Raw genomic sequence first — 57671 nt, 5'->3', positions numbered from 1 at the left:
GCCGGGCGAACTGGAAGAGCCAGGGGAAGGTGTCGGCGGTGCGGGCACCCTCGTCGAAGAACTGCAGGTAGCCGCCGAACACCTCGTCGGCGGACTCCCCGGACAGGGCGACGGTGGACTGGTCGCGGACGGCCCGGAACAGCAGCAGGAGCGAGGTGTCCATGTCGCCGAACCCGGCCGGCAGGTCGCGGGCCCGGATCACCCGCTCGCGGACCGCGGGGTCGGCGAGGCTGGCCACGTCGAGGACGATGTCCTGGTGGTCGGTGCGGGCGAGCCGGGCCACGTCGTGCACGAAGGGCGTGTCGGGGGTGGAGCGGAGCTCGTCGGCGACGAAGTTGTCGGTCCGGCCGACGAAGTCGACGGCGAAGCTGCGGACCTTCTCGCCGTGCACGGCGAGCTGCCGGGCGGCGAGGGCGGTCATGGCGGAGGAGTCGAGACCGCCGGAGAGCAGGGTGCAGCGGGGCACGTCGGCGACCAGTTGGCGGCGCACGATGTCGTCGAGGAGTTCGCGGACGGTGGCGACGGTGGTGTCGCGGTCGTCGGGGTGCGGGCGGGTCTCCAGGCGCCAGTAGGCCCGGGTGCGCAGGCCGTCGCGGTCGACGGTGACGACGGTGCCGGGCTCCACCTCGCGCATGCCCTCCCAGACGGCGTGCCCAGGGGTCTTGACCATGGTGAAGAGCTCGCGCAGCCCGTCCAGGCCGACCCGGGGGCGGACCAGCGGGTTGGCCAGGATCGCCTTGGGCTCGGACCCGAACAGGACGCCGTCCGGGGTCGGGTACAGGTAGAAGGGCTTGATGCCCATGCGGTCGCGGATCATCACGAGCTTGTCGTGCCGGCCGTCCCAGACGGCGAAGGCGTACATGCCGTTGAGCCGCTCGGCGACGGTGTCGCCCCACTCCACATAGCCGCGGAGCACGACCTCGGTGTCCGAGTCGGTGGCGAACTCGTGGCCCCGGGCGGCGAGTTCGCGGCGCAGCTCGGTGAAGTTGTAGGCCTCCCCGGAGTAGACCATCGCGACGGTGCCGTCCGGGGTGCGGACGGTCATCGGCTGACGGCCGCCGGGCAGGTCGATGATCGCGAGCCGGCGGTGCCCCAGGGCGGCGGGCCCCTCGCTCCAGGTGCCCCGGTCGTCGGGACCGCGGCAGGCCATGGTCTCCGTCATTGCATCCAATGCGCGCGTCTCGGTGGTGAGGTCACGGTCGAAGGAGACCCAGCCGGTGATGCCACACATGCGCTACCTCCTGCTGCCGGTCAGCCGGGCCATGCGCGCCACCTGCGGTTCCGCGGCGCAGGCAATTGCCCGAGCGAACCACTTGTATTCAGCACCTATATAACGAGCGTGCGCCCGGGATCCCGGTCGGTCAACCTGGCCGTAACACGAACGGAGTACCCCACCCCCGATTTCGGACGTGTTTTGCCCACGCGAGGGCCGCGAACCCGCCCCACTTCTGGCCCCGTCCGCCCGGAACCGGCCAAGCGCAAAAAGTTCCCCAAACGGGTCGGCGCCGCGGCTTTCGCCGGGCGCCGGTCACCTGGTGCTGTCGGGGGCTCGCGCTACGCGGCCGGTGTCAGGAACCGGTCCAGCGTCACCGTCAGCTCGGCCGGCCGCTCCACCGGGAGCTCGTGGCCCGCGTCGATGATCCGGACCTCCGCGTCCGGGTAGGCCTTGGCCATCCGCAGCATCTGCCGCACCGGCAGCTGGATGTCGTGGTAGCCGTGCACGATCAGGGTGGGCGCGGTGATCTCGCCGACCCGGTCCAGGACGTCGAAGGCCCGCATCGCGCCGTACAGCGTCATGACGACCTCACGCGGGGTGTCCGCGGACGCGCGGACGTACTCCCGGATCTGCTCGCGCGGGTAGCCGGGGGCGAAGGCGCGCTGGATGTTGGCGGCGACGAACAGCTTGAACGGCACCAGGGTCGAGGCCGCCATCAGCAGTCCGCGTCCGCGGCTGTACGTCATCCGGCCGATGGAGTCGACCAGGACCATGCGCTCGACCCGCTCGGGGTGGGCCAGCGCGAGGGTCTGGGAGATCATGCCGCCCATGGAGTGGCCGACGGGTACGAAGCGGTCCACCTCAAGGTGGTCGAGGAGGGCGACCACGTCCTGGGCCAGCTCGGCGACGGTCTTCACCCCGGCCCCGGTGCTCTCGCCGTGGCCGCGCAGGTCGAGCCGGATCACCCGGCGACGCCCGGCGAAGTGCGCCATCTGATGGTCCCAGCGGTGCCGGTTCGCGGTCCAGCCGTGGATGAACACCAGGGGCGCGGCACCGCCGTCACGGGGGCCCTCGTCGTCGTACGTCAGTGCCGCTCCGTCGACTTCGAACTGCGGCATGGGGGCCTCCTGGGGCGTGATCCGGTTACTGCCGGGTACGGTAACCGGCCGTCCCGCCCCCCGTCACCGGCCCGCGGGCCTCAAGACGGTTACAGCGCACCCAGGTCCTGACACCCCTGCGGAATTACCCCAAATGCCGCAATGGCGAATCGGTCCTATGGTGCTGATATGGAGCACGCACTCAGTCCTTCGACCCTTGCCGAGCTGCGCCGCCCGCGCCCCTATCCCGCCGTCTCCGTGCTGACGCCGACACACCGTCGTGAGCCCGACAACGCCCAGGATTCCGTCCGGCTGCGCAATGTCGTGGCCGAGGCGAAGAAGCAGCTGGAGTCCGATCCCGCGGTCACCCGGGACCGCCGCTCCGACGTCGTCAGGCAGCTCGAACAGGCTCTCGCCGAGGTCGACCTGACCTACACCGAGGACGGTCTGGTGATCTTCGCCGCGCCGGGTGAGCACCAGGTGTGGTCGCTGGCCCGCAGCGTGCCCGAGCGCGTGGTGCTCTCGGACACCTTCCTGACACGCAACCTGGTCTCGGCGCACGCCGCCGAGCGGCCGTTCTGGGTGCTGTCGATCTCGGCCGACCGCATCACGCTGTGGAACGGCGGGATCGACCGGGTCACCGAGAGCCGGTCCGGCGGTTTCCCGATGACCCGCCCACCGGTGAACTTCGACGCCGAGCGCCAGGAACAGATAGGCGACACGCCCAGCACCTTCCGCGACGAGGGCACCAAGCACTTCCTGCGCGACGCCAACACCGCGATGGCCTCGCTGCTGCGCGAAGAGCCGAGGCCGCTCTACGTCACCGGCGAACAGGCCGCCCTCTCCCTGTGGGAGGAGCTCGGCAACGTCGCCAGGCACAGCATCCCCGTGCGGCACGGCGGTCTCTCGCACGCCGGACCGGAGACCGTGTGGCAGGCGATCACCCCGCTCCTGAAGGCGGAGTCCCGTCGGAGCACCGCGTCGGTGTCCCGGGAGCTCGAATCCGCGCGCGGTCACAAGACGTTCGCGGCCGGTGTCGACGAGGTCTGGCAGAACGCCCGCGAGGGCCGCGTGCGGCTGCTCGCCGTCGAGGAGAACTACCGCACCACGGTCCGCGACGACGGCGACCACCTGGTCCCGGCCGCGAGTGGTGACCTCGACGCGCGCGACGACATCGTGGACGAGATCGTCGAGCAGTGCCTGGAGACCGGCGCCGACGTCCGCTTCGTCCCGGACGGCACCCTGGGCGACGAGAACGGCATCGCCGGCGTGCTGCGCTACTGACGAGCCCCTCCCCCGGCCGACGTAGGCTCTGGACCGTGATCGTCGGCCGAGAGGGAGTGTGTGGGCGTGGCTGAGTTGCTGGGCGTCGCGGTTCTGGGTGCCGGACACATGGGAGCCGACCACATACGCCGACTCGACCAGGTGGTGAGCGGCGCGAGGGTGGCGGCGGTCGCCGACCCCGACCTCGACCGTGCCAAGGAGGCGGTGGCCGGGCTGGACGACGTCACCGTGCACGCGGATCCGCTGGCCGCCCTGGACGCGCCGGGTGTCGACGCGGTGCTGATCGCCTCCCCCGGCCCGGCGCACGAGGAGCCGCTGCTCGCGGCCTTCGGGCGCGGGCTCCCGGTGCTGTGCGAGAAGCCCATGGTGCCGGACTCCACCGGTGCGCTGCGGGTCGTGGAGGCCGAGGCCGGGCTCGGGCGCAGGCTGGCGCAGATCGGGTTCATGCGCCGCTACGACACCGAGTACCGGCGCCTGAAATCCCTGTTGGACGGGGGCCGTCTGGGCCGCCCGCTGATGCTGCACTGCATCCACCGCAACGTGTCCTCGCCCCCCGGCTTCACCAGCGCCATGCTGATCGACAGCTCGGTGTCGCACGAGATCGACGCGGCCCGCTGGCTGCTCGGCCAGGAGCTGACCGCGGTGACCGTGCTGCGGCCGCGGCCCTCCTCGGACGCCCCCGAGGAACTGCTCGACCCGCAGCTGGTCCTCTTCGAGACCGACGGGGGCGCCCTCGTCGACGTCGAGGTCTTCGTCAACTGCGGCTTCGGCTACCAGGTGCGCTGCGAGGCCGTCTGCGAGCAGGGCAGCGCCCGGATCGGCGAGGACCACACCATGCTGGTCACCTCGGCCGGCGGCGCCCGCGAGGAGGTGGCCCAGGACTACCTGGTGCGGTTCGCCGACGCCTACGACCGCGAGGTGCAGACCTGGGTGGACGCCACCCGGCAGGGCCGGGTCACCGGACCGAGCGCCTGGGACGGCTACGCCTCCTCCGTGGTCGCGGAGGCCGGGGTCCGGGCGCTGGAGAGCGGCGGCCGTACGACCGTCGGGCTCGCCCCGCGCCCGGACCTGTACGCGGACCTCAGCCGCTGACGCTCGCGGCGCCCGTCTCCAGATGGCCGGTGAACCGGCGCGACCAGGTCGCGTCGGAGTCCACCGTGATGGTGAAGTCGTACCAGCCGCCCTGGTACGCGACGGCGTTGAAGTAGTCCTCGGTGGAGGATCCGGCGGCGACCTGGTACGTCCAGGGGCCGTCGGTGCGGTAGTTGTTCGAGGTGATGGTGAACTTCACCGACGACGAGCCCGAGTTGGCCATCTTGAACCAGATGGCGAGCTTGCCGGAGCCGGGCTCCACGGCGTAGCGGGTGCTCACCTCGGCGGACTTGCCGGCCTGGGTGGCGTCGCCCTGGAAGCGGCGCAGGAAGCGGTTGGGGCCGGTCATGGTCAGGTCGTACTTGCCGGCGCCGTTTCCGGTGCCGATGTCGAAGTAGTCGGAGGCGGTGCCCCCGGCGGCGACCGTGTACTGCCAGGGCGTGGTGTCCCGGTAGGCGTTCGGGTGGATGGAGAAGTGGGCCGCCCGGGTCGCCGGGGTGCCCTGGTTGGCCATGGTGAACCAGGCGCGGATCGTGCCGGCCGTCCCGAACTCCAGGTGGTCCAGGTAGCCGCCCGGCTGGTAGGGCAGCGCGCGGGCCGGGCGGGTGCCGGACTCCTGGGCGGGCAGGGCGTTGGTGGTGGGCACCGGGTTGGGCAGCGGGCCGCAGGTGGAGTAGCCGATGACGCCGGTCGCGGGCAGGGAGACGGCCCCGTGGACCGGGTTGGCGAAGTCGAAGACGCCGGTCAGGTCGCCGCTCACACCGCGTCGCCAGGCGCTGATGTTGGGGCAGTTCGCGGGCTTGCCGAGGGCGGCGGTCCAGGTCTCGAGGAAGCGCAGTACCGAGGTGTGCTCGAAGACCTCTGAGGAGACCCAACCGCCCCGTGTCCAGGGCGAGATGACGATCATCGGGACCCGGAACCCGAAGCCGTACGGCACGCCGTTCAGGAACTCACCGGCCGTGCCGGCGGGCGGGGCCGGGGGCGGTACGTGGTCGAAGTAGCCGTCGTTCTCGTCGTAGTTGAGGAACAGGACGGTCGAGTCGAAGACGTCCGCGTCGGCGGCGAGGGCCTGGTAGACCAGGTTGACGAAGTGGGCGCCGTCGCCGGGCGGGGCGTAGGGGTGCTCGGAGAAGGCCTGGTTGGCGACCACCCAGGAGACCTGCGGGAGGGTGCCCGCGAGCACGTCGGCTTTGATGGCGGCGGCGATGTCGTCGGGGGTGGAGCCGGTCACCGCCGGGACGGAGGACATGCCCCGGTCGTGGAGGGGGTTGCCCGCCTTGGCGTTCGCGAAGTTCTTGAAGTAGGCGCAGCCGTTGTCCCCGTAGTTGTCCTGGGCGTTCTGGTAGACCTTCCAGGTCACTCCGGCGTTCTGCAGGGCCTCGGCGTAGTTCTGCCAGGTCAGGCCGGACTCGTCACCGCCGTCGTAGCTGGCGGAGTCGACCTTGCCGCTCCACAGGTAGGTGCGGTTGGGGCCGGTGGCGCTGAGGGTGGAGCAGAAGTAGGCATCGCAGATCGTGTAGTTGTCGGCGAGCGCGTAGTGGAAGGGGATGTCGGAGCGGTCCAGGTAGCCGAGGGAGCGGACGCTGCCGACGCCCGCGACCCAGTTGTCGAGGCGGCCCTTGTTCCACGCGGAGTGCTGGGAGGACCAGGAGTGCGGGAGGTCGCCGTTGCACTGGGCGAGCGTCTCGCCGTCCTTGCCGCCCGCGTCGGGGGTGGCGCTGAGCTTCCACGGGTACTGGCGGCCGGAGCCGTTCGGCTGGTCGAAGACCGGATGGCCGCCGCTCAGGGTGATGCCGCTGCGGTCCGCGAAGCCGCGGACGCCCTTGAGGCGTCCGAAGTAGTGGTCGAAGCTGCGGTTCTCCTGCATGAGGATCACCACGTGCTCGACGTCCGAGATCGTGCCGGTCGCCGTGCTCTGGGCCGCGGCCGCGGTCCGTGGGCCGGCGGCGCCGACCGCCATGCCCGCCGCCACGGAAGCGCCCAGTCCCACGAAGCCTCGTCGGCTGATCGGTGTCATTCGCCCCGTCCTCGTCACCGGTGCGCCCGGGCGGCGCACCGCGCGCAAGGCTGCACGAGGCGGTCGGCAGGGTACGGACCGGATCGGTGAGGCGGGAGTGAACAAAAGTCAAAGTACGGGTCGGTAGCGCCTCAGGCGCCTCACACGCCTCCGAACAGCGTGCTCAGGCCCCGCTCCACGACCGCTTCGAGGTCCTCGTGCCCCGGGGCCACCACCTCGTGGGTGCGCTGCAGGAACCGGAACAGCGCCTGGGTGTCGAACTGGAGCAGGGCGAGGCCGTGCGGCGAGTGGAACTCCACGGCCGTCCGGCCCGGGCCGCAGGGCCAGATGTGGACGTCCCCGCGCCCGGCCGGGGCCGTGAGCCCCTGGTCGAGGAGCGAGCGGGCAAAGGTCCACGTGACCTCCTCACCGCCGAGGGTGACCTCGGCCGGGAAGTCGACGAAGACGGCCAGTGGATCACCGGAGGTGTACCGGAGCGTGGCGGGCACCGGGACCTCCTCGTCCTCGGCGGTGATCAGCCGAGCGCGGGCGGGTTGCTCGAAAGTGATGTCCATGCCTGTAGGACTCCGGGAGGGCGCCTCGCATGACGCGAAATCCGGACAGAGTTGCCGCGGTTGGCCGAGACCGCGACACTGTGAACACAGAGGCGTCGAACAATCGCCCGAGCGCGACACGGAGAACCCTCGAAGTCCGCCAAGTCACGTAGGCCGACTACGACTTGCACCACCCGGTCGCGTACGCCTTTCATGGGGGTCGACCAGCCCATGAAGACTCTGACATATGCCAGAAGCACCACCGTATCGTGTGTTGCCAAATCCCTTACAGGGCGTCGCAGGCTGTGCAACAGTCGTAACCGGTCCCACCGCCCGCCTTGGCCGTACAGTCCCCGCATCGGAGTGCGTCATGCCGTCCCATGTCTCCGCGGACCGCCCCGCCGCCCAGCCGCCCGGGCGCGGCTCGGTCGAGGCGTTGATATCGCAGACACGGCGACTCAAGGGCGACGTGGACGCGGTACGGCGGGACACCCAGAACACCGGTTCGCACCCCGAGGAGCGCTGGCAGCGCGCCCTGTACGACCTGGCGCTCCATCAGCTCAACGACCTGGACGAGCACCTGGCCCAGCTGCGGGACGGCCCGGCACCTCTGCCGGCCGGGGTGACGGCGGCGCCCGCCCGCCACTCCTCGCCCGCCCCGGGCTCACTGCTCAGCCGGGTCGGCAGCGCGGAGTGGAACCTCCTGACGGACGAGGCCAGTTGGTCCGGCGAGCTCTACCGGATCCTCGGCCTCGACCCGGCCGCGCCCGCACTCACCCTCGACGAACTGCCCTCTCTGGTGCTGGACGAGGACCGGTCCCGGCTGACCTCGATGGTCACCGACTGCCTGGTCGACGCCCGGCCCATCGACGGCGAGTTCCGCGTCCTGCGACCCGACGGGAACGTCCGGACCGTCCACATGATGGGCGAGCCGGTGCTCGACGGCAGCGGCAGCACCGCCTCGATGTGGGCCGTGCTGCGGGACGTCAGCGAACTGCGGCGCAGCCAGCGGACGGTGCGCGAGACCCGGGACACGATGCAGCACCACCGGCGGCAGGCCGAGACCGAACAACGGCTCGCCGTCGAACTCCAGGAGGCCGTGCTGCCGTCGGGGCGCGGCGCGCTGCGGCTCCCGCACCGGGGGCCGGGCACGCTCGAAGTCGCCGCCCACCACCTGCCGTCCGGGGCCAGTACCCTGCTGGGCGGCGACTGGTACGACGCGCTGGAGCTGTCCGACGGCGACACCCTGCTGAGCGTCGGCGACCTCACCGGGCACGGCGTCTTAGTCGCCTCCGGCATGACGATGCTGCTGGGCGCCGTACGCGGGATGGCCATGGCCGGCACCCAGCCGGGGCAGCTCATGTCCCTGCTCAACCAGTTACTCGACGCCACCGTGCAACCCGCGCTGGGCAGCGCCGTCTGCTGCCGCTACCGGCCCGGCACCCGCACCCTGACCTGGGCGCAGGCAGGACACCCCGCCCCGCTGCTGTTCCGCGGCGGGACGGGGCGTGCGCTCAGCGCGCCGGACGGCGTGCTGCTCGGTGTCACCTCGGGAGCCGGTTACGGGCAGGCCGAAGTGACCCTGGAACCGGGCGATCTGCTCCTGCTGCACACCGACGGAGTGGTGCCCGGGCACAGCGGAACGGACTCTCTGGACGCGCTCCTCGGCCTGGCCCCCCGGTTCGGGGCGGCACGCACCGCCCAGGACTGTGTCAGGGCCGTCGTCGAGGAGTTCGGCGAGAGCGAGCGCGAGGACGAGGCCTGCGTACTCGTCGCCAAGGTGAGTGAGTAGCCGAGGTGGGTGAGTAGGAGACCAGCCGGCTCGTGCAGGAAGAGATCAGCCGGCTCGTGTCGAGCGCACAGGCTCCCTATGCCTGGGCGCTGTTGCTGTTCCCCTTGCTCCTGGCCTTGGGCAGGGCCAGCTTGATCTCCTCCCGCAGTTCCTGGATCTTCGGGTAGCCGGCGTACTCGGCGGTGAGCCGGTACATCTGGCGCAGCCGGTCCCAGGTGCGGTGGGAGGAGTTGGATCCCATCGACATCAGGGCCAGCCGGGCGTACCGGTCCGCCTGCTCGGGGTCGTCCGCGATGAAGCAGGCGGAGGCCATGGAGAGGAAGTCGAAGATCTTCGACCGCTGCCGGCCGTCGATCCGCAGGGCCAGGGCCTTCTCCGCGTAGTGCTGGGCGTGCGCGGCCGCGGCCGGGTCGTGCTCGGCCAGCGTGCGGTAGGCGAGGGCCTGCATGCCGTACAGGTCCTCTTCCCTGAACATCTGCATCCAGCTCGGCGGCGGCACGTCGCCCCGGTCGGAGACGAAGAGGTCCTCCGCCTGGCCGAGGGTGCGGCGCATCGCCTGGCCCTTGCCCATCGACGCCTGTGCCCAGGCCTCGATGGTGTAGAGCATCGCCCGGGTGCGCGGCAGCACCTCGTCGCCCGAGCCGGACTTGGCGAGCTTCATCAGGTCGAGTGCGTCGTCGGGCCGGCCGAGGTGCACCATCTGGCGAGCCGCTCTGGAGAGCGCCTCCCCGGCACGCGGCCGGTCGCCGCCCTCACGGGCCGCGTGGGCGGCGATGACGAAGTACTTCTGGGCCGTGGGCTCCAGGCCGACGTCGTGCGACATCCAGCCCGCGAGGACGGCGAGGTTGGCGGCGACGCCCCACAGGCGCCGCTGGAGATGCTCGGGGTGGCGGTAGGCGAGCATGCCGCCCACCTCGTTGAGCTGTCCCACCACGGCCTTGCGCTGGAGACCGCCGCCGCGGGCCGCGTCCCAGGCGCGGAACACCTCGACGGAGCGCTCCAGTTCCTCGATCTCCTCGGACCCGATGGGGGCGGCCTCGTAGCGGTCGAACCCAGCGGGGTCGGCGTGCAGAGGGTCGTCGAGGACGGGGGCGTCGGCCTTGAGTGTGGGGTCGGTGTGCAGCCACTCGTACATGGCGCTGCTGAGTACGGATCCCGCGGTGAGCGCGGCACCCGCGCCCACCAAGCCGCGTCGGTTGAGCATGAGGTCCATTCCCGTGAATTCGGTGAGGACCGCGGCGGTTCGTTCGGGCGCCCACGGCATGCCGTCGGGATGTTCCACGTTCCCGTCGTCCGGCCGTTTTCCCGTACGCCCGTGCCGTACCAGACCGAGGTCCTCGATGGTCACGACACGGCCGAGACGCTCGGTGAACAGAGCCGCCAGCACCCGCGGCACCGGATCGCGCGGGATCTCTCCCGTGTCGATCCACCGCCGCACCCGGGAGGTGTCGGTCGCCAGCTGGGGGTGGCCCATGGCCGCCGCCTGCCGGTTGACCAGCCTCGCGAGTTCGCCCTTGGACCAGCCGGCCAGGCCGAACAGGTCCGAGAGGCGGGTGTTGGGTTCTCCGGTCACGTCAAGCCCCCAGGTTCTCGGCTGAGTTGACAGTAGCCCCGTGCCGGTTGCCGGGCGACTATTCGCCACGGTTCGCCAGGGTGCGCCAGATGGTGTGCCACTGGGCGACGGGTGTCAGGTAGGAACGCGCCACCCCGACCCGGCCGCCACTCGACGGGCACACTCCCCAGGGTGTGCCCGGGCGACCGGGACGGGTTGGGCACGAGAACCCCTCACAGGACTTCTCAGGCAGGCACCGCAGGTACACGAAGGGATCTGTATCGCCCATGTACGCAGCATCGTCCTCCGTGTCCGCTCCGCCCCGGTCGCTACGCCCCCGCCCGGCGGGCGGCGGACCCTATCTCGACCCCGCGCGTCCAGGGGCCGCAGTACCGGTCGTGGGCCGGCAACGGCGCGCCACGGCGCTCGGCACCCAGCCCCTCAGCGGCAGACTCGACCTGTCCGGCCCCCAGGGTGCGCAGCTGCGCACCGCGATCGCGTCGGTGCACCGGATCTGCCCGGAGTTCGCTCCGGTGCAGGTGCTGCGCCGCTCCGGGCGGTTCGTGATCCTCGTCGGGACGACGGGGCGCAGCACGGCCGTGGCGAAGTGTCTACTGGACCACTCCCCCGCCTGGGCGGAGCGGAGCCGCCACGAAATAGCCGCATACCGTTCGTTCGTCCGGCACCGGCCGCCGATCCGGGTGCCGAGGCTGATCGCGGCGGACCCGGACAACTGCACGCTGGTGATCGAGCGGATGCCCGGCCGGGTGGCGGCGGTCCACCGCCACCCGGCGGAGGCTCCGCCCCGGGCGGACATCCGGGCCGCGCTGGGCGCGATCTGCCGGCTGAACGCGTGGCGGCCCCCGGCGGGCACCTTCGACGCCCCGGTGGACTACCCGGCCCGTATCGCCCGGTACCACGAGCTGGGTCTGCTCACCGACCGGGACATGGGTGACCTGCAGAAGCTGCTGCACGGCATCGCGGTCGCGGCGGGCCGCCAGGGAATGGGCCAGTTCTGTCACGGCGACGCCCTGCTCTCGAACATCCTGCTGTCCCCGGCCGGTCCAGTGCTGGTGGACTGGGAGCACGCGGGCTGGTATCTGCCGGGGTACGACCTGGCCACGCTCTGGTCGGTCCTCGGCGACGCCCCGGTGGCGCGCCGTCAGATCAGCCAGATCGCCCAGTCGGCGGGACCCGCGTCCCGTGACGCCTTCCTGGTGAACCTGATGCTGGTCCTCACCCGGGAGATCCGGACCTACGAGACCGCCGTGCAGCGTTCGATGCACGACGCGACCCCGGCGGCACCGGGTACGGCCCACCCGGGTGCCGCGCCGACCGGCGAGGAACAGCGGCTGCTGCTCCGGCGGCTGCACGACGACTGCCAGCTGGCCCGCCGGGCCGTACGCGCGGCGGTCGGCACTCGCTGACGGGGACGAGGATCCGCGGTGCGCTCAGGGCAACTGCGCGCCGCGGATCCTCGCATGTGCGGGGGTGTCTCCGAACGGGGCGGGGACGCCCACTGGTGTAAGCCACTGACGCCCTGCAGGCCTGCGGGCCACCACCGCGAAACTCCCACGATCATCGTATGACATGGGAATTCCTGCCTCTCTGGGCATGATTGACGGATCGTCGGCAAGCCGGTACCACTGAGCCACGCTCAGCCCCGCACGCCCCGTCGCGCCCCATCGCCCCAGGAGGCAGCATTGCGAGGATCCGTCACCGAGCCCACATCCCCGAACAGCGGCAGACGCACGCGCAGGACGGCCGGAGCCGTCGCCGCCGCGGCCCTGCTGCTGCCGTTGCTGGGCGCGGCACCCCCACCGAACACCGGCGAGTCGTCCGCCGGACTGCTCCAGCGGGCGTTCGCGTCCGCCGCCGCCGAGTACCACGTGCCGCAGAGCGTGCTGCTCGCCGTCTCCTATCTCCAGTCCCGCTGGGACACGCACGCCGGCGCGCCCAGCGTGACCGGCGGCTACGGCCCGATGCACCTCACCGACGCGCACACCGCGCTGGCGACGGCCACCGAGCACTTCGCCGACGGCACCGAGGACGCCCGCGGCGACAGCGCCCGCCCCGCCCTGCACCCCAGTGCGCAGGTCCCGCAGAACTCCGCGCTCCCGGCCCGCCTCAAGACCCTGACGAAAGCGGCCACGCTGACCGGGATCCCGGCCGCCGACCTGCGCACCGACGCGGCGGCCAACGTGGCCGGCGGCGCCGCCCTGCTCGCCGCCGCCCAGCAGGACCTGCAGCAGCCGCTCAGCGCGGATCCGGCGGACTGGTACGGCGCGATCGCCCGCTTCTCCGGCGCCGACGACACGGCGACCGCGGCGGCCTACGCCAACGACGTGTTCGACGTCCTCCACACGGGCGAGGAGCGCACCACCGACGCGGGACAGCTCGTCGCCCTCGCCGCCCAGCCGGACCTGGCGCCCGACACCGCACAGCTCAAGCTGACCGGGCTGCGCACGACGGCGGCGGACGGCGAGACGGAGTGCCCGACAACGGTGTCGTGCGAGTGGATCCCGGCGCCCTACGCGCAGTTCGGGAACAACGACTACGGCAACCACGACCTCGCCGACCGGCCGGCCTCGCAGAGCATCAAGTACATCGTCATCCATGACACCGAGGGTTCCTGGGACACCACCATCAAGCTGGTGCAGGACCCGACCTATGTGTCCTGGAACTACACCATCCGCTCCACCGACGGTCTGATCGCCCAGCACGTCAAGGCGAAGGACGTGGCCTGGCACGCGGGCAACTGGTACATCAACGCCAAGTCGATCGGCATCGAGCACGAGGGCTTCCTCGCCTCGCCGGACGCCTGGTACACGGAGGCGATGTACCGCTCCTCGGCCCGGCTGGTGAAGTACCTCTCCGAGCAGTACGGCGTCCCGCTGGACCGGCAGCACATCCTCGGCCACGACACGGTGCCCGGCCCGACCACGTCCACGATCCCCGGGATGCACACCGACCCCGGCCCCTTCTGGGACTGGCGGCACTACTTCGAGCTACTTGACCATCCCTTCAAGCAGAAGGCGGGCAAGAAGCACCGTGTGGTGACCGGCGGTGTGGTCACGATCCTGCCGGACTACGCCACGAACCAGCCGACGTACACCGGCTGCGTCACCAAGGGCCAGCCCTGCGCCGCGCACGGTTCCAGCGCGGTACGGCTGTACTCCGACCACGACGAGAGCTCGGCCCTGATCAAGGACATCGGCCTCGGCACGACACCGACGACCGACGTCAACGACCTCTCCTCACGGGCCGCCACCGGGCAGCAGTACACGGTGGCGGACACCTGGGGCGACTGGACTGCGATCTGGTACCTCGGGCAGAAGGCGTGGTTCAAGAACCCGGCGAGCGCACCGACGGCGGTGGGCGCGACCGGACTGGTGATCACGCCGAAGGCGGGCCGGACCAGCATCCCGGTGTACGGCCGTGCCTATCCGGAGGCGTCCGCGTACCCCTCCGGGGTACCCGCCCAGTCGATCTCCCCGCTGCCGTACACGATCCCTGCGGGTCAGAAGTACGTGGCCGGTGAGGAGGTGCCGGGCGAGTACTACTACGCCGTCACCTTCAGCACCGACTCGCACAAGGTCGTGGTGGGCAAGGACCTGTACTACGAGATCCAGTACGGCCACCGGGTCGAGTTCGTCCGCGCGGCCGACGTGGACGTGGTGCCGGCCGCCAAGACCGGACGGCACCACGGCCACGGGAAGTAGCCGACGGAAGCCGGTCCGCCTCAGCCCTGCTGGAAAAGCTCCGCCGGGAGCGGCTTCAGCAGGGCGTACAGGTCGTCGGTGATCGGGCGGTCCCAGGCGGCGATGGTCACGAGGACGCCGTCGCTGCGGTCGAACTGGACACAGGAGATCCGGCTCTCGGAGAGCTTGAGACGGCGCACGATCAGCAGGTTGTCACCCTGCAGGACCGGCATGTCCTCGGTGCCGACGACGGTGACGTCCTCGTCGTTCTCCAGTGCGAGGAGGAGCTGGCCGACCTCGAAGGGGATCTCGTCCTCCTCCACCTCGCGGGCCGGGGAGCCCTCGGGGAGGTTGCCGATGATCATCGCGGGGCCACGGCCGCCGAAGAGGTCGTAGCGCAGGAAGACGCCCTGGCAGGAGCCGTCGGGGGCGGGCAGCAGCCCGGCACCGAGGTTGCCGGGCCAGTCACCCGGGTCCATGGCCAGTACGTCGAAGTCGGGGCCGGCGGGAGTGGCGCTGCGGCGACGGAGGAACGACATGCGCTCCATGGTACGGGGCCCGGGTTGTGGGGCGCGGATCAGTGCGGGGTGCGGGTCGGCCGACCTTTGCGCCCCGGGGAGTCTCGCCCCTGGCGATCGCTACAAGCGTGCCCTTTCCATCGCTGCCAGCTCGGCCCGCGCTGTGTTCGCCAAGGCGTCCGCGCTGCACTCGACAGCTGTTTCGAGGCCCCTGCGAAGGAGTTCGGCATCGCGGAGTTCCGTGCCCAGGGACACCAGCGCGCAGGCCAGCTCGTAGGCGGCGGGAGAACGTTCCAGGTGGGTCACCGCCTGCCGCAGATAGGTCAGGCGGGCCTCGCCCGACGACACGTCCGCCGCGGTCCGCAGGGCTTGGCCGATCGCGGACGGGGCGCCGAACTGGCGGGCTCGGGTCAGCGCTTCCAGGGCGGTGGCGAGGGCACGTTCCGGGGCGCCGTGGGCTTCGGCGCGGGCCAGGTGGAGCTGCCAGGGGCACCACGAGGGGTTGCGGATGCCGCGTGGTTCGAGGCGGCGGCCGGCCGCGGAGAGCTCGGCCGCGGCGTCCTTGGTGAGGCCGCGGGCGAGGAGGAGTTCGCCGTGGACCGTCTGGGCGTCGGGGAAGACCACGGCCGCCGGGAAGGGCTCCCGGAAGGCGTGGTCCTCGGCGAGGCGGGTGGCCTCGTCGGTGCGGCCGCGGGCGATGAGGGTCTGGATGAGGATGCCGAGGGCGTACCAGTGTGCCGGGGTTCCGGGGCCGACGCGTTCCGCGAGGCGCAGGCCGGAGCGTACGAGGTCCTCCGCATCGGCGAGCCGGCCGCGCCGGTAACGGACGTAGCCGAGGAGGGTGTAGGCGAAGGAGAGGTGGGCGCCGCGCCAGCCCTGGCGTTCGAAGTCGGCGATCCCGGCGGCGAAGAGCTCCTCCGTGCGGTCGGGCCGGTCGGCGTACATGAAGGCGAGGGCGACGAGGACGGGGACCTCGAACCCGCGGTCGGCCTCCGCCCAGCCGAGGCCGCCGGCCAGGGCGCGCTCCGCGTGGTGGAGGGCGACGTCCGCGGGTTCCCCGCGCTGGATCGCGTCCCAGGTGCGCAGCCCGATGACGTACCGCTCGGTGAGGTCGCGGCCCTGGAGCCGGTCGGCGAGCCGGGTCAGACGGCGGGAGCGGGAGGGGTGGTCGGGTTCGTCGGCACGGAAGGCGTCCCACATGAACTGTTCGGAGAGCATGCGCAGCCGGATCCGGGCGTCGCCGGTCACGCGGATCTCGCGGGCGAGGGTCTCGGAGGCCTCGGCGAGGCGGTCGCTGTGGGCGAGGACCTGGGAGAGGCGGTAGACGATGTGGTGGCGCAGAGCGGGCTCGGCGATGGGCTCCTGGAGGGCCGCGCGCAGGTGGTTGACGGTGGTGGCGGGTTCGGTGAGCAGGGAGGCGCTGCCCAGTTCGTGGAGGACGGCGGCGCGCTCCTTGGCGGGCGGGGGTTCGCGCAGCGCACGGGCGAGATAGGCGCGGGCCGTGTCCGGGGCGCCGGCCCGGAGGGTCTCGCCGGCGGCGGCGCGCAGTTGCCGGACGACCCAGGTGTCGCCTTCGGGGTGGGTCTCCAGGAGGTGGCGGGCGGCGGCGGTGGCGCCCTGGCCGTCGTCGGTCACGCACCAGGCGGCCTGGCCGTGCAGGGCGACCCGGGTGGCGGGCGGGATGGCCCGGTAGACGGCGGTGGCGATCAGCGGGTGGACGAACTCCAGGGTCTCGACGCCGGTGAGGACGCGGGCACCGCGCAGGGCGTCGGCGGCGTCGGCGGCCTCCTCGTGGCCGAGGCCGGCGACGGCGGCGGCGAGCGCCGGATGGATCTCGGTGCCGAGGACGGCGCAGGCCCAGGCGAACCGGGTGGCGGAGGGGCCGAGGCGTTCCAGCCGGGCGATCAGCCCGCTGCCCTTGACGGCGGCGGCGAGGTCGCGCAGCAGGGGTGCGCCGGCCTCGGTGGGATCGAGGCCCCGGTCGGAGACCTTGGCGGTCAGTTCGACGGCCTCGAAGGGGTTGCCCGCGGTGACGGCCCAGCACTCGTGGCAGAAGGCGTCGTCGGCGTGGTCGCCGAGGCTCTCGCGGACCAGGCCGGCGACGGCGTCGGCGCTGAGCGGTTCGAGGCCGTGCGGACGGCCGCCGGCGCGTCCGGGCAGGCCGCGGAACGCGTCGGCGTGCTCGGGGAGTTCGTCGGGCCGGTAGGCGACGACGACGAGCAGCGGGAGTTGCTCGGCGCGCGGTGCGAACGCGGCGAGCCAGCCGAGGGATTCGGGGTCGGCCCAGTGCGCGTCGTCGAGGACGAGGACCATCGGGGCCTGGCGCACGGCGAGGTGGGTGAGCACCCAGTCGAGGCCGTCGCGCAGGCCCTGCTGGTCGGGCGGGGCGCCCTCGGTCGGGGCGCACAGGCCGAGGGCGGGGCCGACGATGTCGTACCAACTGCCGAGCGAGGCGCGGAGTTCGGCCTCCGGTGCGCCGGCGAGCCGGGGTTGCAGGAGCTGGCGGGCGACGTGGAAGGCGACGCGCTGTTCCTGCTCGCCGCCACGCGCGGAGAGCACGGTGCAGCCCTGGGCGGCGGCGCGGCGGCGGACCTCGGCGAGCAGGGTGGTCTTGCCTATGCCGGCCCGGCCGGCGAAGGCGAGGAGCGCGCCGAGCGACCGGTCGCCCGGTGCCGTGCCGTCCGCGCCCAGGCCGGTGAGCTCGGCCAACGCCTCGTCGACGGCGGCGAGTTCGCCGTCACGCTCGTAGAGCGTCCGTCGGTTCCGCAGGACCCGCTGTCCCATGACCACCCCCCGCCACGGTGGTACGCGAGCGCGGGGAGCGGGCGCGCACCGTGGCTTGCAGGCAGCTCAGCGTACGCCCGACGACCGTGATCCGCTCCCTACTGACGGTAACTGGGCGGAGGGACTTGACATCACTCCCGCGGGGGCGACGGCGGGACCACCGCGATCGGGGCGGCCGCGTGCAGCAGCACGGCCTGGGTGACCGAGCCGATCATGCGGGCCGGGGCGAGCAGCCGCCGTCGGTGGCGGCCGACGACGACCAGGGCCGCGTCCTTCGAGGCGGACACCAGCAGGCCGGCCGCGTCGCCGGGCAGCGCGAGGACGTCGGCGCGCAGGCCGGGGCGGTCCTTCAGGTGCGGGGCGAGGAAGCCCTCGGCAAGGGTGCGGGTCTCCTGTTCGACCTCGTCCTGGTCGACGGCCGGCGGGACGATCTCCCCGGCCGCGACCCAGCTCTGCAGCGGCCACGGGTAGGCGGCGATCACCTGGAGCCGGGCGCCGCGCCAGGCGGCCTCGGCGAAGGCGAAGGCGAGGGTGGCGTCGTCGGGGCTGTCCACGTCCAGGCCGACGACGACCCGGGGCCCGGGCTCGGCGGGCAGTTCCTCGTCCACTTCCCGCCCCGGCCGGGGTACGACGACCACCGGGCACGCGGCGTCGCGGGCGGCGGCCATGCCGTTGGAACCGAGCAGCAGGCTGGCGAAGCCGCCACGCCCCCGGGAGCCGAGCACCAATAGCTGGGCGTCGGCGCCCAGTTCGGGCAGCAGCGCGCCCGGGGCGCCCTCCAGGGCGACGTACTCGACGGTGAGGTCCGGGGCACCTGCGCGCAGCCGGTCGCGGACCTCGTCGAGCACGGGGTCACCGGCCGCGTCCGGTCCCCCGGCGACCAGCACGTCGGGCTGCCCCCAGGCGGCGAACTGGCGGACGTGCACCACCCGCAGCGGTGCGCCCCGCTGCCGGGCCGCCGCCACAGCCCAGTCCAGGGCGCGCAGGCTGTCGTCCGAACCGTCCGCCGCGGCGATGACCGGCGCAGTGCTCATCGTTCCTCACCTCCGGAATACGACCTTCCCCGTCCGGGGCCAGCCTGTCTCAGGCGGCGGCCCCGGAAGGGCGATGCTGGTCACGTGTCCGGAAATCCTTGCGGAACACCCCCCGGTTCACCTCTCTGCCGCAGCAGCAGAACCGGGGGGAGGCGCTCAGGTGAGGTCGAACTCGCCCTCCCGGGCCCCCGACACGAAGGCGCCCCATTCGGCGGGGGTGAAGATCAGGGAAGGGCTCTCCTCGCGGCCGCTGTTGCGCATCGCGATGAATCCCTCGACAAAGGCGATCTGGACATCCCCCAGGCCCCGGCTGCTGGACTGCCAATCGGCCCCGCTGAGGTCCAGCTCCGGCTTCTCCCAGCCCAGTACCGGCTGCTGCTGGATGGTGCTCTCGGCCACGTCCGTGCTCCTCCCGAATTCGTCGTCCGCGGCCAGCCTAGCTTTCGGTTCCGGCACTCAACAGGCCACGTGAACGGGTCCTTTCAGCTGTCGGGGGCCACGGCGCCGACGAGCCACATGGAGAAGAACTGGGAACCGCCGCCGTAGGCGTGGCCGAGCACCTTCCGGGCGCCGTCCACCTGGTGTTCTCCGGCCTGGCCGCGCACCTGGAGGGCGGCTTCGGCGAACCGGATCATCCCCGAGGCGCCGATCGGATTGGTGGAGAGGACACCGCCCGACATGTTGACGGGAAGGTCACCGTCGAGTTCGGTGACCCCCGATTCGGTGAGTTTCCAGCCCTCGCTCTCCTCGGCGAAGCCGAGGTTCTCCAGCCACATCGGCTCGTACCAGGAGAACGGCACGTACATCTCGACCGCGTCGATGTCCCGGCGCGGGTCGGCGATCCCCGCCTGCCGGTAGACGTCGGCGGCGCAGTCCTTCCCCGCCTGCGGCGACACCGCGTCCTTGCCGGCGAACAGGGTGGGCTCGCTGCGCATGGCCCCGCCGAGCATCCAGGCCGGCGGCTTCGTGGAACGGGCGGCTCCGGCACGGTCGGTGAGGACCATGGCGCAGGCGCCGTCGGAGGAGGGGCAGGTCTCCGAGTAGCGGATGGGGTCCCACAGCATGGGGGACGCCTGGACCTTCTCCAGGGTGATGTCGTGCTCATGGAGGTGGGCGTAGGGGTTCTTGAGCGCGTTGCGCCGGTCCTTGTAGGCGACCAGCGAGCCGACGGTGTCCGGGGCGCCGCTGCGCCGCATGTACGCCCGCACATGGGGCGCGAAGAAACCTCCCGCGCCCGCCAGCAGCGGCTGCTGGAAGGGGACCGGCAGGGACAGCCCCCACATGGCGTTGGACTCGGACTGCTTTTCGAAGGCGAGGGTCAGCACGGTGCAGTGGACCCGGGCGGCGACGAGGTTGGCCGCGACGAGCGCGGTCGAGCCGCCCACCGAACCCGCCGTGTGGACCCGCAACATGGGTTTGCCCACCGCCCCGAGCGCGTCCGCCAGGTACAGCTCCGGCATCATCACGCCCTCGAAGAAGTCGGGCGCCTTGCCGATGACGACGGCGTCGATGTCGGCCCAGCCCAACTCGGCGTCGTCGAGGGCCCGTCGCGCGGCCTCGCGGACCAGCCCGGCGATCGACACGTCCCGCCGGGCCGCCACGTGCTTGGTCTGGCCGATCCCTACGACGGCCACGGGCTCCTTGCTCATCGCGGATCCCCTTCGAGTACGGCGACCAGGTTCTGCTGGAGACAGGGCCCGGAGGTGGCGTGGGCGAGGGCACGGTCGGACTCGCCGCGGTGGATGCGGGCGGCGGCCTCGCCGATGCGGATCAGCCCGGCGGCCATGATCGGGTTGGCTGCGAGGGCCCCGCCGGACGGGTTCACGCGTACGTCGTCGCCGAGCCGCAGCGCCTTGCGCAGCACGACCTCCTGGGAGCTGAACGGCGCGTGCAACTCGGCGGTGTCCACGGGCCGTTCGAAGGCACCGGCCCGTTCGGCGGCGAGCCGCGCGGACGGCGAGTCGGTCAGGTCACGCACGCCCAGGCCGTGCGCCTCGATCCGGTGGTCGATGCCCCGGATCCAGGCGGGCCGGGCACACAGCTCCCGGGCCCGCTCCCCCGCCGCGAGGATCACGGCCGCGGCCCCGTCTCCGACGGGAGGGCAGTCGCCGGTGCGCAGGGGCCGTACGACGTACTCCCCCTGGGGCACCGAACCGCGCAGCTGGGCATGGGAGTTGGCGTCCGCGTCCGCCCTGCTCCGGGCGCCGACGGCGGCCAGCGCGGGTTCGTCGGTCTCGCCCGCGTCGACGAGGGCCTGGGCCTGGAGGGCGGCGAGGGCGACGGAGTCGGGCCAGAGGGGGGCCACGTAGTAGGGGTCGAGCTGCCGGGTCAGCACGTCGCGCACGGAGCCGGGTGAGGACTTGCCGTACGAGTAGACGAGCGCGGTGTCCGCGTCCCCGGTGAGCAGCTTGGTCCAGGCCTCGTACAGGGCCCAGGCGCCGTCCATCTCGACGTGCGATTCGGAGATCGGCGGCCAGGCGCCCACGCCGTCGAGGGCGAGGGTGAAGGAGAAGGCGCGGCCGGCCAGGTAGTCGCTGGAGCCGGAGCAGGTGAAGCCGATGTCGGCGGTCTTCAGACCGGTCTGTCCGAGCACGTCGTGCAGCACCGGCATGAGCATCTCGACCTCGGAGAGGTCGTCGCTGGTGCGGCGGTGGTCGGTCTGCGCGAAGGCGACCAGTGCTATGTCACGCGTCACAGCAGCTCCTTGTACGTCTCATAGTCCGCGTCGGGTTCTCCGTTGGGCCGGTAGTGGTCGGGGAAGCGGGCCCCCTCGGTCCACACCGGCTCGACCCTGAGCCCCATCCGCACCTGGTCGTAGGGGATCCCGCCGATCCGGCCGTGCAGGGCGAGGCCGGCGCCGTCGAGGGCGATGTGGGCGTAGACGTACGGCACCTCGATGTCGAGGTTCTTCGCCTTGATGTTGACGATGCAGAAGGTGGTGACCGTGCCGCCGGGACCCACCTCGACCTGTTCCGATGTGGCCACCCCACATGTGGGGCAGGCACCCCTCGGCGGGACGTACACCTTCCGGCAGGAGGGGCAGCGCTCGCCGAAGGTCCGCCGGGAGGCGAGGGCCTCGATGAAGGCGGTCTGGGCGCGGCCGGGCGAATAGGTGTAGTCGAGCCGGGCGTGCGCGACGATGCCGGTGACTGGTTCCTCGAATTCGCCCGCATGGATGGTGACGACGGTGTCCTCACCGTCGTACGGCTCGAAGCAGGCGATGTCGGTGATGGCGCCGGAGCGCTCTTCGGCCCAGCGGATCCGGACCCGCATCCCGGTGTGGACGGCATCGGGGCCGGGGACGTCGAGGGCGTGCAGCAGGGCGGTGTCGGCGCCGTCGAGCCGGACCAGGACCCAGGCGAAGGGCGTACCGAGGGGCTGCCCGCGGCGGGGTCCGTGGTTCCAGGCCCAGGTGGTGACCGTGCCGGTGGTGGCCACGTGCACGAGGTCGCGGATCTCCTCGGCGGTGACGGGGTCGTACTCGACGGGCGGGACGAGGACGCGGCCGTCACCGGTTTTCACCCCGAGGACGACGCGTTCCCGCAGGCCGGTGAGAAAGGCACTCTGCACGGGCCCGAGGGACCGGGTGAAGGGAAACTCGACGACGAGGGGGGCTTTGAGGACTTCGGGCATAGGGGGCTGGCCTCCTTAAGGTCGGTGAGGGTGGCGCCCCTTCCTTTAGGGGCGCGGGGAACTGCGCGACCAGCCACGAACGGCCCGCAGCGTCCAACGCACCCCGGGCATCACTCGCGCTTGTAGACGGCCGGTCGTTTCTCCGCGAAGGCACGAGCACCTTCCTTCGCGTCGGCGGTATCGAAGATCGGCCACCCCCGCTTCAACTCCGCAGCCAACCCGTCGGCCTCCGTCAGCTCAGCCGTCTCGTACACCGACGCCTTGACCGCCTCGACCGCCAACGGCCCGCACGCGTTGATCTGTGCGGCGATCTCCAGGGCCTTGTCGAGCGCGGTGCCGTCCGGGACGACGTGGCCGACGAGCCCGATGTCGGCCGCCTCCCTGGCGGTGTACGGACGCCCGGTGAGCAGCATCTCCAGGGCGTGCGTGCGCGGAATCTGCCGCTGGAGCCGCACCGTGGACCCGCCGATCGGAAAGAGTCCCCGCCGTACCTCGAAGAGACCGAACGTCGCGGACTCGCCCGCGACCCGGATGTCGGTGCCCTGGAGGATCTCGGTGCCGCCCGCGACGCAGTGGCCCTCGACGGCGGCGATCACCGGTTTGCGCGGGCGATGATGGCGGAGCATCGCCTTCCAGTGCAGGTCGGGGTCGGCCTTCAGCCGGTCGCGCAGGTGCTCCCCCGCCATGCCCTGTCCGGCGAGTGCCTTGAGGTCCATTCCGGCGCAGAAGGCGCCCCCGGCCCCGGTGAGCACGATCGAGCGGACGCCGTCGTCCTCGTCGGCCTCGATCCAGCCGTCGTACAGGCCGACGAGCATGGCGATCGAGAGCGCGTTCTTCGCCTCGGGCCGGTTGAGCGTGAGCACGAGTGTGGCGCCCTCGCGCCGCACGGTGAGGTGTTCCGTCCCACCCATGGACCGTCTCCCCTCCGAAAGGGATCGTCTCCCCTCCACCAGAACGAGAACAGGTTGCAGTAGCCGGGGAGGCACTTCAAGGGTTTTCTGACAGACAGTCAGATTTCTTCGCGCGAACCCTTCACACTTGCCGCGCCCTTTGCTCTGATGACCGGCGAACGGACAGGTGTGCCTTTCTTCGTCACGGTTGCCGGGGTCAGGAGGAGCGGTGGAGTACAACCTTGCCGATCTGTTCGAGTCGGTCGTCGACGTGGCCGCGGGCCGCGAGGCGCTCGTCTACCTCGACCACCCCGGCACGGGCGCGGAACGCCGGCTGACCTACGCCGAGTTGGACGCCGCCGCCAACCGCATCGGCCACCATCTGATCGACAGCGGCATCCGCCCGGGCGAGCATCTCGGCCTGCATCTCTACAACGGGGTCGAGTACCTCCAGACGGTGCTCGGCTGCCTGAAGGCGCGGGTCGTACCGGTCAATGTGAACTACCGGTACGTCGAAGAGGAGTTGGTGTACCTCTACCAGGACGCGGATCTCGTCGCGCTGGTCTTCGACGCGGAGTTCGACGACCGGGTGGCGGCGGCGCTGCCGAGGACGCCGAAACTGCGGCATCTGGTGCGGGTCGGCCGGCAGGCGGCGGAGCCGAAGGCACTCGCCTTCACGGACGCCGAGGCGTCGGGGTCGCCCGGGCGGGAGTTCCCCGCGCGCTCGGCGGACGACCAGTTCATCATCTACACCGGCGGCACCACCGGGATGCCCAAGGGTGTGATGTGGCGTCAGGAGGACCTGTTCTTCGCCGGGCTGGGCGGCGGAGCGCCGACCGGTGAGCCGGTGAAGCGCCCGGAGGAGCTGGCCGAACGGGTCGCGGCGGGCGGAGCGGGCATCACCTTCTTCCCCACCCCGCCACTGATGCACGGCACGTCCACGCTCACCACCTTCATCGGCTTCAACTTCGGGCAACGGGTCGTGATCCACCGCAAGTTCGTGCCCGAGGAGGTGCTGCGGACCGTCGAGAAGGAGAAGGTCACCAGCATGTCGCTGGTCGGCGACGCGATGCTGCGCCCGCTGATCGACGCCCTCAACGGACCGATGAAGGGCACCGACTGCTCCGCCATGTTCAGCGTCTCCTCCTCCGGTGCGATCCTCTCCGAGACCGTGCGCCGGCAGTTCAGCGAACTCGTCCCGAACGCCATGCTGCTCAACAACTTCGGGTCCTCCGAGTCCGGTTTCAACGGCACCGCGACCAATGACTCCGGGGCCGGCAGCGGCTTCCGGGTCCGCGTCAACTCCCGTACGCAGGTGGTCGATCCGGCCACCCATGAGCCGGTGGCGGTGGGCGAGATCGGCCGGGTCGCACAGAGCGGACACGTGCCGCTCGGCTACTACAACGACCCGGCGAAGACCGCCGAGACGTTCTTCGAGAAGGACGGCCGCAGGTGGGTGCTCCTCGGCGACATGGCGACGGTCGACGAGGACGGCGTCGTGAACGTGCTCGGCCGGGGCTCGCAGTGCATCAACACCGGGGGCGAGAAGGTATACCCGGAGGAGGTCGAACAGGCCCTCAAATCACACCCGGACGTGTACGACGCGCTCGTCGCCGGGGTGCCGGACACCACCTGGGGCAACCATGTGGCGGCGGTGGTGCAGCTGCGCGAGGGCGCGGAGCCGCCCTCCCTCACGGACATCCAGACCCACTGCCGTACCCATCTGGCCGGTTACAAGGTCCCCCGTCAGCTGGTGATCGCCGAGGCCATCCAGCGTTCGCCGAGCGGCAAGGCGGACTACCGGTGGGCGCGGGAGGTGGCGGCGGCCGCCGACCGGTAGGCCGCGCGGGCAGCGGGGCAGGACCCGTCGGGCGTGCTCTTTGCACGCGGTTGACCCGGGCGTTTGAACACTTGGTTACGTCAGGCCGTACGCGAGGTTGGCGGTTCCTGACCTGCGAGTCCGGTCCGCCGTGCCATCACCGGGCTTCGCACGGAAGGACTTACGGGTGTCGCACCTCACGCCCCCTCGCCAACTGCCGGACGCGGACGCGTCGGCCCCGGACCCGGCGGCGGGGACACCGGCCGCACCGGCGGAGACCGGGGCCGAGTCGGACGCCCCGTCGGGGGTACACCCGACGGATGACGGGGCCGAGGCCGAAGCCGGCACTCGGGTCGAGGCGAGCGAGCCGGGCAGGGATCCCGAGGCAGTCGAAGAGGCCGACGCGGACACGAGTCCCGGAGCGGAGGAACACGAGGAGCAGGAGGAACTGGAGGAGCAGGAGGACAAGGCGACCGGCGACGAGGAGCGCGGCGAGGCGGCCGAGAAGACCACCGACTCGCTCCCTGCCGCCGTCGACGGCGAACACGCTCCCGAGGGGGCCGAGCCGCACACCGGCCTCGCCACGGCCGGGGACGAGACCGAACCCGCTTCCCAGGCCGCCGACTCCGCCCGCCCCCGCCGGTTCGGCCGGTTCCGCCGCCACCCCCGCATCGCGACCGGCGTGCGGGTGGGGACGAGTGTCATGGCGGGTGCGTTCGTGCTGGGCGCGATCCTCGTGCCGGACCGCCTCGACCGGTTCTCCTTCCAGACCTTCCTCCGCCTCCCCGTCGAAGCGGTGTACCTCGCGGTCATCCTGCTCGCGCTGCCGTCGAAGGCACGGCGGATCGCGGCCGTCGCCACCGGGACGCTCCTCGGCCTGTCCACTGTCCTGAAGTGCCTCGACATGGGCTTCTACCAGACCCTGGCCCGACCGTTCGACCTGGTCTTCGACTGGGTTCTGCTGACCGACGCGGCGGACTGGGTGAAGGACTCGTTCGGTCACACGGGCGAGGTGCTCGCGGTGATCGGGGTGATCGTCCTGCTCGTCGCCGTGCTCGTGCTGAGCGCGCTCGCGATGGTGCGGCTGGCGAATGTCCTGGACCGGTACCGCCCCGCGGCCGTCAGCACCACGCTCGTCCTCGGCACCGTGTGGATCACCTGTTTCTCGCTGGGCGTGCAGTTCGCCGGCATCCCGTTCGCCACCAAGGGCTACAGCCAGTTCCTCGCCAACCGTGTGCAGTACGTCCGCGACGGACTGGGGGACGCCGACGTCTTCAAGAAGCAACTCGCCGTCGACGCCTACGCCAACACGCCGTCCGACCAGCTGCTGACCGGACTGCGTGGAAAGGACGTGCTGTTCACCTTCATCGAGAGCTACGGCCGGGTGGCGATCGACGATCCGGCGATGGCGCCGGAGATCGACGCGACGTTGAACGAGGGGAACGCCCGGCTCAAGGCGGCCGGTTTCGCGGCGCAGAGCGGCTGGCTCAGGTCACCCGTGACGGGCGCCGGCAGCTGGCTCGCCCACTCGACGTTCCTGTCCGGCCTGTGGATCAACAACCAGCAGCGGTACCGGACCCTGACCACCGGCGACCACGCGACCCTCACCAGCTACTTCCAGAAGACCGGGGCCTGGCGCACGGTCGGCATCGTCCCGGGCGTACGCAAGGCCTGGCCCGAGGGCAAGTACTTCGGCCTCGACCACATCTACGACTCCACGCACCTCGGTTACTACGGTCCGTACTTCAGCTGGACGCCGGTGCCGGACCAGTTCAGCCTGGAGGCCTTCCAGAAGCTGGAGCACGGAAAGAAGAACCGCGACCCGATCATGGCGGAGATCATCCTGGCCTCCAGCCACAACCCCTGGTCCCCCATCGCGCACATCATCGACTGGAAGGACCTCGGGGACGGCAAGATCTTCTACAAGATCAAGAAGGAGGGCACGAACCCCACGGAGGTCTGGAAGAGCGCGAAGAGCGTACGGACCGAGTACCGCAAGGCGATCCAGTACTCCCTGGACAGCCTGACCCAGTGGATGCAGCGCTACGGCGACGACAACACCGTCCTCGTCTTCCTCGGCGACCACCAGCCCGTGCCGACGGTCACGGCCGGCAGCACCAGCCGGGACGTGCCGATCACCATCGTCGCCCGCGACCCGAAGGTCCTGGACCGGGTCTCCGGGTGGGGCTGGACGGACGGGCTCAAGCCCGCGGACAACGCACCGGAGTGGGCCATGAACCAGTTCCGGAACCGCTTCCTGAAGGCGTTCGGGCCGCAGAGCTGAGCCCGGCTCAGGTGTCCGGGAAGCCGACGGCACGGCGGACGAGCCACTCCCCCACCGCCAGAACGCACGGGTGTGCCACCGCGGCGGGGCGGTCCCGGGGTCGTACTGTGTGCGCACGATATGACATCGATCAAGCACACAGTGTCACGACGGCCGTTCGGAAGGACCTCCGGTGTCGCATCCCACGCCTGCTCAGTTGCCGGACACCGAAGGCGCGCCGACCGGTGCGAGTGGTGACGGCGGCCGGCCGCGGAGACATCCGGGTGTCGCCAGGACCTTCACGGTGGGGACGACGTTCCTGGCCGCCGTCCTGCTCCTGACCGCACTGCTGCTGCCGAACCAGCTCGACCAGCTGAGGCCGAAGGCGTTCCTGCGCCTCCCGGCCGAGGGGATCGTGCTCGCCGCCGTGCTGCTGGTGCTGCCCGCCTGGGCGCGGCGTGTCACGGCGGTGGCGGCGGGCGCGGTGCTGGGGCTGCTGACACTGGTGAAGTGCCTGGACATGGGCTTCTACTCGGCGCTGCAACGGCCGTTCGACCTGGTGCTCGACTGGGTCCTGCTGGACGACGCGGCGGACTACGTACGGGAGTCGTTCGGCCGCACCAGTGAGCTGCTCGCGATCGCCGGGGCTCTGCTGCTCGCCGTGACCGTGCCGGCCGTGACCGTCCTCGCCCTGGTGCGGCTCGCCGACCGGATGGCGCGCCGCCGCCCGCCCGCGGGCCGTACCACGCTGGCGCTGGCCGTCGCCTGGGTCACCTGCGCCACCTTCGGCCTCCAGGCCGGCGGCGCGCCCGTGGCCTCGACGCTGGACACGCGGTTGGTGGACGACCGGGTGCAGGCGATCCGCGCCGGTCTTGCGGACGAACGGGCCTTCGCCGCGGAGGCGGACGTCGACGCCTTCGAGAGGACTCCGCCGGACCGGCTGCTGACCGGACTGCGCGGCAAGGACGTGCTGTTCACGTTCGTCGAGAGCTACGGCCGTACGGCGATCGAGGACCCCGCCATGGCCGGGCCGGTCGGCGCGGTCCTCAAGGAGGGCACCGCCTCCCTCAGGGCGGCCGGTTTCGAGGCCCGCAGCGGCTGGCTGCGGTCCCCGGTGCTCGGGGCGGGCAGCTGGATGTGCCACGCGACGCTGCTGTCCGGACTGTGGATCAACAACCAGCAGCGCTACCGCCACCTGGTCTCCGGCGACCGGACGACCCTGAACCGGTACTTCCGCAGGACCGGCGCGTGGCGCACGGTCGGCGTCGTCCCGGGTGTCCGCCGCACCTGGCCGGAGGCCCGGTTCTTCGGCCTCGACCGCGCCTACGACGCCACGCACCTCGGCTACCGCGGCCCGTACTTCAGCTGGACGCCCGTCCCGGACCAGTTCACGCTGGAGGCCTTCGACCGCCTGGAGTACGGGAGGAAGCACCGGCGTCCGCTGATGGCGGAGATCATCCTGGCCTCCAGCCACCAGCCATGGGCGCCGCTCCCCCGCATGATCGACTGGAGGGACCTCGGCGACGGCTCGGTGTTCGGGCCGATCCAGAGGGCGGGCAAGGACCCGGCGGAGGTCTGGAAGAACACGGAGAGCGTACGCACCGAGTACCGCGTCTCGATCGAGTACTCGCTGCGCAGCCTGTTCGGGTTCATGCGGCGCTACGCCCATCAGAACACGGTGCTGGTCTTCCTCGGCGACCACCAGCCCCGCCCGGAGGTCGTCGCCGGCAGCCCGCGCCGGGACGTCCCCGTCACGATCGTCGCCCACGACCCGGCGGTCCTGGACCGGGTCGCCGGCTGGGGCTGGACGCCGGGTCTCAAGCCCGCCCCCGATGCGCCGATCTGGGCGATGAACCAGTTCCGGGACCGTTTCCTGACGGCGTTCGGACCGCGGGGCCCGAGTCCGGCTCAGGCGTCCAGGAAGGCGGCGGTACGGCGGACGAACCACTCGGGGTCGTCGAGCCAGGGGTAGTGACCGGCCCCTGGCTGCACGGCGACCTCGGCGGCCGGGAAGGCCTCGGCGGCCCGCCGGGCCAGTGCGGGGCTGGGTCCGCCGTCGAGCTCGCCGGCGTACACCAGGACGGGGGCGGCGAGGGCGCGCAGGGCGGTCCGGGTGGCGTCCGGGGTGAAGGCGCCCTCGGCGAAGTAGCGGTCGCCCGCGGCGAAGTTGGTCTGCTCCTCGGTGGCCGCGACATGGGCCATGGCGGCGGCGTCCCAGCGACCGTGGAAGAAGGGCATGAACACCTCGTCGAAGTCCCCGGAGCCGGTCAGCCACGCCTCCAGCGCGGGGAACGCCTTCTCGAACCAGGGTTCCCCCGACCGCAGCCGGGCCGCCGCCAGCCGGTCCTCCGGGGTGGCCGGCAGACCGAGGGCCGAGGGGTTGCCGGTGATCAGCGCGAGCCGCCGCACCCGTTGCGGATGAGTTGCCGCGTACAGGATCGCCAGGCTCGCACCGGCCGAGTGCGCCAGTATGTCCATGTGGTCGAGCCCCATGTGGGCGCGCAACATCTCCACGTCGTCGACCAGTCGGTCGCAGCGGTACGACGCCGGGTCGGCGGGCGTGCCGGAGTCGCCGGTCCCCCGCAGGTCGAGCAGGACCAGCCGGCGACGGGCGGCCAGCCCGCCCAGGTCTCCGAGGTAGGCGGAGGCCCTCATGGGGCCGCCCGGGAGTACGACGAGCGGTTCGCCCTCGCCTCTGACGTGGTAGGCGAGGCGGGTGCCGTCGGCCGCGGTGAAGGTGGGCATGACGCCGATCCTCGGGGACGGCGGCGGCGTGTCGCAACCGAGTTCGACGGGCGGTGGCCGTCCGGGGAGGATCCGGGGTCGTCAGACCCGCGCTGCCGGCTTGCTCACCCGGAACGCGAACTGCCCGCAGAACGTGAGCTTGCGGAGGTTCACCAGGGCCGTGTCCCGCTTGCTCTTGCGGGCCCAGGCGTCGATCTCCGTGTTGAGCGGCGACTCCGTCTGCCAGAAGCGGCCGTACTCCTTCTTCCGCGAGCCGTGGTAGGTGCGCATGATCAGCGTCACGCCGTCGAGCGAGGGCCGGATCTCCTCCAGGGCGAGCCCTGCCTCCTCGACCAGCACCCGGAATCCGTAGGGCGTGTAGTTCCAGAGGCTGAAGGAGTGGTACGGCTCGAACTGGGAGGTGCTGCCGATGAACAGGCCGCCCGGACGCAGCACTCTGCTCACCTCCGCGAGCAGTTCCCTGGGCCTGGCGACGTGTTCGAAGACCTGGTGCGAGTAGACGAGCGGCACGGCACCGGAGCGGAAGGGCAGGTTGACGCCGTCGAAGTACACCACGCTGTCGCCGCCGGGCGTGCGCTGGGCGGCCTCCGGCGAATCGCGGATGTCGACCCCCACCCAGCGGACTTCGGAGTCGTGCTTGCGGAAGAGCTCGGCCGACGTGCCCCGCCCGCAGCCGAGGTCCACCACCCGGTCCGGTGCCCGCGGCGAGCGCATGGCTTCGTCGAGGTAGTAGCGGGAGGTGACCTGGCGCGCGTGGTCGTCAGGGATGCAGTCGCGCATGAGTTCCCACAGGGTCGACATGTCCCCACGCTACGGAGGGGCCCTTCGCTAGGCCACATCCAGGCGGGGGTTCGGGACGGCCGTCATCCCTTGGGAGGAATGCGGCTGCGCGGACGGCGGCACCAGCCGGCCGATGCCGGACAGGTCGCGGACGACCACGCTGTTGCGGTCGGCGACCGAACGGCCGAGCGCGTGGTAAGGCCACAGTCCCCCGGCCTGCCGGCGGCTGTGCTCGTTCCACTCCAGGGCCTCGGCGGCGCGCGCCCGGAAGAAGTTGAGCGCGTAGCCGCCGCTGTGGATCCGCAGCAGGAGGAAACCGCCGGGGTACTCCTTGGCGGCGCCGACCTCCTGCAGCGTCACCTGCGGAGCGAGGTGCACATGGGTGCGCTTGTTGCGGTGGGTGTGGCCCACATGGTGGAGGAACACACCCGGGGCGGCGGCGTAGGCGCGCAGGATCGCGCGGGCCTGGCGGCGGCCGAGCCGCTGCGCCGGGCTCACCGGGAAGAGGGGCTCCCGTACGGTCAGCGGATGGTGGCCGAAGACGACGGTGGGCTGTTCCCTGTGGGCCCGCAGCCGGCGCCGGAACCAGGACAGCTGCTCGGCGCCGAGGCCGCCCGCGTCACCGCCGTTCCCGCGTTTGTCGTAGGTGTCGAGGCCGATGATCCGCAGTCCGCCCACGTCGTGCTCGAACCAGCCGGGCCGGTCGGGTCCGCCGAACACCTGGCGGAAGGCGTCGCCTTCGCCCGCGCCGCGGTCGTGGTTGCCGCGGACCACGAAGTAGTCCCGCCGGTGGGTGCCGAAGCCGTCCAGGATCCGTCTGGCCTCCGCCAGGTCGCGCGGTCCGCCGCCGGCGGAGATGTCACCGGCGGCCAGCAGCAGCTGGGCCCCGCGGCGGCGGGCCTCGTCCACCACGGCCCGGCTCATGAGCTCCGGGTAGGGGGTCTGTCCCGTCCGTTGCGCCACTCCGCGCAGAAAGGGGACTCCGGCCACCAGGCCGGCGACGGTCTCGCCGATGTGGAGGTCGTTGCAGAGGGCGAGGGAGAGCAGGTGGCGGCCGGGCGGGGGCTGCGGGGTGGTGAAGGAGTAGGGGCCGCCGGGTGTGCCGAGGCCGTGGCGGGAGGTGCCGGCCGCGTTGCCGCGTACCAGGTGCAGCGCGGTGGGGACGGCGGGTACGCCTTGGGAGCGGGCCTGGTAGTAGTACGTCTGCCCGGGCTCCAGGCCGGTGATTTCGACGTGGTGGTGTGCGGTGGGACGGTCCTCGCCCGCGGTGCGGTTGAGGCGGGCCGGGTGGGTGCCGTAGACGACCTCGCCCTCGGTGACGGCGGGCAGCATCCGGCCGGTGCCGTCGTCGGTGCCGGGCAGGGCGGTGTGCCAGGTGATGACGGCGCGGTCCTCGGTGAGGGTGACCAGTTCCAGGTGGACGGCGGCGAGCGGGCCGGGGTGCCGGGGGCGGGGTGCGGTGGCGGACCGGAGCAGGGCGGGTGCGAGGAGGAGGCCGGAGCGCAGCAGCTCGCGGGGGCCGGGGATGCCCGCGAGTGCGCCGAGGGGGACGGGGAGGCAGCAGGACATGTCTGTGATGTGCACGCCGGCGGTGAACGGCGGACGAGGTGTCGGAAGCCGCACACGGTATGGAACCAGACTTCTTGGGTCCTGGGCGGGCGTTGTGCCGACGCTCACGTCCCGGGGCTCGCGAGAGCGGCCTCCCGGGTCCTCACGAGGTGGGGCCGAACCGGTCCCGCAGCTCCCGCTTCAGGATCTTCCCGCTGGCGTTGCGGGGCAGCGCGTCCACGAACAGGACCCGCTTGGGTGCCTTGAAGGCGGGCAGCTTCTCCTTGACATGGGCGATCAGCCCGGCCTCGTCGATCTCGCCGCGCGGTACGACGACCGCCGTGACCGCCTCGATCCACCGTTCGTCGGGCAGGCCGATCACGGCGGCCTCGGCGACGGCCTCGTGGGTGTAGAGGGCGTCCTCGACCTGCCGTGAAGCGACCAGCACGCCACCGGAGTTGATGACGTCCTTCACCCGGTCGACGATCGTGTAGTAGCCGTCGGCGTCGCGCACCGCGAGGTCGCCGGAGTGGAACCAGCCGTCCCGGAAGGCCTCCGCGGTCTCCTCGGGCTTCTCCCAGTAGCCCTCGCACAGCTGCGGTGAGCGGTAGACGATCTCGCCGGGCGTGCCGTCGGGCACGTCCTTGCCGTCCTCGCCGACCACGCGTGCCTCGACGAACAGGACGGTGCGGCCGCAGGAGTCCAGCCGCCCCTTGTGCTCCTCGGGCGCGAGCACGGTGGCGAGCGGTCCGATCTCGCTCTGCCCGAAGCAGTTGAACAGGGCGAGTTTCGGCAGCCGTTCGCGCAGCCGCTCCAGGACGGGCACCGGCATGATCGACGCGCCGTAGTAGGCCTTGCGCAGTCCGCCGAGATCGCGGGTGGCGAAGTCGGGACGGTTGGACAGCCCGATCCACACGGTGGGCGGCGCGAACAGGCTGTCCGCGTCCCCGGCCTCGACCAGGTCGAAGAGGGTGTTGCCGTCCGGCCCGTCGAGGATGATGTTGGTCGCGCCCACCGCCAGGTAGGGCAGCAGGAACACGTGCATCTGGGCGGAGTGGTAGAGGGGCAGTGCGTGCGCGGGCCGGTCCCCGGCGCTCAGGTCGAGGGCGGCGATCGCGCTCAGGTACTCGTGCACCAGCGCCCGGTGGGTCATCATCGCGCCCTTGGGCAGCGCCGTGGTCCCGGAGGTGTACAGCAGCTGCACCAGGTCCTCGGTGCGGGGTTCGGGCCCGTCGTACGGCGCCGCGTCCGCGAGCCGGGCGAGCAGCGAGCCGTCGTCGTCGCGCAGCGGCAGCGTCGGTACGCCGTCGGGGAGCCGGCCGGCGAGGTCGGGGTCGGCGAGGACCAGGGAGCTGCCCGACTGGCCGACGATGTACGCGAGGTCGTCGCCGGTGAGGTTCTGGTTGACCGGGACGTGGACCAGGCCGGCGCGGGCGCAGGCGAGGAAGGCGATCAGGTAGGCGTCGGAGTTGTGTCCGTAGGTGCCGACCCGGTCGCCGCGGTCGAGGCCCTGACCGAGGAGTACGCTCGCCGCGCGCGAGACGGCGTCGTCGAGTTCCTCGTACGTCCACCGCCGGTCGCCGTAGCGCACCGCCACCCGCGCGGGAGTGCGCCGGGCGCTGCGCCGCAGCACCCCGTCCACCGTGCTGCCCTGTCCGTGCGTCATGACTCATGATCCTCGGCCCGTCGCCGGGACAGGTCAAGCGACCGGGGAGCAGGCGCCGAAAACCCCTGGGTCCGCTCGGCGCCTCCTCCCCTCACATCGCTCGCGGTGCGAGGGGAGGACGGGGCGGGACCACACTGGAGTGCCACATGGAATCACAATTGATGCACCATGCATCAAGAGGTGTTCACCCCCGCTGCTTTTTGCTTCAGCGTGCCCCCGTGCGCCCCTTTGGAGAAAGGTTTCCGGAAACCCGGGCACGGTTGAACTGGGCAGGACTTGTCTCGGGTTGTCAGACCCTAGGCAGGTTCGCTCATTTCACGCTTCGTACTGGGCAGGAGGTTTCCATGAACGGTGCCGCGTCTGAACAAAAACGAACGTGGACGACAGGTACTGCTCCCGGCATATTCCCAATCCTCGGTCACGCTATCTCCTTATACCGTCGGCCGCTGGCGTTTCTGAATTCTTTGCCCGCGCACGGAGATCTGGTCGAGATACGGCTGGGCCCCCAGCGCGCCTGGATGGTGTGCCACCCGGAGCTGGCCCACGAGGTGCTCATGGACCCGCACACCTTCGACAAAGGGGGCCCGCTCTACGACCGCCTCGGAAACCTGATGGGGGACGGACTGGTGACCTGCCGTCAGTCCGCGCACCGGGACAAACGCAGACTGCTGCAGCCCGCGTTCCGGCCGTCCCACGCCGCCGCGTACACGGAACTCGTCGCCGAGGAGGCCGAGTCGGTGTGCGAGGGGTGGCAGGCGGGCCGGGCGGGTCAGGCGGGCTGGGCGGTTCCCGTCACCGAGGCGGCGATGACCCTCACGACCCGCGTGATCAGCCGGGTCCTGTTCTCCGGCTCACTGGACGACACGGCCTCCGCCCAGGTGCGGGACTGTCTCGCCGACGTCGTCCGCGGCCTCTTCGTCCGCACGGTCGTACCGGTCGACGCCCTGTTCCGGCTCCCGGCCCCCGCCAACCGCCGCTACCGGCGCGCACTCGCCCGTCTGCACGCCGTCATCGACACGGTGATCGCGGAGCGCCGGCGGGGCCCCGCCCGCGACGACGTCCTGGGCAGTCTGCTGGCAGCCAGCGGCGACGACGGGGCGACGGTCCTCGGCGACCAGGAGATCCACGACCATCTGATCACACTGCTGCTCACGGGCGCCGAGACCTCGGCCCTGTCCCTGGCCGCGGCCTTCAGTCTGCTGGCCCGCCACCCGGAGGCCGAGCAGCGGCTGCACGCCGAGCTCGACGCCGTCCTTCCGGGCGGACGGCGGCCCGGCCCCGGCGATCTGCCGGACCTCGTCCGCACCCGGTGCGTCGTCTCCGAGACGCTGCGCCACTCGTCCCCCGGCTGGCTCTTCACCCGCGTCACCACCCGGGAGACGGAACTCGCCGGACGCCGGCTGCCCGCGGGAGCCACCGTGCTCTACAGCCCCTACCTCCTGCACCACGACCCGTCGTCGTTCCCCGACCCCGAGCGCTTCGACCCCGACCGCTGGCTGCCGGGGCGGCCCACCGCCGGACAGCGGCGCGCGATGATGCCGTTCTCCGCGGGCAACCGCAAGTGCCTCGGCGACGAGTTCGCCATGGTGGAGGTCACCGTGGCGCTCGCGACCATCGCCGGCCGCGTGCGCCTGCGCCATCTGCCCGGGTACGTCGCACGGACACCGCGCCCCGCCATCACCCTGGGGCCGCGCTCGCTGGTCATGGCCTGTGAAGCCAGGCCGCGCATGCCGTCGGGCGAGTCGCGCCCGGTCCGCCGGCCTGCCACGGCCACCCCTTGCTCTCCGGAGCCCCGAACGGCAGGTGATCACGTTGTCGACAACGCATGAGGAAATCACCCTCGGCCTTCCGGACGGAACTCCCGTCGCCAACCTCGGGGACCTGATCGACGCCCACCTCCACGTGCCGTTCCCGTTCCAGCGCAACCCCCATGAGGCCGAAGCCGCGGCCGGCGTCGACGTATGGCTGCGGGTATGGGGGATGACGGACGATCCGGGCGTGGCGGCGATGATCGCCCGCACACGCCCCGCCGAGCTCGCGTCCTGCATCAGCGCCGACGTGGATTCCGGTCTCCTCCAGATCGTGGCCAACCAGATCGCCTACCAGTTCGTCTTCGACGACTGTGCGGAGGACCTCGGTCAGCGCTCGCCGGGCCTACTGCTGCCGATGCTGTTCGAAAGCATCGCGATCCTGCGGGACGGCCGGCCACCCCGCACTCCTCTCGGCGCGGCCCTGGCCGATCTCCACCGGCAGGTACGGGAACGCTGCACTCCCGCGCAGTCCGCCCGGTGGGCCTGGCAGAGCCGTGAATACGTGCACGGCCTGTTGTACGAAGCGGTCGCCCAGGCCCAGCCCTACCTCCTGCGGGCCGGGGACTGCACCTCCATCCGCTCCCTGATCGCAGGAGTCGAGCCGTTCTACCCCCTGTGTGAGGCCGCCCAGCCGGACGAACTGTCCCCCGCCGAACTCCACCACCCGGTCGTACAGCGACTGGGCCGGCTGTCGGCCGACGCCGCGGTATGGATACCCGACCTGTTCTCCGCGGTGAAGGAGCAGCGGGCCGGCGGAATGATCAACCTGGCTCTGGCCCACAAGCGCGAGAACCGTTGTTCCCTGCAAGCCGCCGTCATGCTCGCCATCAGGCAGATCAACGGCACGATCGAGGAGTTCCAGGACCTTTACGCCAAGGTCGAACCGGAGCTGAGCCCCACCGGGGTCGGCTATGTGGAGGGCATGATCGGCTGGATGCGCGGGTGTTACCACTGGTCCCGCACCGTACCCCGGTACTCGGATGTGGCGACGGTGCCCGCAGTTTCGTAGGAGCACCTGACGCGAGCTTGCGACTGCGCCTCCGCGACGCGGCGATCAGGACCCCATACCCGGAAGGCGGACATTATCCCTTCTGCAGTTCATGATTCACCCGATAGTACTCAGTCCGGCCTGCTCACACCGCGACAAGGCGTACGCTCGGCTGTCCCCGGGCCGAACGAAAGAAAGCGGTACGGCATATGGCAATGGAGCCGCGGCAACCGGTCACGGACCAAAAAACCCTGATCGAGCGCCGGCGGGAACTCCACGCCCTCGACGCCGCCTTCCAGGAGTTGCGGCGGACCCCGGGCAGCGTGCCGCGAGCACGGCACAAGGGACTGCTCGCTTTCACCGGGTCGGCCGGACTGGGCAAGACAGCCCTCATGTCAGAGGCGCGCGCCAGGGCCGCAGCAGACGGATTCACCGTGCTGTCGGGCAGGGGCGGCGAGGCGGAGCAGGGTTCGGCGTTCCGCGTCGTACGCCAGCTGATGCAGCCGTCATTGGCGAAGATGGACGAGGCGGAACTCCGTGCCTTCCTGGGAAGTTGGTACGACACCATCGCCGCCGTGCTCGGTCTCGAAGCGAGGGGGTCCGCTCCTGCTCCGGACCCCACCGGGGTCCGGGAGGGTCTGGACTGGGTCATGACTCGCCTCTCGGTGAAGAAGGCGCCCGTGGTCCTGCTCCTGGACGACCTGCACTGGGCTGACCCCGAGTCCCTGAAGTGGCTCACCTCCTTCGTGCCGCGGGTCGACGACCTCCCGCTGCTGCTCGTGGTCGCCTACCGGCCCGACGAACTCCCGCCGGAGGGCGGCGAACTGCGCACGCTCGTGGGACGCCACGGGGACCGCCCCCACGAGCTGGCGCTGCTCACCGCGGAAGGAGTGACCCGGATCGTCAGAGCCGAAGTCGGGGAGGCGGCACAGGAGCAGTTCTGCAGGGAGTGCTGGTCGGCCACCGGCGGGAGCCCCCTCGAGGTGGTGGAGCTCGCCATCAGGCTCGCCGAGCGGAAGGTGAGCGGTACCGAGGACGACCTGCCCACGATGCGTGAGCTCGCCGCAGCGATCAAAGGCCCGGGACTGATCGAGCGGCTGGAACGGCTCGGCACGGCGACTCAACGCTTCGCGCACGCGGCCGCCGTGCTGGGTTCGCCCTTCTCGCCGCAGCTCGCCGCGACCGTCGCGGTGCTCGGCGAGGAGGCGGCGACCGAGGCGATCCAGAAGCTGCGTGCGGCCCGGATCCTGTCCTACGGAAGGGACCTCGACGGCTCCCTCGAGTTCGTTCACCCGCTGATCGCCACGACGATCTACCGGTCCATCCGCCCGCCGGCCATCCGGGTCGGTATGCACAACGCCGCGGCGGTGGCCGTCCTGGCCGCGGGGCACGGTCCCACCGTCGCCGCCAGGCACCTGCTGGAGGTGCCCTGCGAAGGCAATCCGGAAGCGGTGGAGTGTTTCCGCGAGGCGGCGAGCCTGTACCTGCGCGCCGGAGCCACCGAGGCCGCCCAACGGCTGCTGACCCGCGCGCTGCGGGAGCCGCCCCTGCCCGAGGACCGTGCTGCGGTCCTCCACGAACTCGCGTGCTCCACCTTCCTGATCGAACCCACGGCCACGGTGCGGCACCTGCGCCAGGCGCTGGCGGAGTCCGACGTCGACCCCGATCTGCGCGCTTCCATCGTCTTCCGGCTGACGCAGGCACTGGCCCACACCGACCAACTGGCCGAGGCCGTGAGCGTGGCCACCGAGGAGGCGAGGAAGGCCACCAATCCTCGCGTCAAACTGCGCATGCAGGCCGATCAGTTCGTCTGGGGCATGTTCCAGACCGACGACCACGACTCACCCGCACGCTCCCGGACACTGACCCGGCTGGCCGAGCAGCTGCCCGGTCGCAGTCTTGAGGAACGCTACATCCTGGGACTGCGGGCCTGGGATGCCGTCCTGCGCGGCGAACCACGGCAGAGCATCCTCGCCCATGCCGAGAAGGCCCTGGCCGGTGGCATGAGCTGGACCGACGAGAACCGCGGTTTCGAGGTCCCCGCCTCGGTCGCGCTGGTCTTCATGTACGGCGACCAGCCACGGCGGGCCGAGGAGTTGTTCAGCAAGGGGATCGCGGAATGCGTGGCCATGGGCTGGCGTGGCTCCCACCTGGCCCTCGGCCAGACCCTCGCCGGTTACATCCGCTACCGCCGCGGCTGTCTGGCCGAGGCCGAGGAGCTGGTACGGGGAGGCCTGCAGATCGCCGACAAGGTGGAGGGGGCCGTTCCCGCCCAGTGGTTCGCCGTGGGCATTCTGATCCAGACGCTGCTGGCCCGTGGGCGCGTCGCCGAGGCGCGGGCACTGGCCGACGAGCACCACTTCGGTGCGACGGCGCCCAACGCCGTCATCTATCCAGACCCCCGCACCGTCTACGCCGAACTGCTCCTCGCCGAGGGACGGCACGCCGAGGCGGCGCGGCTGCTGGCCACGGTCGGGGAGTGGCTGGACGCGCGGGGCTGGCGCAACCCGGCCTGGTGCCCGTGGCAGCTGCGGCTCGCGTCCGCGCTCGCCCCCTCCGCCCCGGAGGAGGCGGTCGGCCACGCCGAGGAAGCCGTGCGGCGGGCCCGGGAGTTCGGTGCCGCCTCCGTCGTCGGGCAGGCCCTGCACACCCTCGCCGAGGTGACCGGCGGGCCGGCAGCGCTCGATCTGTACGCACAGGCCGTCGAACACCTGGAGCAGTCGCCCGCCGCCTACGAACTCGCCCGCGCCCAGATCGGCCACGGCGCCGCGCTGTCCCTGGGCGGCCGGCTCCAGGAGGCCGCCGACCGGCTGTACCAGGGACTGGAAGGAGCCGTCCACTGCGGAGCCGAGGCGCTCGCCGCCCGGGCCAGGGAGGAGCTCTCGGCGGCCGGGCTGCGGCCGCTGCCGTTGCGCTACCCGCAGGCGGACACGCTGACCGCGCAGGAACTGCGCACCGCCGAACTGACCGTCCAGGGACACCCGGTGGCCGTGGTCGCCAAGGAGCTGCGCCTCACCGAGCAGGGCGTACGGCAGCTGCTGTCCCGCGTCTACCGCAAACTCGGCACCGATGCCGCCGGCCTCGCCGGGTTCCTGGAGGCCCGGCACCGCCCGCGCCCCTGAGACGCCGGACTCCCGGGGGCGCCGGACTCCCGGGGGCGCCGGACTCCCTGAGGCGCCGGGCCCCGCTCACACCGGCCGGGTGCGCCCCTCCCAGTACGGGTCCCGCAGCCGCCGCTTGTACAGCTTGCCGTTGGGGTCGCGGGGCATCTCGGCGATGAAGTCGACGGTCTTGGGGCACTTGTAGCCGGCTAGCTGTCCGGCGCAGTGGGCGAGGAGGTCCGCGGCGAGTTCCGGGCCCGGCGCATGCCCGGGGGCGGGTTCGACGACGGCCTTGACCTCCTCCCCCCAGTCGTCGTGCGGGATGCCGAAGGCGGCGGCGTCGGCGACGGCGGGGTGGGAGAGGAGCACGGACTCGATCTCGGCGGGGTAGATGTTGACCCCGCCCGAGATGATCATGTCTATCTTGCGGTCGCGGAGGAACAGGTAGCCGTCCTCGTCGAGGTAGCCGAGGTCGCCGACGGTGAAGAAGTCACCGATGCGGTTCTTCTCCGTCTTGGCCTGGTCCTTGTGGTAGGCGAAGCCGCCGGTGTTCATCTTCATGTAGACGGTGCCGAGTTCACCGGGCGGCAGCCGGTTGCCGTCGTCGTCGAAGACCGCGAGTTCGCTGATGGGCCAGGCCTTGCCGACCGTGCCGGGCTTCTTCAGCCAGTCCTCGGCGGTGGCGAAGGCGCCGCCGCCCTCGCTGGCCGCGTAGTACTCCTCCACGCTGGGGCCCCACCAGTCGAGCATGGCGCGCTTGACGTGGTCCGGGCAGGGGGCGGCGCCGTGGATGGCGTGCCGCATGGACGAGACGTCATAGCGTGCGCGCACATCTTCGGGGAGGGCGAGCAGGCGGTGGAACTGGGTCGGGACCATATGGGTGTGGGTGCACTTGTGTGCGTCGATCAGGCGGAGCATCTCCTCGGGGGTCCACTTGTCCATGAGGACGAGACGGTGGCCTATGTGGAGGGACGCGCCCGCGAACTGGAGCACGGCCGTGTGGTAGAGCGGCGAGCAGACCAGGTGGACGTTGTCCTCGAAGGGGCGGATGCCGAAGATGCCGAGGAAGCCGCCGAGGTAGGCCTTCTCGGGGAGTCTGCCGGGCAGCGGGCGGCGGATGCCTCGGGGGCGGCCTGTCGTGCCCGAGGTGTAGTTCATGACCCAGCCGAGTTCGCGGTCCGCGGGTGCCGACTCCGGCTGTCCGTCGAGGAGTTCGGCGTACGGCCGGAAGCCCTCGACCGTGCCGACCGCGTACCGGTGGGTGGCCGGGAGGCCGGCCTCGTCGGCGGCGTGGCGGGCCGGGCCGGCGAACCGTTCGTGGGCGAGGAGCACCTTGGCGCCGGAGTCGGCGACGATCCAGGCGATCTCCGGGGCGACGAAGTGGTGGTTGACCGGGACGAGGTAGAGGCCGGCCTGGGTGGCGGCCAGGTAGGCGGTGAGGAACTCGGGTCCGTTGGGCAGGACGACCGCGAAGGCGTCCCCGCGTTGCAGGCCCGCGGCCCGGAGGCCGTGGACGAGTTGGTTGGCGGCCGTGTGCAGGCGGCCTGCGGTCCATTCCTCGCCGTCGGGTGCGACGAGGACCGTGCGGTCGGGGTCCCTGGTGGCCTGGGCCCAGAATCCGGCGGGGGGCGTGCTGGTCACGTGCCGCTCCTTCCGGCGATGCGGTTGATGCGGTCGACGGCCTGTTCGAAGCCCCGGGTGAGGTCGTCGAAGACGGCCTGGACGCTGCGTTCGCCGGTCATGCGGCCGACGATCTGTCCGACGGGGGTGCCGAGCAGGGGCGCGACCTCGTACTTCTGGATGCGGGTGAGGGCCTCGGCGACGAGTAGGCCCTGGAGGGGCATGGGGAGGGTGCCGGGGCCGTTCGGGTCGTCCCAGGCGTCGGTCCACTCGGTGCGCAGCTGGCGGGCCGGTTTGCCGGTCAGGGCGCGGGAGCGGACGGTGTCGCCGGAGCCGGCGGCGAGGAGTTTGCGGGTCACGGCGGGCGAGGAGAGGTCGGCTTCTGTGACGGTCAGCCACATGGAGCCCAGCCACACTCCTTGGGCCCCGAGGCTGAGCGCGGCGGCCACCTGCTGCCCGCTGCCGATGCCGCCGGCTGCCAGTACGGGCAGCGGGGCGACGGCGTCGACGACCTCCGGGGTGAGCACCATGGTGGCGATCTCGCCGGTGTGGCCGCCGGCCTCGTAGCCCTGGGCCACGACGATGTCGATGCCCGCGTCCCGGTGCTTGACCGCGTGCCGGGCGCTGCCGGCCAGCGCGGCGACGAGGACGTCCTGGTCGTGGGCGCGGTCGACGATGTCGGCGGGCGGGGAACCGAGGGCGTTGGCGAGCAGCCGGATCGGGTAGTCGAAGGCGACGTCGAGCTGGGTCCGGGCGACCTGCTCCATCCACCCGGTGATGCGCCAGCCGGACGCCTCTCCTTCGGCGAGCTCGGGCACGCCGTACTTGGCGAGGGTGTCCCGTACGAACTGCCGGTGCCCTTCCGGGATCATCGCCTCGACGTCGGCCTCGGTGACGCCCTCCACCTTCTTGGCGGGCATGACGACATCAAGCCCGTAGGGCTTTGCGTCGACATGCGCCTCGATCCAGTCGAGGTCGCGTTTGAGGTCGTCGGGGGCGGTGTAGCGGACCGCGCCGAGCACTCCGAAGCCGCCGGCCCGGCTGATGGCCGCGGCCACGGCGGGAAACGGCGTGAAGCCGAAGACGGCGTGCTCGACTCCCAGGGTCTTGCTCAGCTCCGTCTGCATGGGCGCAGGATGCCGCAGTCGTGCGGCCGACGGAAGAGGTTTTCTGATGCCCCGTCAGATTCTTCGGCGGATTTCCGGTCGGATCTCTCCGCGCGCCCTCGTCCGGCACCCGCACCCTTTCGGCCCTCCATCCGGCCCCAACGGGCAATGTCCCCACGATCACATGACAGCGCGTCAGGCCGATGGTGATCGTTGATCAACAGGGGATCCGGTGTCGTCGTGTGATCGTGAGGGAGTCATGGGGCAGGTTTGGCTTCCCGCCCAGTTCACCAGCTTCACGGGCCTGCCCGACACCCTGCGGTACGCGCGCTGGGACGGCCGCGCCGACTTTCCGTCGGATCCGGGCCAGGTGGAGTTCTACGTCCCGCCCCTGGTCCAGGATCTCCGGACCATCAGCAGACCGCTCGGCCGGATGACCCGTCTCAGAGCGATGCAGGCGCTGAGCTCCGGTCACGACGGGCTGGGCGCGGAACTGCGCCGCCTCCCCGGCAGGGTCACGTTGTGCAACGCCAGGGGCACCCATGCGCCCAGCACGGCGGAGCTCGCCCTGGCCCTGATCCTCGCCTCGCTGCGGGGCACGGCGGAGTTCACCCGGTGTCAGGAGCTGCGGGAGTGGCGGCCCGCGGTGTTCTCGTCGCTGTACGAACGGACCGTCCTCGTCGTCGGATACGGCGCCCTCGGGTCCGCCGTGGAAGACCTGCTGGCGCCTTTCGGATGCGCGGTCGTCCGAGTCGCGCGGACCGGACGGCGGTCTCCGCGCGGGCCGGTGCACGCCGTGTCGCGGCTGCCGGAACTCGTCGCGGAGGCGGACGTGGTCGTCCTGACCACCGAGCTGACGGCGGTCACCCGTCATCTGGTCGACGCGAAGCTGCTGGCCGGGTTCAGGGACGGCGCGCTGCTGGTGAACGTCGCCCGGGGCGCGGTCGTCGACACGGACGCCCTGTGGGAGGAAGTGCGCGACGGGCGGCTCCGCGCCGCGCTGGACGTGACGGACCCCGAGCCGCTGCCTGCGGGCCATCCGCTCTGGGGCGCTCCCGGAGTGGTGATCACCCCGCACGTCGGTGCGCTGACGCCTTCCCTGTGGCCTCGTCTCGAGGCCCTGGTCCGCCGGCAGCTCGTGCGGTTCGCCGCGGACGAGGAGCTGGACAACGTGGTCGCCTACTGATGCCGCGAGAAGCAGGACGCCGACGGCGTACCGGACCGACAGAACAGGAACCAGCGTGGGCAGCGAACTCTCCGATCCCGGGGGCCGATCCGGCGCGTCCGGCGACCTCCCGCCCGTGGCGGCGGCCCGGGCGCTGGTTCCTCTCCTCGCCGAGCAGGCCGCCCGCACCGAGCAGGGCCGCCGGCTCACCGACATCGGCCTGACCGCGCTGCGCGGGGCCGGTCTGTTCCGCCTGGGCACCCCCGTGGCGGACGGCGGTCACGGTGCGGGCGCCCGCACCGCGGTCGACGTGTGCGAGGAGCTGGCGCGCGGATGTGCCGCCAGTTCCTGGATCGTGGGCATCGCCTACGGCGGCAACCTCTTCGCGTCCCAGCTCGCGGACTCCGAGCGTGCCGCCCTCTGGAAGGACGACCCGGACGGGTTCGTCTGCGGCACGGCCAACCCGTCGGGAACGGCCCGGCGGACCGCCGACGGCTGGGTGCTGAGCGGCAGTTGGCCCTGGATCTCCGGCATCCACCACGCCCCCTGGACGCTGCTCGGCTTCACGTGGACGAACGACGGGGGCGAGACGGAACGCGGCATGGGCCTGGTCCCCACGTCGGACCTGACCGTCGACGACGTCTGGTATGCCGCCGGGATGCGGGGAACGGGCAGCGACACGGCCGTGGCGGACGACGTGTTCGTGCCCGACGCACGGACGATCTCCCTGACCGCGATGGCGAACGGGACGTACCGGGACCGTCATCCCGACGAGCCGCGGATCACCTTCCACCTCTCCATCAACCTGCCGCTCGTGGCGACCGCGGTGGGGATCGCCGCCGAGGCGCTCCACCAGGTGGTCGGAGCGGTCGTGGGAGGCAGGCGGGCGGCCTCTCCGCTGTACCGGCTGGTCGCCGAGGCCCCGGCCCATCAGTTGAACGTGGCCGACGCCGCGCTGCTGGTCGACACCGCGCGGCTGCACCTGGCGCGGGCCGCCGACGAGTTGGACGCCCAGGCGCGTGACGGCCGCCGGCCCGGGCTGCGCGAGCGGGCCCGGATGCGCATGGACGCCGCGCACGCCGTGCGATGCGCCCGCGAGGCCGTGAGCCTGTTGCTCGACACCGCCGGGGCAGGGAGCTTCGCGGACGGGGCCGTGCTGCAGAGGGCCTGGCGGGACATCGAGACGGCCTCCCGGCACGCGGCGCTCAGCGTGCAGACCAGCAAGGAGATCTACGGCCGTGCCCTGCTGGGCGCCCCGCTGCCGGCGAGCCCGGTCATCTGAGAGGAGACGACAGTGAGCGCAGCGACGACCGACACCGGCGCCGGGGGCGGCGCACAGCCCCGGGTCGCCCTGGTCACCGGCGCCGGGCGCGGTATCGGTGCGGCCGTCGCCGGGCGACTGCACCGGCTCGGACTCCGGGTCGCCCTGCTCGACCGCGACGAGGACGCGGTCACCGCGCTGGCCGACGAGCTGGACCCCGGCCGGAGCACCGCTCTGGCCCTCGCGGCGGATGTGGGCGACGTCGCCGCGCTGGAGGACGCGGTGCGCACGGTCTCCGGTGTCTGGCACGCACCCGGCGTGCTGGTCAACAACGCCGCCCGTACCGTGCCGGGATCCGTGTGGGACATCGGGCTCGACGAGTGGGACGCCGTGCTGGCGACCAACCTGCGCAGTGTCTTCGCGCTGACCCGGCTGTGCGCGCCGGCGATGCGCGAGCGCGGGTGGGGGCGGGTCGTCAACCTCGCCTCGCTGGCGGGCCAGCAGGGCGGCACGCTCGCCGGGGCCCACTACTCCGCGTCCAAGGCCGGGGTGCTGGTCCTGACCAAGGTGTTCGCCCGTGAGCTGGCGCCGTACGGTGTGACCGTCAACGCGGTCGCACCCGCGGCCGTCGAGACGCCCGCGGTGGCGGAACTCGGCGCGGCGGCGGTGTCCGTGATGGCGGCGGGCATCCCTGTCGGGCGGCTGGGCAGGCCGGCGGAGGTGGCCGCCCTCGTGGCCCATCTGGTGGGCGAGGAGGCCGGATACGTCACCGGTGCCACGTTCGACATCAACGGCGGGGTGCACCTGCGCTGACGCCCGGGGTCACTCGTCCCGCTGTTCCAGCACCGCCATCGCCGCGTTGTGCCCCGGCACCCCGCTCACCCCTCCCCCGCGCACCGCGCCCGCCCCGCACAGCAGGACGTTGGCGTGCCGGGTCTCCACGCCCCAGCGGCCGGTGCCGTCCTGGGCGTAGGGCCAGGAGAGGTCGCGGTGGAAGATGTTGCCGCCGGGGAGGCGGAGGTCGCGTTCGAGGTCCAGGGGGGTCTTCGCCTCGATGCAGGGACGGCCGTCGGCGTCGAGGGCCAGGCAGTCGGCGATCGGCTCGGCGAGGTGGGCGTCGAGTTGGGCGAGGGTGGCCTTGAGGAGTTCGTGGCGTACGGCGTCGTTGTCGGCGGCGAACAGCCGGGCCGGGGTGTGCAGGCCGAAGAGGGTGAGCGTCTGGTAGCCGCGCTCGGCCAGGTCACGGCCGAGGATGGTGGGATCGGTCAGGGAGTGGCAGTAGATCTCCGAGGGCGGGGCGGCGGGGAGCCGGCCGGCCGCCGCCTGTTCGTGGGCGGCGGCGAGTTGACCGTAGCCCTCGGCGATGTGGAAGGTGCCGGAGAACGCCTCGTGCGGGTCGACGGCGGTGTCGCGCAGCCTCGGCAGCCGCTTGAGCAGCATGTTCACCTTGAGCTGGGCACCCTCGGCGGGCTCCGGGGCCGGGTCGCCGGTGAGGGCGGCGAGTTCCTGCGGGGAGGCCCCCACCAGGACGTGCCGGGCGGCGGCGACGCCCTCCCCGTCGGCGGTGCGGTAGGCGACCTCGGCGGCCCGGCCGTCCGTCTCGATCCGTACCGCCTCGTGCCCGGTGGCGAGCACCGCGCCCGCAGCGCGCGCGGCGGCGGCCAGCGCGTCCGTGAGCGCGCCCATGCCGCCGACCGGCACGTCCCAGGCGCCGGTCCCGCCGCCGATGACGTGGTAGAGGAAGCAGCGGTTCTGGCGCAGCGAGGCGTCGTGGGCGTCGGCGAAGGTGCCGATCAGCGCGTCGGTGAGGACGATCCCGCGCACCAGGTCGTCCGTGAAGTTCTCCTCGATCGCCACTCCGATCGGCTCCTCGAACAGCGCGCGCCAGGCCGCGTCGTCGTCGATGCGGCGGCGCAGTTCCTCGCGCGCGGGCAGCGGTTCGGTGAGCGTCGGGAAGACGCGTTCGGCGACCCGGCCGGTCATGGCGTAGAACCGCTGCCAGGCCTGGTACTCCGCCTTGCCCCCGGTCAGCCGTTCGAACGCCTCGCGGATCCGCCGCTCACCGCCGCCGACCAGCAGTCCGGTCGGGCGCCCGTCGCGCTCCACGGGCGTGTACGAGGAGACGGTGCGGCCGCGGACGCGGAAGTCCAGGCCGAGGTCGCGGACGATCTTCCTGGGCAACAGGCTGACCAGGTAGGAGTAGCGGGACAGCCGCGCGTCGACGCCGGCGAAGGGGCGGGTGGAGACGGCGGCGCCGCCGGTGCGGGCGAGCCGCTCCAGCACGAGTACGGTGCGGCCGGCCTTGGCGAGGTAGGCGGCCGCGACGAGGCCGTTGTGGCCGCCGCCGACGATGATGGCGTCGTAGGTGCGGGAGGGTTCCGTGGCAGCGGGCATGGTTCTTCGTAACACATGATGATCTAGGTGAGTAAGAGGCGTGCCGGTTCGCTCCGCGAGGAGGGCCGGTTTCCACGTGCGGGTTGTGTGTGGCTGGTCGCGCAGTTCCCCGCGCCCATTTGGGGCGCGTTGACGGGGCGCATTTCAGAGTCGACCTCCGGATGCGCGCTGTTGGCGTAGTACCGCCACCCTGCGGTACAGCTCCACCGCCTCGGCGCCCCGGCCCAACTGCTCCAGGCAGTGTGCCTCGTCGTTGCGGCTGGCCAGGGTGTCGGGGTGGTCGGAGCCCAGGACCCGTTCCCGGGCGGCGGCGACCCGGCCGTACTCGGTCAGTGCGTCCGACCAGCGGCCCAGCCAGCCCAGGCTCACCGCCACCTCGCGGCGGCTGACCAGGGTGTCGAGGTGGTCGGCGCCGAGGACCCGTTCGCGGATCGCGCACACGTCGCGGGACTCCGCGAGGGCCTCCTCCCAGCGGCCGAGGCGGCCGAGGTTGACGCCGAGGCCGTGGCGGGCGCGCAGGGTCTCGGGGTGGGCGGGGCCCTGGACGCGGGTGCGGTCGTCGATCAGGGCGCGGTAGAGGGTGAGCGCGTCGGCACTGCGGCCCAGGCGGCCGAGGCTGATGCCGACCTCGTAGCGGGCGGCGAGGGTGTCCGGGTGGTCGGGGCCGAGGGCACGGGCGCGGGCGTCGGCGACCTCGCGGTAGGTCTGCAGGGCCTCCTCCCAGCGGCCCAACTGGCCCAGCGCGTAGGCGACTTCGTAGCAAGTGACCAGGGTGTCGGGGTGCTGCGGGCCGAGCACCCGGGCGCGCGCCTCGGCCACGTCGTGGGCCATCCGGTACGAGTCCTCCAGGCGGCCCAGCCTGCTGAGGTTGAAGGCGAGGTTGTGGCGGCAGCGCAGGGTGTCCGGATGGTCGGGGCCCATCAGCCGCTGCCGGGCGGCGAGGACGGCCGTGTACACCTGGTGGGCGTCGAAGTGGCGGCCCAACTGGCCCAGCACGTAGGCCGTTTCCTGGCGGGCGGCGAGGGTGTCCGGGTGGTCGGCGCCCAGCACGCGCTCCCGGGCGGCGGCGACCTCGGTGTACTCGCGCAGGGCGTCGGCGGCACGGCCGGTGCGGCTGAGGGTGAAGGCGATCTCGTAGCGGCTGGCCAGGGTGTCGGCGTGGTCGGGGCCGAGGAGGTGGATGCGTTCGGCGGCGACGGCCCGGTGCACCTCGCCCGCCTCGGCCCAGCGGCCGAGCCGTCCCAGGCTGAGCCCGGCGTTGTGCCGGCCGGCGAGGGCGGCGAGGGCCTCCGGGGCGGGGGCGGGGACCGCCGGGAGCGGTTCCGCGACGCCGGTGGCCGGGCGGGCGATCCACTCGCCGGTGAGTCCGGCACCCGGGTCGGGCGGGGTGGTGCGCAGGGCGGCGCCGGTCGCCTTGTGGCCGGTGGTCATGCCCCGGGTCCAGGACGGCAGCCGGGGCTCGCGGGCGGCCGGTTCGGGGGGCCGGAGCCGGGGCTGCGCGGTGACGACGGTGGGGACGTACGTGGGTGTCGTCCGCCCGGAGGTGATCCGGCGGCCCAGTTCCCGGGCGTCGTACGGTCGTTGCTCCGGCCGTTTGGCCAGCAGGTCGAGGACGACCTTCTCGAACCAGCCGGGGAGCTCGGGGCGGTGGCTGCGCGGCGGGGCCGGCGGGGTGTCGCGGTGGCCGACGAGGATCGCCCAGGCGTCGTCGAGGTCGAACGGCGGTGCACCGGTGGCGATCTCGTACAGCACGCAGCCCAGTGAGTACAGGTCGCTGCGCTGGTCGACCTCGGTGCCGCCGATCTGCTCCGGGGACATGTAGTGCGGGGTGCCCATGGCGATGCCGGTGCCGGTCAGCCGGGAGGTGAAGCCGATGTCGTGGCCGAGGCGGGCGATGCCGAAGTCGCAGAGTTTCGAGGTGCCGTCGGTGAGCCGCATGATGTTCGCCGGTTTCAGGTCCCGGTGCACGATGCCCTGCTGGTGGGTGTAGGCGAGGGCGGCGGCGACCTGCTCGGCGATGTCGACGACGTCGCCGACGGGCAGCGGGTGGTGTTTGTTGTCCTCCATGAGCTGGCTGAGGTCGCGGCCGTCCAGCAGCTCCATCACCAGGTAGAGGATGCCGTCGTACTCGCCGAAGTCGTGGACGACGGTGACCCCGCGGTGGGAGAGCGCGGCGGCCACTCTCGCCTCGCGCCGGAACCGCTCCCGCAGGACGCGGGTGAAGGCCTGGTCGTGGTGCGGGCCGAGCGGTTTGAGGCACTTCACGGCGACCTGCCGGCCGAGGGACTCGTCGCGGGCCCGCCACACCTCGCCCATCCCGCCCCGCCCGATCAGGTCGAGCAGCCGGTACCTCCCCTGGACCAGCCTGCTGTCAGCCATCGCGCGCCGTCGCCCCCCCCGTCGCCTGCAGCCCCGCCCTCCCCAGGGGGTCGCCGTCGGGAAGCGGTCGCGTCGAGCCGACGCGTTCCGGTCCGTGACACCCCCCTGTCGGCCCAGTATGGCTGTCTATCGCCCGACTTTGTACGGTGCGGGGCGTGCGTCCGGGCCGAGCCTCGCGATGGCGTCCAGGATGTGTTTCGGCGGGAGTTGCCAGCGCAGACGTGCGGGAACACAGCGCAGCAGGGTGCCGGTGGCGTGCAGTCGGCGGGTGACGACGGCGGGTTCCGGGGCCGGTCTGCCGTACAGCCCGTGGGCGTACGGCGGCAGAGAGGCGTACGCGAGGTGGGCCACGCGCCGCCACAGCACCTCGCGCGCCGGTATCAGGAGGGGGTGCGTCGACGGGCGGAGCAGGAACTCGTCCACCGCGCGTGCGTCGGCTCCGAGGGCGAGCACGGGCCGTACCGACTCGAAGTACGCGGCCAGTGCGGCCCGGTCGCCGGGTACGGCGTCGGCGTCGAGGCCCACCAGGCGGGCGCGGGCACGCTGTTCGGCGACGTACCGGTCGGCCTGGGCGTCGGTGAGCGGGATGCCGGAGCGGCGGGCGACGTGCAGGTAGGAGTCGATCTCGGCGCAGTGCACCCAGAGCAGCAGGTCGGGTTCGTCCACGCCGTAGCGTTCGCCGGTGCCGGGGTCGGTGGCGCCCAGCATGCTGTGGATCTTCCGTACCCTGGCCCCGGCCCGCTCGGCGTCCTCGGTGGTGCCGTAGATGGTGGTGCGCACGTAGTTCGCGGTCCGCATCAGGCGGCCCCAGGCGTCGCTGCGGAAGTCGGAGTTCTCCATGACGCCGCGCACCGCGCGCGGGTGCAGTGCCTGGAGGTAGAGCGCCCGGATGCCGGCGATCCACATGATGGGGTCGCCGTGCAGGTGCCAGGTCACGGAGTCGGGGGTGAAGAGCCCGGCGTCACCGTCCATACCGGCAGGCTAACGCCGTACCCGTGGCATCCCCAGTCCGATCCACGAGATGATCTCCCGCTGGATCTCGTTGTTGCCGCCGCCGAAGGTGAAGATGACCGCCGAGCGGTAGCCGCGCTCCAGGTCGCCGTGGAGGACGGCACCGGCCGAGCCCTCCTTCAGCGGACCGGCCGCGCCCGCGACCTCCATCAGCCAGGCGTAGGCGTCGCGGCGCGCCTCGGAGCCGTAGACCTTGACGGCGGAGGCGTCCTGCGGGGTGAGGGTGCCCTCCTGGACGGCGGTCACCATCTGCCAGTTGAGGAGCTTCATGGCGTCCAGCCGGGTGTGGGTCTGTGCGAGGCGGCGGCGCACCCAGGGCAGGTCGATCACCCGGCGGCCGTCGGTGAGCTTGGTCTCCATGGCCCAGCGCTGCACGTCGTGCAGGGCGCGGATGGCCATGGTGCCGTGGGCGGCGAGGGTGACGCGCTCGTGGTTGAGCTGGTTGGTGATCAGCCGCCAGCCGTGGTTCTCCTCGCCGACCCGGCGGGAGACGGGGACGCGGATGTTCTCGTAGTAGCTGGCCGTGGTGTCGTGCGAGGCGAGGGTGTTGATGACGGTGCATGAGTAGCCGGGGTCGGTGGTCGGCACCAGGAGCATGGTGATGCCCTTGTGGGGTGGGGCCCCGGGATCGGTGCGGGTGGCGAGCCAGACCCAGTCGGCCGTGTCGCCGTTCGTCGTCCAGATCTTCTGGCCGTTGACGACGTACTCGTCGCCATCCCGTACGGCCCTGGTCTTCAGGGCGGCCAGGTCGGTGCCGGCGTCGGGCTCGCTGTAGCCGATGGCGAAGTCGATCTCGCCGCAGAGGATGCGGGGCAGGAAGTACGACTTCTGCTCGTCGGTGCCGTACCGCATGATCGTCGGGCCGACGGTGTTCAGCGCCATCAGCGGGAGCGGTACGCCGGCCTGGGCGGCCTCGTCGAAGAAGATGAACTGTTCCATCGCGGTCAGGCCGCGGCCGCCGTACTCCTTGGGCCACCCCACGCCGAGCCAGCCGTCGGCCCCCAGCCGGCGGACGGTCTCCCGGTAGAAGCGTTTCTGCGCGGCCGGGTCGGCGTAGCGGGCGTAGGCGTTCTCCGGCACCAGGCCGGCGAAGTAGGTGCGCAGTTCGGTGCGCAGCCGCTGCTGCTCGGGCGTGTGGTCGAGGTGCACGGCGCCTCCAGGCTCCCCAAGGGCGGTCCTGACGGCGCACACCGTAGAACGTGTTCCAGAAATTGGGAATGGAGGCGGCTCACCGCGACCGGTGTCAGGACTGGCCGGGCGCCAGCGGGCTGCCGTGCAGGGAGCCGAGCACCTCGGGGCCCAGGACCTTCAGCAGCGGCTCGGTGAAGACGCCGTCCACGAGGACGAACGCCATCCGGGCCGGCGTGTCCGTGCGGTTCTCCCAGCGGTGGTCGGTGCCGCGCTGGATCACCACGTCTCCGGCGCGCAGTATCCGCTCGGAGTCGTCGAGGACGAGGACGACCTCGCCGTCCAGGACGATGCCGTAGTCCACGGTCTGCGTCCGGTGCGTAGGGGAGACACAGCCCGGCGGGAACTCGTTGACGCGGATCTTGGTGCCGCCGGGGGCCGGCGGCACGGTCAGGTCGCGCTCCGTGGGCTCGGGCTCGTCCGCCGCGAGGGGTGCCGGTACGGAGTCGGTGTTCCACATCTCGTAGAAGGCGGCGCCGTCCGGAGCGGTACGGATGACGGGCGGCTCGCCGTCGGAGAGGAACACGGAGGTGCCCGTCTCGTCGTGACCGGTGACGATCCGGCGGGGCGGCTGGCTCATGGCGGCGCTCCTCTTCTGGCACGCGGGAGGCTGGGGCGGACGGTACTGCTGTCACGCTAGGCAGCCCGGCGGTGCGGCGGAAATGCGCATCGGCGATGCCAGGCATCGGGTGGCCGGGTCGCCGGGCAGCCGAAGAAGGCGGGTCGCAGGTCGGGGTCGGCCGGCTCCAGGGGGTTCGCCGAGACCGACCGCGCCCACGGGATGCCGGACGCGGCGAGGGACGGGTCCGCGCCGGCGTTGTCCACCCCGATCAGGTCGGGGCGCACCTCGTCGATGACGGCGCGCAGCCGGGGCTGGACGCACTCGGCGGCCCGCTCCGGCTCGGCCCACCGCGGCCGGATCGCCGTGCGGTCCTGTTCCAGGGTGGAGCCGCGGAAGCGCACGGCGTTCTCGCGCACCCAGGCGGTCCACCTCGTGCCGCGGCCCTGGCTGATGCGGCCGCCCACACCGGACCGGGCGGCGGCATCGCCGGACCTGATGGCGGGACCCCCGGTGTCAGCTTCCGGGGCCCGGCGCCGAGCCGAGCGCCGCCGTGAAGTCCGCGCAGGCCGCGGCGCACGCCCGGCAGGCGGCCGCGCTCGGCTCGGCGCCGGGCCTGGCGTCGAAGGCCCGCGCGCAGTCGAGACAGACCGTACGGCACCACTCCAGCTGGACGCGCAGACCGGCCGCGTCCCGGCCGGTCTCCTCGGTCAGCGCCCGGCAGGTGGCGTCGCACACCTCGGCGCACATGATGCCCGTGCGCCGGTGCCGTTCCGCCTCGGCGGTCCCGCCCGGATCCGGCACGCCGGCCCGCAGCACGCACATCCGGGCGCACTCCGCGCAGGCCTGGGCGCACGCGAACCGGTCCTCGAGGAACCGGTACACGTCCCGCTGAGAAGACGTCCACGTCATGCGGCCCGGGTAACCAGCACGCGGCGTCGGCAAACGCCGCGACGCACGGGCCGCGGATCAGTCCTGTTCCGCGCGGACGATCACGACCGGACAGGTGGCGTGCTGGGACACCTGCTGGCTGACGGAACCGAGCAGGGCGCGGGCGAACCCGCCCCGCCCGCGGCTGCCGACGACCAGGGCCTCGGCGCCCTCCGCGGCCCGCAGCAGCACATCGGTGGTGTTGCCGTGCACCAGGTGGGAACGGACCGAGTCCGCCTGGTCCGCGCCGAGCACGTCGGTCAGTTCCTGCCGCATCCGGTCCCGGGCCTCCTCCGCGTCGACGTCCATGTCCACGGCGGGTCCCGACCATCCGTACAGCCCCGGCAGCTCCCACACGGTGACCGCCTCCACGACGCCGCCGACGAGGCCGGCGTACCGAAGGGCCCAGCGCAGTGCCGCGTAGGAGGACGGCGACCCGTCGACACCGACCACGACCCGTCGCTCGGTGACATCCCTGTCCATGCGTTGCACCTCTCCTCGGGCGTTCGGCCGGCCCCCCTCCTCCACGCTGCGCGTCCGGCGGCCGCACCGCCAGAGAAGTGCGGCCGGCGGCATGACACGGCCCGCCGGCCGCCGCACTTGCGGCGCACGGTGAATTCCGGGCCGGTCGGCCCTGGTGGAGCGGGCGATCCCGTGGTGTGCTGGAGGTGACGGGAAGGACCCGCAGTGACGCGGAGAAGCGGTCGGCCACGGCCGCGCACCGCGCAATCAGGATCCGCGAGAAGTGGATGGCGTCCTTCCCGCCCTCTCGTGATCGGCGGGATCCGAGGAGGCAACCATGCACGGCAGCCCGCACACCGTCGGCGACGTGATGACCCGCACCCCCGTCTCCGTCGGCCGTGACACCCCGTTCAAGGACGTCGTCGCGCTGATGGACCGGTGGAAGGTCGGTGCCCTCCCCGTGCTGGAGGGCGAGGGCAGGGTGGTCGGCGTCGTGTCCGAGGCCGACCTGCTGTTCAAGGAGGAGTTCCGGGACCGGGATCCGGACCGGTTCGTCGAGCGGGCGCGGCCCGCCGACGTGGCCAAGGCCGGCGGGGTGACCGCCGGGGAGCTGATGAACGCGCCCGCGGTGACGGTGCACGCCGACGCCACCCTGGCGGAGGCCGCGCGCATCATGGCGCGGCGCGGGGTCAGGCGGCTGCCCGTCGTCGACAGCGGGGGCGTGCTCAAGGGCATCGTCAGCCGGGCGGACCTGCTGAAGGTGTTCCTGCGTGCGGACGAGGAACTGACCGAGGAGGTGCGCCGGCAGGTCGTCGACCGCCTGTTCCCGCTGTCCGCCGACCACATCCGGGTCGAGGTCAGCGAGGGGGTCGTCACCCTGACCGGCTGGATCGACAGCCCGGAACCGGCGCCGGTCGCCGAACGGCTGGCCCGAGCCGTGGAGGGCGTGGTCGACGTGCACTGCCGCCTCTGCCCGGTCTCTGTCCGCGACGATCCGCACTGACGCCCGGCCGGCCGCCCCGGCCTGCCACCGTCAGCCAGCCATCGTCGGCCGACCGCTGTCGCTGTCGCCCGCTGTGTGCGATCAGCCACCGAATGCGTCCGGTTCGTACCGTTCTGGATGGGGTATTCCTTTGCTATGAGTACGGAACCGATGCAGCTGGCCGCTCCCAGCGGCCTTTTGAGTCTCGCGCTCTTCGTGGTGGCCGTGGCCGTGCTGGCGATGCTCGCCGGGGGCTTCTGGCTGGGCAACCGGGTCAAGTACCGCGAGTCGCCCCGGCCGCGCCCCGAGGAGCAGCCGAAACTGCCGCCGGAGGGCGCGGTGCACGAGGTCCGGGAGAACCGCGAGTCGGAGGAGATCCCTCAGATCCCCAAGGGCGGCCGTCCGCTCACCCCGTACGAACTCAGCAACCAGCAGACCAGGCCGAGCGCGTCGAAGGACCGGCCACGCTGGAGTCCGGGCTCCAGCGGCTCGTTCGGCGGCGGCGGGCTCGGCGCCCACTGACCCGGGGGCAGCCCACCGCACGGCCCTCCGGCCAGTCCCTAGACAGTCCCCCGGCCCGCGTCGAGCCGCCCGACGTGGGCCACGTTCCCGAGGTCCTCGGCGTCCTGGCTCGGCGTGGCCGTGAACCAGGCGTCGAGGATCTCCTTGAGCACCGGCTGCGAGGTCAGGCGCAGGCCGAGGGCGAGGACGTTGGCGTCGTTCCAGCGGCGGGCGCCGTCGGCGGTGTAGGCGTCGGCGCACAGGGCGGCGCGGACGCCGGGCACCTTGTTGGCGGCGATCGAGGCGCCGGTGCCGGTCCAGCAGCACACCACCGCCTGGTCCGCGGCGCCGGCGGCGACGTCACGGGCGGCCGCCTCCGCGCAGACGGCCCACTGCGGGTCGGCGCCGGGTTCCAGCGCACCGTACGTGCGCACCTCATGGCCGCGGCGGCGCAACTCCTCGACGAGGAGGCGGGCCACGGGTTCGTCCATGTCGGAGGAGACGGAGATCCGCATGCCCCGGAGCCTAGTCGGTGGACGGCGGCGGCACGGTGTCCGTGCGGGCCTCGATGGCGGTGAGGACCGAGGACATGTCCAGGCGGGCGTTGCCCAGCCGTACGCTCTCGCCGTAGAGCTCGCTGCTGAGGTCGAGCATGGGCGTGGCGATCCCGGCCGCGCGGGCCGCGTCGGCGATGAGCCGGGTGTTGGCATAGGCGTCGGCGGTGGCGGCCTGCACCGTGAAGTCGTGGGCCGCGAGCATCGAACTCCGGGCCGCCCCGGCCGAGGACCGTGTCCGTCACCGACTCGTCGAGCAGCATGACGATCACGACACGGGCATGGGCGAAGACCTCCTCGGCGCTCGCCGCCACCCGCGCCCCGGCCGCCCGCAGCGCCTCCGCACGCCCGGGCGTCCGGTTCCACACGATGAGCGGGGTGCCGGACCGGGCCAGGTTGAGTGCCATGGGCTGCCCCATCACCCCGAGCCCGACGAAGCCGTACATCGGGGCACCGGGGCTACCGGTAGCTTGCGTCATCGTCGCAACTCACCGGCATCACCGGCATCACCGGCATCACCGGCATCACCGGCACTGTACGGCGCTACTGGTGCACGGCCTCTTCGCCAGACACCTCACCGCTCACCGCGCGGGCCGCCGTCACGGTGCCGAACCTCTACGCGGTGCTGTCGGCGGTCAGCGCCGGCGCCGGATACAGCGCGCTGCCCCGCTCGCCGTGCCAGGAGTACCTGGGCTCCGGACGCCCGACCCTGCTGCACGAACCGGCGGAACCGCCGCTCAACACCCTCTTCCTCGTGCAGCTGCCGGGCTCCGACGCCAACCCGGACGTCGCACGGGTCCGCGAGCGCCTCCGGGCGGCCGCCCGCGCCTGGTGACCCGCGCCCGGCGAGAGGGGCCCGGTGAGATGAGAGGGGCCGTCAGCCGTCGGAGACGTTCGCGGTGAGCAGGCGCAGCAACTGCTTCGCCGTGGCGTCCTGCTCGGGCGTCAGGCCCATGGCGTCCCCGATGGCGACGGGGACGGACCGGGCGCGGTCCCGGAGCCGGACGCCGTCCTCGGTCAGCCGGACGGCGACGGACCGTTCGTCGTCGGGGCGCCGTTCCCGGGTGACCAGTCCGCTCGCCTCCAGGCGTTTCAGCAGCGGGGAGAGCGTGCTCGACTCCAGCTGCAGCGCGGCACCGAGCTCGCGCACGGACACCGAGTCCTGGTCCCAGAGGAGGAGCATCACCAGGTACTGCGGATAGGTCAGCCCCAGTTCGTCCAGGAGCGGCCGGTAGCGCGCGGTCACGGCGCGGGAGGCGGCGTACAGCGCGAAGCAGAGCTGGTCGTCGAGGAGGAGCGAGCCCTCGGCCGGCTCGGCGGCGGTGCGGTCCACGGGGCGACTCCTGGTTCCGGTGGTTCCTGCGGTGTTCACAGCCGTTCACCACCCTAGCTTTCCGGTCTCCTCGACCCTATGGAGCCCAAACACTTCGCATCCTATTATATCGGACACAAACAGATCGACCAACAACAAGTAGTGCACGACTTAGTCGTGCGCTATTCTTCTTGTTGTGCCGCCGCCCCGGCGAAGACCGCCGGCCGCCCTGTGCGCGGCACCCGAACCGAGGAGGCCGTCATGACCGACGCCACGCCCGCCCGACCCGTGCTGGAGCCCGCCGCCCAGGCCTTCGTCGAGGCCACCGCGAACCCGCCCTACCTGTTCGACCTCGCCCCGGCGGACGGCCGCAAGGCCGTCGA

46 protein-coding genes and 2 pseudogenes (1 of these 48 running past the window's edge) are annotated in these 57671 nt (G+C 72.0%); 18 read left to right on the top strand and 30 right to left on the bottom strand.

Going from position 1 to position 57671, the window contains the following annotated elements; genetic code table 11:
- On the bottom strand, positions 1–1231 hold the 5' portion of the coding sequence (gene asnB, locus ACFWPS_RS27035) for an asparagine synthase (glutamine-hydrolyzing) (protein WP_383708908.1). Its footprint begins 608 nt before the window's first position; 1231 of the gene's 1839 nt are visible here — the first part of the coding sequence; its start codon is at positions 1229–1231; its stop codon lies beyond the left edge, outside the window.
- Between the two features lie 323 nt (positions 1232–1554).
- On the bottom strand, positions 1555–2334 hold the full coding sequence (locus ACFWPS_RS27030; RefSeq protein ID WP_383708905.1) for an alpha/beta fold hydrolase: 780 nt from the start codon (positions 2332–2334) through the stop codon (positions 1555–1557).
- Between the two features lie 168 nt (positions 2335–2502).
- Between ACFWPS_RS27030 and ACFWPS_RS27025 the strand changes: the two genes are divergently transcribed.
- A complete protein-coding gene (locus ACFWPS_RS27025) occupies positions 2503–3597 on the top strand; it encodes a chemotaxis protein (RefSeq protein WP_383708904.1) in 1095 nt (364 codons plus the stop codon).
- Positions 3598–3663: 66 nt separating this feature from the next.
- Positions 3664–4689: a Gfo/Idh/MocA family protein gene (locus ACFWPS_RS27020; protein WP_383708902.1), complete on the top strand. Its 1026-nt coding sequence runs from the start codon at positions 3664–3666 to the stop codon at positions 4687–4689.
- Here ACFWPS_RS27020 and ACFWPS_RS27015 read toward each other — a convergent pair.
- The gene (locus ACFWPS_RS27015) at positions 4679–6706 is read right to left on the bottom strand and encodes a phosphocholine-specific phospholipase C (protein WP_383708900.1); all 2028 of its coding nucleotides are present in this window, start codon (positions 6704–6706) and stop codon (positions 4679–4681) included. The two genes, ACFWPS_RS27020 and ACFWPS_RS27015, sit on opposite strands and share 11 nt — an antisense overlap.
- Positions 6707–6846: 140 nt before the next feature.
- Positions 6847–7260 (bottom strand): SsgA family sporulation/cell division regulator, encoded by a 414-nt coding sequence (locus ACFWPS_RS27010; RefSeq protein ID WP_383708898.1) that lies wholly within the window; start codon positions 7258–7260, stop codon positions 6847–6849.
- A gap of 349 nt (positions 7261–7609) precedes the next feature.
- Here ACFWPS_RS27010 and ACFWPS_RS27005 point away from each other — a divergent pair, with 349 nt between their 5' ends.
- Positions 7610–9031 (top strand): PP2C family protein-serine/threonine phosphatase, encoded by a 1422-nt coding sequence (locus ACFWPS_RS27005; RefSeq protein WP_383708896.1) that lies wholly within the window; start codon positions 7610–7612, stop codon positions 9029–9031.
- 76 nt (positions 9032–9107) lie between these two features.
- Here the strand turns inward: ACFWPS_RS27005 and ACFWPS_RS27000 are convergent, their stop codons facing one another.
- Positions 9108–10604, bottom strand: coding sequence for a hypothetical protein (locus tag ACFWPS_RS27000; protein WP_383708894.1), 1497 nt, complete (start codon positions 10602–10604; stop codon positions 9108–9110).
- Positions 10605–10870: 266 nt separating this feature from the next.
- Here ACFWPS_RS27000 and ACFWPS_RS26995 point away from each other — a divergent pair, with 266 nt between their 5' ends.
- Together ACFWPS_RS26995 and ACFWPS_RS26990 are read left to right on the top strand one after the other, a co-directional pair.
- Complete coding sequence (locus ACFWPS_RS26995) at positions 10871–12010, top strand: aminoglycoside phosphotransferase family protein (protein ID WP_383708892.1); 1140 nt, start codon at positions 10871–10873, stop codon at positions 12008–12010.
- A gap of 276 nt (positions 12011–12286) precedes the next feature.
- A complete protein-coding gene (locus ACFWPS_RS26990; protein WP_383708890.1) occupies positions 12287–14305 on the top strand; it encodes an N-acetylmuramoyl-L-alanine amidase in 2019 nt (672 codons plus the stop codon).
- Positions 14306–14325: 20 nt separating this feature from the next.
- Here the strand turns inward: ACFWPS_RS26990 and ACFWPS_RS26985 are convergent, their stop codons facing one another.
- From ACFWPS_RS26985 to ACFWPS_RS26950, 8 genes are all read right to left on the bottom strand, one after another.
- Complete coding sequence (locus tag ACFWPS_RS26985) at positions 14326–14823, bottom strand: hypothetical protein (RefSeq protein WP_089102773.1); 498 nt, start codon at positions 14821–14823, stop codon at positions 14326–14328.
- Between the two features lie 99 nt (positions 14824–14922).
- Positions 14923–17586, bottom strand: a complete 2664-nt coding sequence (locus tag ACFWPS_RS26980; protein ID WP_383708888.1) for an ATP-binding protein — start codon at positions 17584–17586, stop codon at positions 14923–14925.
- A gap of 131 nt (positions 17587–17717) precedes the next feature.
- Complete coding sequence (locus ACFWPS_RS26975; RefSeq protein WP_383708886.1) at positions 17718–18620, bottom strand: universal stress protein; 903 nt, start codon at positions 18618–18620, stop codon at positions 17718–17720.
- Between the two features lie 156 nt (positions 18621–18776).
- On the bottom strand, positions 18777–19019 hold the full coding sequence (locus ACFWPS_RS26970) for a DUF397 domain-containing protein (RefSeq protein ID WP_383708884.1): 243 nt from the start codon (positions 19017–19019) through the stop codon (positions 18777–18779).
- An 83-nt stretch (positions 19020–19102) separates the two neighbouring features.
- Complete coding sequence (locus ACFWPS_RS26965; protein WP_383708882.1) at positions 19103–20269, bottom strand: thiolase domain-containing protein; 1167 nt, start codon at positions 20267–20269, stop codon at positions 19103–19105.
- On the bottom strand, positions 20266–21315 hold the full coding sequence (locus ACFWPS_RS26960; RefSeq protein WP_383708880.1) for a thiolase domain-containing protein: 1050 nt from the start codon (positions 21313–21315) through the stop codon (positions 20266–20268). The genes ACFWPS_RS26965 and ACFWPS_RS26960 overlap by 4 nt, the downstream gene beginning before the upstream one ends.
- Entirely contained in the window at positions 21312–22253 is a 942-nt protein-coding gene (locus tag ACFWPS_RS26955; protein ID WP_383708878.1) for a Zn-ribbon domain-containing OB-fold protein, read from the bottom strand. Before ACFWPS_RS26955 ends, ACFWPS_RS26960 begins: the two co-directional genes overlap by 4 nt.
- Before the next feature lie 110 nt (positions 22254–22363).
- Positions 22364–23164 carry a crotonase/enoyl-CoA hydratase family protein gene (locus ACFWPS_RS26950; RefSeq protein ID WP_383708876.1) on the bottom strand — a complete coding sequence of 267 codons (801 nt, stop codon included), beginning with the start codon at positions 23162–23164 and terminating at the stop codon, positions 22364–22366.
- 208 nt (positions 23165–23372) lie between these two features.
- On the opposite strand from ACFWPS_RS26950, the gene ACFWPS_RS26945 reads away from it, so the two are divergent.
- The 3 genes from ACFWPS_RS26945 to ACFWPS_RS26935 all read left to right on the top strand — a co-directional run bounded on the left by ACFWPS_RS26945 (position 23373) and on the right by ACFWPS_RS26935 (position 29197).
- A complete protein-coding gene (locus ACFWPS_RS26945; RefSeq protein WP_383708875.1) occupies positions 23373–24983 on the top strand; it encodes an acyl-CoA synthetase in 1611 nt (536 codons plus the stop codon).
- Between the two features lie 166 nt (positions 24984–25149).
- A complete protein-coding gene (locus ACFWPS_RS26940) occupies positions 25150–27246 on the top strand; it encodes a sulfatase (RefSeq protein ID WP_383708873.1) in 2097 nt (698 codons plus the stop codon).
- A gap of 283 nt (positions 27247–27529) precedes the next feature.
- On the top strand, positions 27530–29197 hold the full coding sequence (locus ACFWPS_RS26935; protein ID WP_383708871.1) for a sulfatase: 1668 nt from the start codon (positions 27530–27532) through the stop codon (positions 29195–29197).
- Here the strand turns inward: ACFWPS_RS26935 and ACFWPS_RS26930 are convergent.
- From ACFWPS_RS26930 to ACFWPS_RS26915, 4 genes are all read right to left on the bottom strand, one after another.
- Entirely contained in the window at positions 29134–29970 is an 837-nt protein-coding gene (locus ACFWPS_RS26930) for an alpha/beta fold hydrolase (protein ID WP_383708869.1), read from the bottom strand. The two genes, ACFWPS_RS26935 and ACFWPS_RS26930, sit on opposite strands and share 64 nt — an antisense overlap.
- A gap of 81 nt (positions 29971–30051) precedes the next feature.
- Entirely contained in the window at positions 30052–30771 is a 720-nt protein-coding gene (locus tag ACFWPS_RS26925) for a class I SAM-dependent methyltransferase (RefSeq protein WP_383708867.1), read from the bottom strand.
- Between the two features lie 27 nt (positions 30772–30798).
- The gene (locus ACFWPS_RS26920) at positions 30799–32334 is read right to left on the bottom strand and encodes a fibronectin type III domain-containing protein (protein WP_383708865.1); all 1536 of its coding nucleotides are present in this window, start codon (positions 32332–32334) and stop codon (positions 30799–30801) included.
- A gap of 127 nt (positions 32335–32461) precedes the next feature.
- Positions 32462–33964, bottom strand: a complete 1503-nt coding sequence (locus tag ACFWPS_RS26915; protein WP_383708863.1) for an acyl-CoA synthetase — start codon at positions 33962–33964, stop codon at positions 32462–32464.
- Between the two features lie 344 nt (positions 33965–34308).
- On the opposite strand from ACFWPS_RS26915, the gene ACFWPS_RS26910 reads away from it, so the two are divergent.
- From ACFWPS_RS26910 to ACFWPS_RS26900, 3 genes are all read left to right on the top strand, one after another.
- A complete protein-coding gene (locus ACFWPS_RS26910; protein ID WP_383708861.1) occupies positions 34309–35793 on the top strand; it encodes a cytochrome P450 in 1485 nt (494 codons plus the stop codon).
- Entirely contained in the window at positions 35768–36784 is a 1017-nt protein-coding gene (locus ACFWPS_RS26905) for a (-)-alpha-amorphene synthase (RefSeq protein WP_383708859.1), read from the top strand. The genes ACFWPS_RS26910 and ACFWPS_RS26905 overlap by 26 nt, the downstream gene beginning before the upstream one ends.
- A gap of 188 nt (positions 36785–36972) precedes the next feature.
- Positions 36973–39885, top strand: a complete 2913-nt coding sequence (locus tag ACFWPS_RS26900; protein WP_383708857.1) for an ATP-binding protein — start codon at positions 36973–36975, stop codon at positions 39883–39885.
- Between the two features lie 66 nt (positions 39886–39951).
- Here ACFWPS_RS26900 and ACFWPS_RS26895 read toward each other — a convergent pair whose 3' ends face one another.
- Positions 39952–41505 carry an acyl-CoA synthetase gene (locus tag ACFWPS_RS26895; protein ID WP_383708856.1) on the bottom strand — a complete coding sequence of 518 codons (1554 nt, stop codon included), beginning with the start codon at positions 41503–41505 and terminating at the stop codon, positions 39952–39954.
- Positions 41502–42611 (bottom strand): nitronate monooxygenase, encoded by a 1110-nt coding sequence (locus tag ACFWPS_RS26890; RefSeq protein WP_383708854.1) that lies wholly within the window; start codon positions 42609–42611, stop codon positions 41502–41504. The genes ACFWPS_RS26895 and ACFWPS_RS26890 overlap by 4 nt, the downstream gene beginning before the upstream one ends.
- 238 nt (positions 42612–42849) lie before the next feature.
- Here ACFWPS_RS26890 and ACFWPS_RS26885 point away from each other — a divergent pair, with 238 nt between their 5' ends.
- Genes ACFWPS_RS26885 through ACFWPS_RS26875 form a run of 3 tightly spaced genes read left to right on the top strand, consistent with a single transcriptional unit; the run spans position 42850 to position 45829 of the window.
- Positions 42850–43776 carry a 2-hydroxyacid dehydrogenase gene (locus tag ACFWPS_RS26885; protein ID WP_383708851.1) on the top strand — a complete coding sequence of 309 codons (927 nt, stop codon included), beginning with the start codon at positions 42850–42852 and terminating at the stop codon, positions 43774–43776.
- 55 nt (positions 43777–43831) lie between these two features.
- Positions 43832–45037 (top strand): acyl-CoA dehydrogenase family protein, encoded by a 1206-nt coding sequence (locus ACFWPS_RS26880; RefSeq protein ID WP_383708849.1) that lies wholly within the window; start codon positions 43832–43834, stop codon positions 45035–45037.
- A 12-nt stretch (positions 45038–45049) separates the two neighbouring features.
- On the top strand, positions 45050–45829 hold the full coding sequence (locus ACFWPS_RS26875) for an SDR family oxidoreductase (RefSeq protein WP_383708847.1): 780 nt from the start codon (positions 45050–45052) through the stop codon (positions 45827–45829).
- A 9-nt stretch (positions 45830–45838) separates the two neighbouring features.
- Here ACFWPS_RS26875 and ACFWPS_RS26870 read toward each other — a convergent pair whose 3' ends face one another.
- The 8 genes from ACFWPS_RS26870 to ACFWPS_RS26835 form a co-directional block, all read right to left on the bottom strand.
- Positions 45839–47410, bottom strand: coding sequence for a phytoene desaturase family protein (locus tag ACFWPS_RS26870; protein WP_383708845.1), 1572 nt, complete (start codon positions 47408–47410; stop codon positions 45839–45841).
- A 144-nt stretch (positions 47411–47554) separates the two neighbouring features.
- On the bottom strand, positions 47555–49789 hold the full coding sequence (locus tag ACFWPS_RS26865) for a tetratricopeptide repeat protein (RefSeq protein WP_383708843.1): 2235 nt from the start codon (positions 49787–49789) through the stop codon (positions 47555–47557).
- A 126-nt stretch (positions 49790–49915) separates the two neighbouring features.
- On the bottom strand, positions 49916–50761 hold the full coding sequence (locus ACFWPS_RS26860; RefSeq protein WP_383708841.1) for an oxygenase MpaB family protein: 846 nt from the start codon (positions 50759–50761) through the stop codon (positions 49916–49918).
- Between the two features lie 9 nt (positions 50762–50770).
- Positions 50771–51949 (bottom strand): acyl-CoA dehydrogenase family protein, encoded by a 1179-nt coding sequence (locus ACFWPS_RS26855; protein ID WP_383708839.1) that lies wholly within the window; start codon positions 51947–51949, stop codon positions 50771–50773.
- A gap of 94 nt (positions 51950–52043) precedes the next feature.
- Complete coding sequence (locus ACFWPS_RS26850) at positions 52044–52568, bottom strand: cupin domain-containing protein (RefSeq protein ID WP_383708838.1); 525 nt, start codon at positions 52566–52568, stop codon at positions 52044–52046.
- A 56-nt stretch (positions 52569–52624) separates the two neighbouring features.
- Entirely contained in the window at positions 52625–52966 is a 342-nt protein-coding gene (locus ACFWPS_RS26845; protein ID WP_383708836.1) for a hypothetical protein, read from the bottom strand.
- Between the two features lie 97 nt (positions 52967–53063).
- Positions 53064–53459: a ferredoxin gene (locus ACFWPS_RS26840; protein WP_383708834.1), complete on the bottom strand. Its 396-nt coding sequence runs from the start codon at positions 53457–53459 to the stop codon at positions 53064–53066.
- Between the two features lie 57 nt (positions 53460–53516).
- Positions 53517–53960 carry a universal stress protein gene (locus ACFWPS_RS26835; RefSeq protein WP_383708832.1) on the bottom strand — a complete coding sequence of 148 codons (444 nt, stop codon included), beginning with the start codon at positions 53958–53960 and terminating at the stop codon, positions 53517–53519.
- Between the two features lie 316 nt (positions 53961–54276).
- Here ACFWPS_RS26835 and ACFWPS_RS26830 point away from each other — a divergent pair, with 316 nt between their 5' ends.
- Positions 54277–54942, top strand: a complete 666-nt coding sequence (locus tag ACFWPS_RS26830) for a CBS domain-containing protein (protein WP_383708830.1) — start codon at positions 54277–54279, stop codon at positions 54940–54942.
- Positions 54943–55077: 135 nt separating this feature from the next.
- The gene (locus tag ACFWPS_RS26825) at positions 55078–55443 is read left to right on the top strand and encodes a DUF6479 family protein (protein ID WP_383708829.1); all 366 of its coding nucleotides are present in this window, start codon (positions 55078–55080) and stop codon (positions 55441–55443) included.
- Between the two features lie 38 nt (positions 55444–55481).
- Here the strand turns inward: ACFWPS_RS26825 and ACFWPS_RS26820 are convergent, their stop codons facing one another.
- Together ACFWPS_RS26820 and ACFWPS_RS26815 are read right to left on the bottom strand one after the other, a co-directional pair.
- Positions 55482–55937 (bottom strand): RpiB/LacA/LacB family sugar-phosphate isomerase, encoded by a 456-nt coding sequence (locus ACFWPS_RS26820; protein ID WP_383708827.1) that lies wholly within the window; start codon positions 55935–55937, stop codon positions 55482–55484.
- A gap of 10 nt (positions 55938–55947) precedes the next feature.
- Positions 55948–56422, bottom strand: a pseudogene (locus tag ACFWPS_RS26815) (NAD(P)-binding domain-containing protein).
- A gap of 50 nt (positions 56423–56472) precedes the next feature.
- Between ACFWPS_RS26815 and ACFWPS_RS26810 the strand changes: the two are divergent.
- Positions 56473–56811 carry a LysR substrate-binding domain-containing protein gene (locus ACFWPS_RS26810; protein ID WP_383708967.1) on the top strand — a complete coding sequence of 113 codons (339 nt, stop codon included), beginning with the start codon at positions 56473–56475 and terminating at the stop codon, positions 56809–56811.
- A 42-nt stretch (positions 56812–56853) separates the two neighbouring features.
- On the opposite strand, the gene ACFWPS_RS26805 is transcribed toward ACFWPS_RS26810, so the two are convergent.
- On the bottom strand, positions 56854–57309 hold the full coding sequence (locus tag ACFWPS_RS26805; protein ID WP_383708825.1) for a MarR family winged helix-turn-helix transcriptional regulator: 456 nt from the start codon (positions 57307–57309) through the stop codon (positions 56854–56856).
- 240 nt (positions 57310–57549) lie between these two features.
- Between ACFWPS_RS26805 and ACFWPS_RS26800 the strand changes: the two are divergent.
- Positions 57550–57671 (top strand): annotated as a pseudogene (locus ACFWPS_RS26800) (esterase); the annotation flags it as partial.

The organism is Streptomyces sp. NPDC058457 (assembly GCF_042720695.1).
Taxonomy (GTDB): domain Bacteria; phylum Actinomycetota; class Actinomycetes; order Streptomycetales; family Streptomycetaceae; genus Streptomyces.
The sequence above is the reverse complement of the archived record's forward strand: the minus strand, read 5'-3'. Positions and strand labels throughout refer to the sequence as shown.

Bases quoted from the DNA above. Each gene is read 5' to 3' on its own strand.
- ACFWPS_RS27030 (WP_383708905.1), bottom strand. From the start codon at position 2,334: ATGCCGCAGTTCGAAGTCGACGGAGCGGCACTGACGTACGACGACGAG.
- ACFWPS_RS27025 (WP_383708904.1), top strand. From the start codon at position 2,503: ATGGAGCACGCACTCAGTCCTTCGACCCTTGCCGAGCTGCGCCGCCCG.
- ACFWPS_RS27015 (WP_383708900.1), bottom strand. From the start codon at position 6,706: ATGACACCGATCAGCCGACGAGGCTTCGTGGGACTGGGCGCTTCCGTG.
- ACFWPS_RS27010 (WP_383708898.1), bottom strand. From the start codon at position 7,260: ATGGACATCACTTTCGAGCAACCCGCCCGCGCTCGGCTGATCACCGCC.
- ACFWPS_RS27005 (WP_383708896.1), top strand. From the start codon at position 7,610: ATGCCGTCCCATGTCTCCGCGGACCGCCCCGCCGCCCAGCCGCCCGGG.
- ACFWPS_RS26995 (WP_383708892.1), top strand. From the start codon at position 10,871: ATGTACGCAGCATCGTCCTCCGTGTCCGCTCCGCCCCGGTCGCTACGC.
- ACFWPS_RS26985 (WP_089102773.1), bottom strand. From the start codon at position 14,823: ATGTCGTTCCTCCGTCGCCGCAGCGCCACTCCCGCCGGCCCCGACTTC.
- ACFWPS_RS26980 (WP_383708888.1), bottom strand. From the start codon at position 17,586: ATGGGACAGCGGGTCCTGCGGAACCGACGGACGCTCTACGAGCGTGAC.
- ACFWPS_RS26975 (WP_383708886.1), bottom strand. From the start codon at position 18,620: ATGAGCACTGCGCCGGTCATCGCCGCGGCGGACGGTTCGGACGACAGC.
- ACFWPS_RS26965 (WP_383708882.1), bottom strand. From the start codon at position 20,269: ATGAGCAAGGAGCCCGTGGCCGTCGTAGGGATCGGCCAGACCAAGCAC.
- ACFWPS_RS26955 (WP_383708878.1), bottom strand. From the start codon at position 22,253: ATGCCCGAAGTCCTCAAAGCCCCCCTCGTCGTCGAGTTTCCCTTCACC.
- ACFWPS_RS26950 (WP_383708876.1), bottom strand. From the start codon at position 23,164: ATGGGTGGGACGGAACACCTCACCGTGCGGCGCGAGGGCGCCACACTC.
- ACFWPS_RS26930 (WP_383708869.1), bottom strand. From the start codon at position 29,970: ATGCCCACCTTCACCGCGGCCGACGGCACCCGCCTCGCCTACCACGTC.
- ACFWPS_RS26925 (WP_383708867.1), bottom strand. From the start codon at position 30,771: ATGTCGACCCTGTGGGAACTCATGCGCGACTGCATCCCTGACGACCAC.
- ACFWPS_RS26915 (WP_383708863.1), bottom strand. From the start codon at position 33,964: ATGACGCACGGACAGGGCAGCACGGTGGACGGGGTGCTGCGGCGCAGC.
- ACFWPS_RS26910 (WP_383708861.1), top strand. From the start codon at position 34,309: ATGAACGGTGCCGCGTCTGAACAAAAACGAACGTGGACGACAGGTACT.
- ACFWPS_RS26900 (WP_383708857.1), top strand. From the start codon at position 36,973: ATGGCAATGGAGCCGCGGCAACCGGTCACGGACCAAAAAACCCTGATC.
- ACFWPS_RS26890 (WP_383708854.1), bottom strand. From the start codon at position 42,611: ATGCAGACGGAGCTGAGCAAGACCCTGGGAGTCGAGCACGCCGTCTTC.
- ACFWPS_RS26885 (WP_383708851.1), top strand. From the start codon at position 42,850: ATGGGGCAGGTTTGGCTTCCCGCCCAGTTCACCAGCTTCACGGGCCTG.
- ACFWPS_RS26870 (WP_383708845.1), bottom strand. From the start codon at position 47,410: ATGCCCGCTGCCACGGAACCCTCCCGCACCTACGACGCCATCATCGTC.
- ACFWPS_RS26865 (WP_383708843.1), bottom strand. From the start codon at position 49,789: ATGGCTGACAGCAGGCTGGTCCAGGGGAGGTACCGGCTGCTCGACCTG.
- ACFWPS_RS26860 (WP_383708841.1), bottom strand. From the start codon at position 50,761: ATGGACGGTGACGCCGGGCTCTTCACCCCCGACTCCGTGACCTGGCAC.
- ACFWPS_RS26850 (WP_383708838.1), bottom strand. From the start codon at position 52,568: ATGAGCCAGCCGCCCCGCCGGATCGTCACCGGTCACGACGAGACGGGC.
- ACFWPS_RS26840 (WP_383708834.1), bottom strand. From the start codon at position 53,459: ATGACGTGGACGTCTTCTCAGCGGGACGTGTACCGGTTCCTCGAGGAC.
- ACFWPS_RS26835 (WP_383708832.1), bottom strand. From the start codon at position 53,960: ATGGACAGGGATGTCACCGAGCGACGGGTCGTGGTCGGTGTCGACGGG.
- ACFWPS_RS26830 (WP_383708830.1), top strand. From the start codon at position 54,277: ATGCACGGCAGCCCGCACACCGTCGGCGACGTGATGACCCGCACCCCC.
- ACFWPS_RS26825 (WP_383708829.1), top strand. From the start codon at position 55,078: ATGAGTACGGAACCGATGCAGCTGGCCGCTCCCAGCGGCCTTTTGAGT.
- ACFWPS_RS26820 (WP_383708827.1), bottom strand. From the start codon at position 55,937: ATGCGGATCTCCGTCTCCTCCGACATGGACGAACCCGTGGCCCGCCTC.